Annotated in this window: 53 protein-coding genes (2 of these 53 only partly in view); 14 read left to right on the top strand and 39 right to left on the bottom strand. The window is 69.8% G+C overall.

What is annotated here, in order from left to right:
• The 8 genes from murD to OAW74_RS13615 all read right to left on the bottom strand — a co-directional run.
• Positions 1 to 1275 carry the 5' portion of a UDP-N-acetylmuramoyl-L-alanine--D-glutamate ligase gene (gene murD / locus OAW74_RS13650; protein WP_262874973.1) on the bottom strand. The gene continues 264 nt to the left of window position 1, outside the view, so only the first 1275 of its 1539 coding nucleotides appear in the window; the start codon lies at positions 1273 to 1275; its stop codon lies beyond the left edge, outside the window.
• Positions 1272 to 2378, bottom strand: a complete 1107-nt coding sequence (mraY, locus tag OAW74_RS13645; RefSeq protein ID WP_262874911.1) for a phospho-N-acetylmuramoyl-pentapeptide-transferase — start codon at positions 2376 to 2378, stop codon at positions 1272 to 1274. Before mraY ends, murD begins: the two co-directional genes overlap by 4 nt.
• Complete coding sequence (locus OAW74_RS13640; RefSeq protein ID WP_262874910.1) at positions 2375 to 3787, bottom strand: UDP-N-acetylmuramoyl-tripeptide--D-alanyl-D-alanine ligase; 1413 nt, start codon at positions 3785 to 3787, stop codon at positions 2375 to 2377. Before OAW74_RS13640 ends, mraY begins: the two co-directional genes overlap by 4 nt.
• A gap of 67 nt (positions 3788 to 3854) precedes the next feature.
• Positions 3855 to 5648, bottom strand: coding sequence for a peptidoglycan D,D-transpeptidase FtsI family protein (locus tag OAW74_RS13635; RefSeq protein ID WP_262874909.1), 1794 nt, complete (start codon positions 5646 to 5648; stop codon positions 3855 to 3857).
• A 4-nt stretch (positions 5649 to 5652) separates the two neighbouring features.
• Positions 5653 to 6228 (bottom strand): hypothetical protein, encoded by a 576-nt coding sequence (locus OAW74_RS13630; RefSeq protein WP_262874908.1) that lies wholly within the window; start codon positions 6226 to 6228, stop codon positions 5653 to 5655.
• On the bottom strand, positions 6225 to 7178 hold the full coding sequence (gene rsmH, locus OAW74_RS13625) for a 16S rRNA (cytosine(1402)-N(4))-methyltransferase RsmH (RefSeq protein WP_262874907.1): 954 nt from the start codon (positions 7176 to 7178) through the stop codon (positions 6225 to 6227). Before rsmH ends, OAW74_RS13630 begins: the two co-directional genes overlap by 4 nt.
• 96 nt (positions 7179 to 7274) lie before the next feature.
• Entirely contained in the window at positions 7275 to 7706 is a 432-nt protein-coding gene (gene mraZ, locus OAW74_RS13620; RefSeq protein ID WP_262874906.1) for a division/cell wall cluster transcriptional repressor MraZ, read from the bottom strand.
• Positions 7707 to 7884: 178 nt separating this feature from the next.
• Entirely contained in the window at positions 7885 to 8253 is a 369-nt protein-coding gene (locus tag OAW74_RS13615; RefSeq protein WP_262874905.1) for a DUF3040 domain-containing protein, read from the bottom strand.
• Between the two features lie 68 nt (positions 8254 to 8321).
• Here OAW74_RS13615 and OAW74_RS13610 point away from each other — a divergent pair, with 68 nt between their 5' ends.
• The gene (locus OAW74_RS13610; RefSeq protein WP_262874904.1) at positions 8322 to 9416 is read left to right on the top strand and encodes a polyprenyl synthetase family protein; all 1095 of its coding nucleotides are present in this window, start codon (positions 8322 to 8324) and stop codon (positions 9414 to 9416) included.
• A 3-nt stretch (positions 9417 to 9419) separates the two neighbouring features.
• Here the strand turns inward: OAW74_RS13610 and OAW74_RS13605 are convergent, their stop codons facing one another.
• On the bottom strand, positions 9420 to 9749 hold the full coding sequence (locus tag OAW74_RS13605) for an Rv2175c family DNA-binding protein (protein ID WP_262874903.1): 330 nt from the start codon (positions 9747 to 9749) through the stop codon (positions 9420 to 9422).
• A 137-nt stretch (positions 9750 to 9886) separates the two neighbouring features.
• Here OAW74_RS13605 and OAW74_RS13600 point away from each other — a divergent pair, with 137 nt between their 5' ends.
• Entirely contained in the window at positions 9887 to 11107 is a 1221-nt protein-coding gene (locus OAW74_RS13600) for a LysM peptidoglycan-binding domain-containing protein (RefSeq protein ID WP_262874902.1), read from the top strand.
• Positions 11108 to 11150: 43 nt separating this feature from the next.
• Entirely contained in the window at positions 11151 to 13097 is a 1947-nt protein-coding gene (pknB, locus tag OAW74_RS13595) for a Stk1 family PASTA domain-containing Ser/Thr kinase (RefSeq protein WP_262874901.1), read from the top strand.
• Positions 13098 to 13223: 126 nt separating this feature from the next.
• On the opposite strand, the gene OAW74_RS13590 is transcribed toward pknB, so the two are convergent.
• The 3 genes from OAW74_RS13590 to OAW74_RS13580 form a co-directional block, all read right to left on the bottom strand.
• Positions 13224 to 14558, bottom strand: a complete 1335-nt coding sequence (locus OAW74_RS13590; RefSeq protein ID WP_262874900.1) for a class II 3-deoxy-7-phosphoheptulonate synthase — start codon at positions 14556 to 14558, stop codon at positions 13224 to 13226.
• A gap of 72 nt (positions 14559 to 14630) precedes the next feature.
• Positions 14631 to 15317 (bottom strand): lysophospholipid acyltransferase family protein, encoded by a 687-nt coding sequence (locus OAW74_RS13585; RefSeq protein ID WP_262874899.1) that lies wholly within the window; start codon positions 15315 to 15317, stop codon positions 14631 to 14633.
• Positions 15318 to 15320: 3 nt separating this feature from the next.
• Positions 15321 to 16262: an ROK family glucokinase gene (locus OAW74_RS13580; protein WP_262874898.1), complete on the bottom strand. Its 942-nt coding sequence runs from the start codon at positions 16260 to 16262 to the stop codon at positions 15321 to 15323.
• Positions 16263 to 16428: 166 nt separating this feature from the next.
• Here OAW74_RS13580 and OAW74_RS13575 point away from each other — a divergent pair, with 166 nt between their 5' ends.
• A complete protein-coding gene (locus OAW74_RS13575) occupies positions 16429 to 18255 on the top strand; it encodes an AMP-dependent synthetase/ligase (RefSeq protein ID WP_262874897.1) in 1827 nt (608 codons plus the stop codon).
• A gap of 136 nt (positions 18256 to 18391) precedes the next feature.
• On the opposite strand, the gene OAW74_RS13570 is transcribed toward OAW74_RS13575, so the two are convergent.
• From OAW74_RS13570 to OAW74_RS13560, 3 genes are read right to left on the bottom strand one after another with little or no spacing between them, the layout of a single operon-like run.
• The gene (locus tag OAW74_RS13570) at positions 18392 to 18883 is read right to left on the bottom strand and encodes a peptide deformylase (protein WP_262874896.1); all 492 of its coding nucleotides are present in this window, start codon (positions 18881 to 18883) and stop codon (positions 18392 to 18394) included.
• A gap of 5 nt (positions 18884 to 18888) precedes the next feature.
• Complete coding sequence (locus tag OAW74_RS13565) at positions 18889 to 20499, bottom strand: MinD/ParA family ATP-binding protein (protein WP_262874895.1); 1611 nt, start codon at positions 20497 to 20499, stop codon at positions 18889 to 18891.
• 55 nt (positions 20500 to 20554) lie between these two features.
• Positions 20555 to 23962 carry a pyruvate carboxylase gene (locus OAW74_RS13560; RefSeq protein WP_262874894.1) on the bottom strand — a complete coding sequence of 1136 codons (3408 nt, stop codon included), beginning with the start codon at positions 23960 to 23962 and terminating at the stop codon, positions 20555 to 20557.
• Positions 23963 to 24034: 72 nt separating this feature from the next.
• Between OAW74_RS13560 and OAW74_RS13555 the strand changes: the two genes are divergently transcribed.
• The gene (locus tag OAW74_RS13555; protein ID WP_262874893.1) at positions 24035 to 24856 is read left to right on the top strand and encodes a ParA family protein; all 822 of its coding nucleotides are present in this window, start codon (positions 24035 to 24037) and stop codon (positions 24854 to 24856) included.
• A gap of 122 nt (positions 24857 to 24978) precedes the next feature.
• Here OAW74_RS13555 and OAW74_RS13550 read toward each other — a convergent pair whose 3' ends face one another.
• The 3 genes from OAW74_RS13550 to OAW74_RS13540 form a co-directional block, all read right to left on the bottom strand.
• Entirely contained in the window at positions 24979 to 25542 is a 564-nt protein-coding gene (locus OAW74_RS13550) for a MerR family transcriptional regulator (protein WP_378734030.1), read from the bottom strand.
• 78 nt (positions 25543 to 25620) lie between these two features.
• Positions 25621 to 26310 (bottom strand): transcriptional regulator FtsR, encoded by a 690-nt coding sequence (ftsR, locus tag OAW74_RS13545; RefSeq protein WP_262874892.1) that lies wholly within the window; start codon positions 26308 to 26310, stop codon positions 25621 to 25623.
• Positions 26310 to 26819, bottom strand: coding sequence for an FHA domain-containing protein (locus tag OAW74_RS13540; RefSeq protein ID WP_378734027.1), 510 nt, complete (start codon positions 26817 to 26819; stop codon positions 26310 to 26312). The genes ftsR and OAW74_RS13540 overlap by 1 nt, the downstream gene beginning before the upstream one ends.
• A 185-nt stretch (positions 26820 to 27004) precedes the next feature.
• Here OAW74_RS13540 and OAW74_RS13535 point away from each other — a divergent pair, with 185 nt between their 5' ends.
• Complete coding sequence (locus OAW74_RS13535) at positions 27005 to 27358, top strand: hypothetical protein (RefSeq protein ID WP_262874891.1); 354 nt, start codon at positions 27005 to 27007, stop codon at positions 27356 to 27358.
• Positions 27359 to 27421: 63 nt separating this feature from the next.
• On the opposite strand, the gene OAW74_RS13530 is transcribed toward OAW74_RS13535, so the two are convergent.
• Entirely contained in the window at positions 27422 to 27823 is a 402-nt protein-coding gene (locus OAW74_RS13530) for a hypothetical protein (RefSeq protein ID WP_262874890.1), read from the bottom strand.
• Between the two features lie 119 nt (positions 27824 to 27942).
• Between OAW74_RS13530 and OAW74_RS13525 the strand changes: the two genes are divergently transcribed.
• Together OAW74_RS13525 and lpdA are read left to right on the top strand one after the other, a co-directional pair.
• Positions 27943 to 28590 carry a copper resistance CopC family protein gene (locus OAW74_RS13525; RefSeq protein WP_262874889.1) on the top strand — a complete coding sequence of 216 codons (648 nt, stop codon included), beginning with the start codon at positions 27943 to 27945 and terminating at the stop codon, positions 28588 to 28590.
• Positions 28591 to 28600: 10 nt separating this feature from the next.
• The gene (lpdA, locus tag OAW74_RS13520; protein ID WP_262874888.1) at positions 28601 to 30001 is read left to right on the top strand and encodes a dihydrolipoyl dehydrogenase; all 1401 of its coding nucleotides are present in this window, start codon (positions 28601 to 28603) and stop codon (positions 29999 to 30001) included.
• Positions 30002 to 30053: 52 nt separating this feature from the next.
• Here the strand turns inward: lpdA and OAW74_RS13515 are convergent, their stop codons facing one another.
• Both OAW74_RS13515 and OAW74_RS13510 read right to left on the bottom strand, forming a co-directional pair.
• Positions 30054 to 30680 carry a CYTH domain-containing protein gene (locus tag OAW74_RS13515; RefSeq protein WP_262874887.1) on the bottom strand — a complete coding sequence of 209 codons (627 nt, stop codon included), beginning with the start codon at positions 30678 to 30680 and terminating at the stop codon, positions 30054 to 30056.
• Positions 30673 to 30900: a response regulator gene (locus OAW74_RS13510; protein ID WP_262874886.1), complete on the bottom strand. Its 228-nt coding sequence runs from the start codon at positions 30898 to 30900 to the stop codon at positions 30673 to 30675. The genes OAW74_RS13515 and OAW74_RS13510 overlap by 8 nt, the downstream gene beginning before the upstream one ends.
• Before the next feature lie 67 nt (positions 30901 to 30967).
• Here OAW74_RS13510 and OAW74_RS13505 point away from each other — a divergent pair, with 67 nt between their 5' ends.
• Positions 30968 to 31699, top strand: coding sequence for a glutamine amidotransferase (locus OAW74_RS13505; RefSeq protein ID WP_262874885.1), 732 nt, complete (start codon positions 30968 to 30970; stop codon positions 31697 to 31699).
• A 93-nt stretch (positions 31700 to 31792) separates the two neighbouring features.
• Here the strand turns inward: OAW74_RS13505 and OAW74_RS13500 are convergent, their stop codons facing one another.
• The gene (locus OAW74_RS13500; RefSeq protein ID WP_378734023.1) at positions 31793 to 34303 is read right to left on the bottom strand and encodes a glycogen/starch/alpha-glucan phosphorylase; all 2511 of its coding nucleotides are present in this window, start codon (positions 34301 to 34303) and stop codon (positions 31793 to 31795) included.
• A 147-nt stretch (positions 34304 to 34450) separates the two neighbouring features.
• Positions 34451 to 35440: a YihY/virulence factor BrkB family protein gene (locus OAW74_RS13495; RefSeq protein ID WP_262874884.1), complete on the bottom strand. Its 990-nt coding sequence runs from the start codon at positions 35438 to 35440 to the stop codon at positions 34451 to 34453.
• Between the two features lie 163 nt (positions 35441 to 35603).
• Between OAW74_RS13495 and OAW74_RS13490 the strand changes: the two genes are divergently transcribed.
• Positions 35604 to 37274 carry a GspE/PulE family protein gene (locus OAW74_RS13490; RefSeq protein WP_262874883.1) on the top strand — a complete coding sequence of 557 codons (1671 nt, stop codon included), beginning with the start codon at positions 35604 to 35606 and terminating at the stop codon, positions 37272 to 37274.
• A 152-nt stretch (positions 37275 to 37426) separates the two neighbouring features.
• Here the strand turns inward: OAW74_RS13490 and OAW74_RS13485 are convergent, their stop codons facing one another.
• The 10 genes from OAW74_RS13485 to OAW74_RS15510 all read right to left on the bottom strand — a co-directional run bounded on the left by OAW74_RS13485 (position 37427) and on the right by OAW74_RS15510 (position 46566).
• The gene (locus OAW74_RS13485) at positions 37427 to 38665 is read right to left on the bottom strand and encodes a type II secretion system F family protein (RefSeq protein ID WP_262874882.1); all 1239 of its coding nucleotides are present in this window, start codon (positions 38663 to 38665) and stop codon (positions 37427 to 37429) included.
• Positions 38665 to 39801 carry a type IV pilus twitching motility protein PilT gene (locus OAW74_RS13480; RefSeq protein WP_262874881.1) on the bottom strand — a complete coding sequence of 379 codons (1137 nt, stop codon included), beginning with the start codon at positions 39799 to 39801 and terminating at the stop codon, positions 38665 to 38667. Before OAW74_RS13480 ends, OAW74_RS13485 begins: the two co-directional genes overlap by 1 nt.
• A gap of 1 nt (position 39802) precedes the next feature.
• A complete protein-coding gene (locus tag OAW74_RS13475) occupies positions 39803 to 40501 on the bottom strand; it encodes a hypothetical protein (RefSeq protein ID WP_262874880.1) in 699 nt (232 codons plus the stop codon).
• The gene (locus OAW74_RS13470) at positions 40498 to 41151 is read right to left on the bottom strand and encodes a hypothetical protein (protein WP_262874879.1); all 654 of its coding nucleotides are present in this window, start codon (positions 41149 to 41151) and stop codon (positions 40498 to 40500) included. Before OAW74_RS13470 ends, OAW74_RS13475 begins: the two co-directional genes overlap by 4 nt.
• Entirely contained in the window at positions 41151 to 42191 is a 1041-nt protein-coding gene (gene pilM, locus OAW74_RS13465) for a pilus assembly protein PilM (RefSeq protein ID WP_262874878.1), read from the bottom strand. The genes OAW74_RS13470 and pilM overlap by 1 nt, the downstream gene beginning before the upstream one ends.
• Before the next feature lie 15 nt (positions 42192 to 42206).
• Complete coding sequence (locus OAW74_RS13460; protein ID WP_378734019.1) at positions 42207 to 43043, bottom strand: prepilin peptidase; 837 nt, start codon at positions 43041 to 43043, stop codon at positions 42207 to 42209.
• On the bottom strand, positions 43040 to 45016 hold the full coding sequence (locus OAW74_RS13455; RefSeq protein WP_262874877.1) for a hypothetical protein: 1977 nt from the start codon (positions 45014 to 45016) through the stop codon (positions 43040 to 43042). The genes OAW74_RS13460 and OAW74_RS13455 overlap by 4 nt, the downstream gene beginning before the upstream one ends.
• On the bottom strand, positions 45007 to 45666 hold the full coding sequence (locus tag OAW74_RS13450) for a hypothetical protein (RefSeq protein WP_262874876.1): 660 nt from the start codon (positions 45664 to 45666) through the stop codon (positions 45007 to 45009). The genes OAW74_RS13455 and OAW74_RS13450 overlap by 10 nt, the downstream gene beginning before the upstream one ends.
• Positions 45663 to 46076 carry a type IV pilus modification PilV family protein gene (locus OAW74_RS13445; RefSeq protein ID WP_262874875.1) on the bottom strand — a complete coding sequence of 138 codons (414 nt, stop codon included), beginning with the start codon at positions 46074 to 46076 and terminating at the stop codon, positions 45663 to 45665. The genes OAW74_RS13450 and OAW74_RS13445 overlap by 4 nt, the downstream gene beginning before the upstream one ends.
• An 85-nt stretch (positions 46077 to 46161) precedes the next feature.
• Positions 46162 to 46566, bottom strand: a complete 405-nt coding sequence (locus OAW74_RS15510) for a type IV pilin protein (RefSeq protein ID WP_316250227.1) — start codon at positions 46564 to 46566, stop codon at positions 46162 to 46164.
• A 453-nt stretch (positions 46567 to 47019) separates the two neighbouring features.
• On the opposite strand from OAW74_RS15510, the gene OAW74_RS13435 reads away from it, so the two are divergent.
• On the top strand, positions 47020 to 47415 hold the full coding sequence (locus OAW74_RS13435; protein WP_262874874.1) for a DUF7144 family membrane protein: 396 nt from the start codon (positions 47020 to 47022) through the stop codon (positions 47413 to 47415).
• Between the two features lie 50 nt (positions 47416 to 47465).
• On the opposite strand, the gene OAW74_RS13430 is transcribed toward OAW74_RS13435, so the two are convergent.
• Complete coding sequence (locus OAW74_RS13430) at positions 47466 to 47930, bottom strand: ribosomal maturation YjgA family protein (protein WP_262874873.1); 465 nt, start codon at positions 47928 to 47930, stop codon at positions 47466 to 47468.
• Positions 47931 to 48048: 118 nt separating this feature from the next.
• Here OAW74_RS13430 and OAW74_RS13425 point away from each other — a divergent pair, with 118 nt between their 5' ends.
• A complete protein-coding gene (locus OAW74_RS13425) occupies positions 48049 to 49566 on the top strand; it encodes an HNH endonuclease signature motif containing protein (protein ID WP_262874872.1) in 1518 nt (505 codons plus the stop codon).
• Between the two features lie 94 nt (positions 49567 to 49660).
• Here OAW74_RS13425 and OAW74_RS13420 read toward each other — a convergent pair whose 3' ends face one another.
• Together OAW74_RS13420 and OAW74_RS13415 are read right to left on the bottom strand one after the other, a co-directional pair.
• A complete protein-coding gene (locus OAW74_RS13420; RefSeq protein ID WP_262874871.1) occupies positions 49661 to 50668 on the bottom strand; it encodes an aldo/keto reductase in 1008 nt (335 codons plus the stop codon).
• A 463-nt stretch (positions 50669 to 51131) separates the two neighbouring features.
• Positions 51132 to 52028 (bottom strand): L,D-transpeptidase, encoded by an 897-nt coding sequence (locus OAW74_RS13415; protein WP_262874870.1) that lies wholly within the window; start codon positions 52026 to 52028, stop codon positions 51132 to 51134.
• 53 nt (positions 52029 to 52081) lie between these two features.
• Here OAW74_RS13415 and OAW74_RS13410 point away from each other — a divergent pair, with 53 nt between their 5' ends.
• Together OAW74_RS13410 and OAW74_RS13405 are read left to right on the top strand one after the other, a co-directional pair.
• Complete coding sequence (locus tag OAW74_RS13410; RefSeq protein WP_262874869.1) at positions 52082 to 52909, top strand: HAD family hydrolase; 828 nt, start codon at positions 52082 to 52084, stop codon at positions 52907 to 52909.
• Positions 52909 to 53214 carry a hypothetical protein gene (locus tag OAW74_RS13405; protein WP_262874868.1) on the top strand — a complete coding sequence of 102 codons (306 nt, stop codon included), beginning with the start codon at positions 52909 to 52911 and terminating at the stop codon, positions 53212 to 53214. The genes OAW74_RS13410 and OAW74_RS13405 overlap by 1 nt, the downstream gene beginning before the upstream one ends.
• Before the next feature lie 6 nt (positions 53215 to 53220).
• Here OAW74_RS13405 and OAW74_RS13400 read toward each other — a convergent pair whose 3' ends face one another.
• The 3 genes from OAW74_RS13400 to OAW74_RS13390 all read right to left on the bottom strand — a co-directional run.
• Entirely contained in the window at positions 53221 to 54420 is a 1200-nt protein-coding gene (locus OAW74_RS13400; RefSeq protein WP_262874867.1) for a cation:proton antiporter, read from the bottom strand.
• A 41-nt stretch (positions 54421 to 54461) separates the two neighbouring features.
• Positions 54462 to 56087: an MFS transporter gene (locus tag OAW74_RS13395; protein WP_262874866.1), complete on the bottom strand. Its 1626-nt coding sequence runs from the start codon at positions 56085 to 56087 to the stop codon at positions 54462 to 54464.
• 61 nt (positions 56088 to 56148) lie between these two features.
• Positions 56149 to 56797, bottom strand: the 3' portion of a protein-coding gene (locus OAW74_RS13390; RefSeq protein ID WP_262874865.1) for a hypothetical protein. Its footprint extends 281 nt past the window's final position; only the last 649 of its 930 coding nucleotides appear in the window; the start codon falls outside the window, past its right edge; its stop codon occupies positions 56149 to 56151.

The raw sequence follows: 56797 nt of genomic DNA, 5'->3' as shown, positions 1-56797 counted from the left end.
CGCGACGACCTCGGTGCGGTCGGCGCCGATGACGATCGCCGCCTTGGCGGAGCCCCCTCGCCCTGCGACGAGCTCGGAGATGTCGACGCCTTTCAGGAGCCCTCCGACGACCCATACCGCGCCGGGGTAGGCGGCCAGCGACGAGGCCGCGGCGTGCGGGTTGGTCGCCTTCGAGTCGTCGACCCACGTGACGCCGCCGGCGACGGCGACCACCTCGATGCGGTGCGGATCGAGCCGGAAGGTCTCGAGGGCGTCGCGGATCGCCCGCGGTGCGACATCGAGGGAGCGCGCGAGGGCCGCCGCCGCGAGGATGTTGGCCACGATGTGCGGGGCGCCGAGCCCCCGCGCGGCGAGCTCGTCGACCGTGGCGAGTTCGAGCGCGCTCGTGCGGCGGTCTTCGAGGAAGGCACGGTCGACGACGATGCCCTCGACGACGCCGAGGTCGCTGGGGCCGGGGACTCCCAGGTCGAAGCCGATCGCCCGCGCGCCCTCGACGACCTCGGCCTCTTCGACCATCTCTCGGGTGGCCGCGTCCGCCTTGTTGTAGACGCAGGCGACGCGCGTGCTGTCGTAGACGTGCGCCTTGGCGTCGCGATACGCCTCGGCCGAGCCGTGCCACTCGAGGTGGTCGTCGGCGAGATTGAGGCACACCGCGGCGTGCGGTGACAGCGGTTCGGGCCCGTTCTGCAGGCCCAGATACCAGAGCTGGTGGCTCGACAGCTCGACCACGAGCACGTCGAAGCCCGCGGGGTCGCGCACCGCGTCGAGCACGGGGGTGCCGATGTTGCCCACCGGGGCCGCCCGCAGCCCGCCGGCGACGAGCATCGTCGCCGTGAGCCTGGTGGTCGTGGTCTTGCCGTTGGTGCCAGTGATGAGCACCCAGTCGGCCGGAGTGCCGTCGTCGCGCAGCACCTTGTCGCGCACGCGCCACGCCAGCTCGATGTCGCCCCACAGCGCGATCCCCCGCTGCTGCGCCCAGACGATGAGCGGATGCTGCGGCGAGAACCCCGGTGAGGCCACGATCACCTCGGGGGCGAACTCGGCGAGCTCGGCCGGCACGACGGAGAGATCCCCCTCGTGCAGGCGCGCGCCGATCACCGGCAGCAGCCGCGCGTACTCCTCCGCGGCCTGCTCGGTGACCACGAGCACGTCGGCGCCGAGTTCGGTGAGCGTGTCGGCAGCCGAGAACCCGGTCATCGACAGTCCGAGCACCGCCACCCGCAGGCCCGACCAGTCGGCATGCCAGCTGGTCAGCGAGTCCAGGCGCGCGGTCATGTCTGCGAGAGCCATTCCACGTAGAAAAGTCCGACGCCGCTGACGGCGAGGATCGCGGCGATGATCCACATGCGCACCACGATCGTCGCCTCCGGCCAGCCCCGCATCTCGAGGTGGTGATGGAACGGACTGTTCAGGAACAGCCGCCTGCCGCGGGTGGCCTTGAAGTAGAGCCGCTGCAGGATGACCGATCCCGGGCCGATGATGAAGGCGCCGGCGATGAGGATCGAGACGATCTCGGTGCGGGAGAGGATCGACATCGCGGCGATGACGCCGCCGATCGCCAGCGATCCGACATCGCCCATGAACACCTGCGCGCGCGGCGCGTTCCACCACAGGAACCCGACCAGCGAGCCCACGAACGCGGCCGCGACGATCGTGAGGTCGAGCGGATCGCGGGTCTGGTAGCACGCGGACTGGTAGGCAGCGACGAGCTCAGCCGCGGAGCAGCGCTGCTGGTACTGCCAGAAGGTGACCAGGCTCAGCGCGCTGATCGTGAAGATGCCGATGCCGGTGGCCAGACCGTCGAGGCCGTCGGTGACGTTGGTGCTGTTGGACCACGCCACTCCGATGAAGGTGATCCACAGCAGGTAGGCGAGGATGCCGAAGGCGCCGAGCGCCATGAACGAGAGGGCGTCGATGTCGCGGAAGACCGAGATGTGCGCCGAGGCGGGAGTCTGATCCCACGTGTTCGGGAACTGGAGCGCGACGATCGCCCAGGGCACCGTCACCAGCACCTGGCCGAAGATCTTGCGCCAGCCGGTCAGCCCGAGGCTGCGCTGCCGCCTGACCTTCATGTAGTCGTCGATGAAGCCGACGATGCCGAAGCCGACCATCATCCACAGCACGAGGAGCCCCGACACCGTGGGAGGGAAGCCTCCGGCGTAGGTCCCGACGAAGTAGCCGATGACCGTGCCGACGATGAAGATGACGCCGCCCATCGTGGGGGTGCCCCGCTTGGCCTCGTGCGCCGGCACGTTGCCGTCGGCCTCGGTGCGGATGATCTGCCCCCATCCCCACTTTCGGAACAGGCGCAGGAACACCGGCGTCAGCAGCAGGGTGAACGCCAGCGAGATCGCCGCGGCCGTCAGGAGTGACCTCACGAGACCGATTCTCCCAGACGATCGCCGAGAAACCGGAGCCCGGCCGCGTTCGACGATTTCACCAGCACACGGTCTCCTGCTCTGAGCTCCCCCTGGAGGTAGTCGAAGGCCTCGTCGGCCGTCGCGAAGAACACCGCCTCTCCGTCCCACGACCCCTGCGCGATGGCCTCGAGGTACATGCGACGCGCGTCGACGCCGATCACGACGATGCGCTTGATGCCGAGCCGCACGGCGAGAAGGCCCACGCGGTCGTGCTCCTCCTCGGCGTACTCGCCGAGTTCGCTCATGGCGCCGAGCACCGCGACGGTGCGCTCGTCGGGGCCGGTGATCTGCGCGAGTGTGCGCAGGGCGGCGGCCATCGAATCGGGGCTCGCGTTGTACGCGTCGTTGATGATGCGGATGCTGTCGGACCCCAGTGGCTGCATGCGCCACCGCTCGGCCAGCTCGAGGCTCTCGACGCGCCCGATCGCGGCATCCGCCGCGACGCCCAGAGCCGTCGCTGCCGCGATCGCCGCGAGGGCGTTGGCGACGTGGTGAGCGCCCAGCACGCTCAGCCGCAGCGGATGGTCGACGCCGTCGACCGTGACCGTCGTGGCCGTGCCGGTGGCCGACACCTCGATCTCGCCCGCGCGCACCTCGGCGGTGTCTCCTCGTCCGAACCAGCGCACGCGCACGTCGCGCTCGGTGGCGATCGGCGCCATCTGCGAGACCCGCGGGTCGTCGGCGTTGAGCACGGCGAGGCCACCCGGCCGCACCGCTCTGACGAGCTCGGACTTGGCATGGAAGGTCGCCTCGATGCCGCCGAAGCCGCCCGCGTGGGCGAGACCCACCATGAGCACGATGCCGATGTCGGGTTCGACCAGTCCCGCGAGCCGCGCGATCTCGCCGGGGGCGCTCGCACCGAACTCGCACACGAGGTAGCGGGTCTGCTCGGTGACCCGCAGCATCGTGAGGGGCGCGCCCACCTCGTTGTTGAACGAGGCCCGGGGCGCGACCGTCTCGGCCTCGCCCTCGAGGATGCGGGCGAGCATGTTCTTGGTGGTCGTCTTGCCGTTGGACCCGGTGATGCCCACGATGCGCAGATCGCCGCGGGCGCGCACGCGCGCCACGACCTCGCGCGCGAGGGCGGCGAGGGCGGCGACGACGTCGGGCACGACGATCTGCGAGATCGGGGCGTCGACGATCCGCTCGACGATGGCCAATGCCGCGCCCGCCTCGGCGACGGCGGGCACGAACAGGTGCCCGTCGGTGTGCTCGCCGGGCTTGGCGACGAAGACGTCTCCGCGGCCGATGAGGCGCGAGTCGGTGTCGACGGCTCCGCTGACGGGGGTATCGAGCGAGTCCGCCGCCGAGAGCACGGGCTCCCCGGCGATGGCATGGGCGATCTGGGCGATGGTGAGTGTGATCATGTGAGTGCCTCCGGCCGCGTCGAGGTGCCTGACGTGCTGCTCGTTCCGCGGCCGCGGGGGCCGGTCGTCATTGGGCGAATTCGGGGAGCTTCACAGGGTCGGTGGTCGAGGGCATCACCCGGTAGGTCTTCAGCACCTGGGTCATGGCCTTCTGCCAGGCCGACGCGTTGGCCGCACTCGACTTTATCCTGGTCGGCTCATCGAGGGTGACCGCGACGATGTACTCAGGGTCTTCGATGGGGGCCATGCCGATCATCGTGGTGAAGTAGGCGCCCGCCTTGTAGCCGGTGCCGGCCTCGTTGATCTTCTCGCCGGTTCCTGTCTTGACGCCGATGTTGTAGCCGTCGATCTTGATCTTCGATGCGTTGCTGCTCTCGAGGGCCACGCTGGAGAGGATGTCGCGCACCTGCTCGGCGGTGTCGGCGCTGACCACCTGCACGGCGTCGGGGAGGTCGGGCTCGGTGACGGTGCCGTCGGCGGCCGTGCACGATTCGACCAGCCGCAGCGGCTGCCGGACGCCGTCGTTCGCGATCGCGCTGTAGGCGCCCACGAGCTCGGGGAGGGTCGTGGTCAGACCCTGGCCGTACGCCGTGTTGTAGGTGGTCTGGGCGCCCCACTCGTCGGCGGGGTAGACCAGGCCGGACTGCTCCCCGAGGAAGCCCACGGCGCTGCCGTCGCCGATGCCGAACTTCTTCAGGTAGTCGTAGCGGATCTGCTTGCTGACCCGCTCGCTGAACTTCGAGATGCCGACGTTGGACGAGTCGATGAGCACACCGGCGAGCGTGTAGTTGTAGGCGGGGTGCGAGTACGAGTCGCGCACCCTGGCGTCTCCCCCGGCGAACTTCTCGCTGCTGGAGGCCGTGACCGTCGACAGCGGCGTCTGCCCCGCCGCGTCGATGAGGGTCGCCGCGGTCAGCGCCTTGAAGGTCGACCCAGGCTCGAACCAGTTGGTGAAGATGCGGCTGGCCCTGTCGCCCACATCGGAGTCGCCCGGGTCGTTGGGGTCGACGGTGGGCCACTCGGCCGCCGCCTTGATCTTTCCGGTGGCGACCTCGACGACCATGATCGACCCGCTCTTGGCCTTCATGTTCTGCGACTGCTCGGCGATCAGCTGCTGCATGTACCACTGCAGGTCGCTGTCGATCGTCAGCTGCAGCGTGCCGCCGTCGACCGCCTCCTGCCGCACTTCGGTGCCGGGGATGATCACGCCGTCCTTGCCGACCTGATACGACGCCTTGCCGTTGGTGGCGGTGAGGCAGTCGTTCTGCATCGATTCCATGCCGGCCAGCGCCTCGCCGTCGGAGCTGACGAAGCCGACCAGGTTGCCGGCGACGGCGCCGTCGGGGTAGCTGCGGGCGGGGTGCGAAAAGCACGTCACGTAGGGCGCGTCGAGGTCGGCGAGCCCGCGATACACCGCGGTGCCGACGCCTTTGTCCAGGTAGGCGAACCGCGAGTCGGGGTCTGCGGCCAGTGCGTCGGCGACGATCTGCTGCACGTCGGCGGCCTTCTGCCCGGTGACTCCGGCGATCTTCACCGACACCGTCGACCACGGCTCCGCCGTGGACTTTCCATCGACGATGTCGGCGTCGATCTGGGTGATCAGCAGCGGGTCGAGCTGGCAGTCGTACTCCACGACGCTGCCGGCGAGCGTGCGCCCGTCGGCATCGACGATCGAGCCGCGCGTGCCGTAGAGCGTCTGGCCGCCCGCGAGGGCGTTGTCGAGCGAGTCCTGGATGTGCTCCTGCGCGTTGACCACCTGGATGTCGACGAGCCGCAGGATGAATCCCGCCAGCACGGCCAGCACGACGGCGAGGGCGACGACCGTGCGGCGCCGCTGGCTTCTCGTGCTTCTGGTCGACATGGCGTCAGTGGGTGCTCGGGGTGGGCAGTCCGTCGGTGAGCGGGACGGGGGCGTTCAGCACGGTGTCGTCGGTGATGACGGGCTGCCCGTCGATGGTGGCCTCCGGGTCGGTGACCAGCGGGGTGTCGATGATGAGGGCGTTGGCGACGGCTCCCCGGCCGATGGCGTCGATCGAGGTGGCTCCGAGCGCGACGTCGCCGCTGCCCAGCAGCTTGCCGTCGCTCAGCCGCAGGTACGACGGCGACTCGTTGATGACCATGCCCAGGGCCGAGGCGTTCGCGGCGAGGTACTGCGGCGAGCTCAGCCCCGCGATGTCGTCGGCGAGGATCTGCTTGTCCCAGTTGAGCTCGCGCTGCTGCTGAGTGAGCGAGGCCAGCTCGTAGCTGCCCTGGGTCGTCAGTATCGACAGCGACATCTGGGCGGCGCCGATGGCGACCGCGCCGGCGACCGCGACGATGCCGTAGAGCAGCCGAGGGCGGCGGGCTCTGGCCGGAGCGTCGACGACCTCGAGGCGCCGCGAGGGGCGCTCCTGCCACAGCGGGACGGCGGATGCGGCGAACTGCCGCTCTGCGACGCTCATACGTCGTCTCGCAGCCGCTCGGCCGCGCGCAGGCGCACGGGAATGGCACGGGGGTTGCGCGCCCGCTCCGCCTCGGAGGCGACCTCCGCGCCCTTGACGAGCAGGCGGAAGCGGGGGGCGTGCTCTGGCAGCTCGACCGGGAGGCCGGCCGGCGCCGTGGAAGCGGAGGCATCCGCCAGCACACGCTTGACGAGGCGGTCTTCGAGCGACTGGTACGACTCGATGACGATGCGCCCGCCCACCGGCAGCAGCCGCAGCGCGGCGGGAAGGGCGCGTTCGAGGGCGCCGAGCTCTCCGTTGACCTCGATGCGCAGTGCCTGGAAGACCCGCTTGGCGGGATGACCGGCCGACTTCAGCGCCGCGGGGGTGGCCGCCTGCAGAATGTCGACGAGTCGGCCCGACCGGTCGATCGGCGCCTCGGCGCGCGCGGCGACGATCGCCCGCGCATAGCGGCCGGCGAGCTTCTCTTCGCCGTAGCGCTCGAAGATGCGCCGCAGGTCGCCCTCGCCGTAGGTCGCGAGGATGTCGCCGGCCGTCGTCCCGGCCGACTGGTCCATGCGCATGTCCAGTGGCGCATCCTGCGCGTAGGCGAAGCCGCGGTCGGCCTCGTCGAGCTGCAGCGACGAGACGCCGAGGTCGAAGAGGATGCCGTCGACCCGGTCCCGCCCCGTCGAGGCCACGGCGTCGGCGATGCCGTCGTAGACGGTGTGCACGAAGGTGACGCGGCCCGCGAACGGCGCGAGACGGTCGGCCGCGATGCGCAGGGCGTCGCGGTCGCGGTCCAGCCCGATGACGTGCAGGCCGGGAAAGCGCTCGAGGAGCGCCTCGGTGTGGCCTCCCATGCCGAGAGTGCCGTCGACGAGCACGGCCCCCTCCCGGTCGAGCGCGGGGCCGAGCAGCTCGACGCAGCGCTCGAGCATGACCGGGGTGTGGATGTCGTGGAGGTTCATGATGCGGGGCGGGTTCCCTGGGTCCTGATCCCCATCCGCTCGACCTGGCGCCGGGGAAGTGCGTCAGGGCAGCGGCTGGGAGTCAGGACCAAGGGCTCAGAAAAGGCCCGGGATCACCTCCTGCTCGAGTTCTGCGTAGGTCTCTTCGTTGCCGGCGGCGTAGGCGTTCCACGCGTCGGCGTTCCAGATCTCGGCGTGGGCTCCCACGCCCGTCACGACGAGCTCCTTCTCCAGTCCCGCGTAGGCGCGCAGCGGAGGAGGCACCGTGATGCGGTTCTGGCTGTCGGGCTTCTCGGCGCTGGCCCCCGAGAGGAACATGCGCAGGAAGTCGCGGGCCTGCTTGTTGGTCAGCGGGGTCTCGCGGATGCGCTCGTGGATGCGCTCGAACTCGTCCTGCGCGAACACGTAGAGGCAGCGTTCCTGCCCCCGCGTGATGACCACGCCCGCCCCCAGGTCGTCACGGAACTTCGCGGGGAGGATGACGCGACCCTTGTCGTCGAGCTTGGGCGTGTGGGTGCCGAGGAGCATGGGGCACCCCCTTTCGTCCCGCCCCGCCAAGTTCGCACCACGTTACTCCACTTTCCTCCACTTTGTATCCCCCGGATCGCGAAATCCTCCCCCGAGCCCCACAACGGCGCGCAGGCACGAAAAAAGCACCGACCCTCGGGTCGGTGCTTCGTCGGCTGGATTCAGCGGATCGCGGCGATCAGTGGCCTTCCTGGCGGCGATCCCAGCGGTCGTTCATGCGATCCATGAACGAGGTGGAGGAACGTGGAGCGGCCTTCGGCTTCGCGTCGGTCGGAGCCGCTGCCGCGGGCCCTCTGGTCGGCGTGACGGCGAGGATGACGCCGCCGAGCATCGCGAGGAACCCGATGACGCCCACCACGATGAGCTGGGTCGACACCCCGATGACCAGGCCGCCGAGGCCCACCAGCACGAGGATCGTGCCGTACACGATGTTGCGGTAGCTGAGCGTCCGACCGTCCCGCGCGGCGCTGACGACGTCGGCGTCGTTGTGCATGAGATGGCGTTCCATCTCGTCGAGCAGACGCTGCTCCTGTTCTGACAGTGGCATGCATCCCCCTTCGGGCTGAGTCGGACGCTCTCGAGTCTACGCGTCCGCGTGATCACTAGGCTAGGCCCGTGTCCCCCTCGAACGACCCGATCGCGGCGGTTTCCCAGCGACTGGATACCTTCCTTTCGGGACAGCGCACCTCGACGGCCGATCTCGGCCCAGACGCCCGCCTGCTCACCGACGCCGCGGCCCGATCGCTGACGGGCGGAAAGGGCCTCCGGGGCCGATTCTGCGTCGCCGGATGGCGCGCCGTCGCCTCGGCCGATCGGCCGGCCGGCGACCCGCCCGCAGAGGTCGTGACGGCCGCCGCGGCCCTCGAGATCTTCCAGGCCGCGGCCCTCGTGCACGACGATCTCGTCGACAACTCCGACACCCGCCGCGGCCGCCCCTCCGCGCACCGCGCACTCGAGCAGACCCATCGGGATCTCGGCTGGAGCGGGGATGCGGCAGCCTTCGGCCGCTCGGCGGCGATCCTGCTCGGCGATCTGCTGGTGGCGTGGAGCGACGACCTTCTCGAAGAGGCGGCGGCCACCGCATCCGCCGACCGTGGCGCATCGGCCCGCGCGCGGTACGCGACGATGCGACGCGAAGTGACGATCGGCCAGTTTCTCGACGTCGCCGAGGAGTCGGCCTTCCGCACCGCTCCCGACGACGAGCACGCGGCGCGCGCGCTGCGGGTGGCGTCTCTGAAGTCGGCGAGGTACAGCATCCAGCAGCCGCTCGCGATCGGGGCGGCGCTGGCCGGCGCCGACGACGCGCAGCAGGCGGCGCTGGCAGCCTTCGGCCACCCGCTGGGCATCGCGTTCCAGCTGCGCGACGACGTGCTGGGCGTGTTCGGCGATCAGGCGCGCACCGGCAAGCCCTCGGGCGACGACCTCCGAGAGGGCAAGCGCACGGTGCTCGTCGCCTACGCCCGCGAGGCGCTCGCCCCGACCGCGCGCCGGATCGTCGACGAGCTGCTGGGCGATCGCGACCTCGACGCGGAGCAGATCGCGTCGCTGCAGCGCACCATCGTCGACACGGGGGCGCTGGAGCGCGTCGAGCAGCTCATCGCCGACTCCGCCCGCGAGGCCGAGCGCGCCCTCAGCGGCGCGCGCCTGGGCAACGCGGCCGTCGGCGACCTGCGCGATCTCGCGCGCGCCGCGACCGTGCGCGTGGCCTGAGCGTCAGGCGAGGGTCTGGGCGACCCGCCGCACCTCCGACTTGCGACCGGCGCGCAGCGCCTCGATGGGCTCGATGCCGATCGACTCGTCGACAGCCAGCAGCCAGTCGATGGCCTCGTCGTCGCTGAAGCCGGCGTCGTGCAGCACGATCACGGTGCCGCGCAGCGACCCCAGCGGCGCGCCGTCGACGATGAAGACGGCGGGAACTCTGAAGCCGCCGTGGCGCTTCGAGCCGATCAGCTGGTTCTCGTCGAGCAGGCGTCGCACGCGCCCGAGCGGTTCGCCCAGCACCTCGACGAGCTCGGGAAGGGACAGCCATGCAGTGTCGGTCACCCAGCCACTATCTCATTCGCACCCGGCGCGATCAGAATCACTTGCGCCCCTCCAGTAACAGAAATCACTTCTTATATCACCCGTTGACATGAATCGACATGCATGACACGGTGGCGGAGGCGAAGAGGGGGAAGCTCGTGCGTTCAGATCACCGTCGTCACCACACCACGTTCTCGATCGGCCTGCCGGCATCGGTCGTGGGGTCTCTCGCGCTGCTGTTCGGCGCGACGCCCGCCCACGCGGCGGTCGAGCCGGTCGCCGCCGACCTGCGGGCGACCGACCTCCCGCTCGGCGCCGAGCAGACGCGCCCTGCACAGGCCGTCGCACCGGTCGCCGCCAAGAAGAAGCACAAGACCTACACGGTGAAAGCCGGCGACACCGTCTGGGGCATCGCGCAGCGGTACGGCCTGAGCACCCGAGATCTCGTTCGGCTCAACGACCTCGGCGCCTCCGCCCTGATCCACCCCGGGCAGGTGCTGAAGCTGAGCGGCTCGGCGAGCGCGAGCACGACCAGCGCGAAGAGCAGGAGCACCACCGCGAAGACGTCGGGCCGCTACACGGTCAGAGCCGGCGACACGGTGTGGGCCATCGCGCAGAAGCACGGCACCTCGGTCGCCGCGCTCCTGAAGGCCAACAAGCTCGGCGCCGGGGCGATCATCTACCCCGGGCAGAAGCTGACGATCTCGGGCGGCGACGGATCAGGACAGCAGGCGGCGGCATCCGCGTCGAAGAAGAAGGCGAGCACCTCGAAGGCGACCTCGTCGTCGAAGACGCACGTCGTGAAGGCCGGCGACACGCTGTGGGCGATCGCGAAGAAGCACGGCACGAGCGTCGCGGCGATCCTCTCGGCCAACGGGCTCGGCTCCGGGGCGATCATCTACCCCGGCCAGAAGATCAGGATCCCCGGTGCTTCGACCGCCACGCGCGCCTCGTCGACGAGCGGCATCGTGACGCTCGACAAGGAGCAGACCGCGAACGCGAAGCTCATCATCAGGGTCGGCCGGTCGATGGGCGCCTCGGAGCGCGCCATCGCGATCGCCCTCGGCACCGCGATGCAGGAGTCGTCGCTGCGCAACCTCCGCCACGGCGACCGCGACTCGCAGGGCCTTTTCCAGCAGCGCCCGAGCACCGGATGGGGAACCGTGTCGCAGGTGCGCGACGCCATCAGGTCGACGAAGGCCTTCTTCGGCGGCGAGAACGACCCGAACGGGTCGCGCACGCGGGGGCTCTACGACATTCCGAACTGGCAGGATCTCAGCTTCACCGAGGCGGCGCAGGCCGTGCAGATCTCGGCGTACCCCGACGCGTACGCCAAATGGGAGAAGCACGCGAAGGCCTGGCTTGCCGCCCTGGGGTGAGGCGTTCACCGGAGTCTCACGGCGTCATCCGTAGACTCTTCGCGTGAGCACGAGCCAGCAGACGGACCCGCTGATCGGCCGTCTGGTCGACGGCCGGTACCGCGTGCGTGCTCGCATCGCCCGCGGCGGCATGGCCACCGTCTATGTCGCGACCGACCTGCGCCTCGAGCGACGAGTGGCTCTCAAGGTCATGCACGGGCACCTCAGCGACGACACCGTGTTCCAGAGCCGGTTCATCCAGGAGGCGCGCGCGGCGGCACGGCTGGCCGATCCGCACGTGGTGAACGTGTTCGATCAGGGCCAGGACGGCGACATGGCCTACCTCGTCATGGAGTATCTGCCCGGCATCACGCTGCGCGAGCTCCTGCGCGAGCAGAAGCGGCTCACGATCGGGCAGACGGTGACGATCATGGATGCCGTGCTCTCGGGTCTCGCGGCAGCGCACCGCGCCGGAATCGTGCACCGCGACGTCAAGCCCGAGAACGTGCTGCTGGCAGAAGACGGCCGCATCAAGATCGGCGACTTCGGCCTGGCCCGCGCGACGACGGCCAACACCGCCACCGGCGCGCAGCTGATGGGCACGATCGCCTACCTCGCTCCCGAGCTCGTCACCCGCGGCACGGCCGACGCCCGCAGCGACATCTACTCGCTCGGCATCATGCTCTACGAGATGCTCGCCGGCGAGCAGCCCTACCGGGGCGAGCAGCCGATGCAGATCGCCTTCCAGCACGCCACCGACTCGGTGCCGCGTCCGAGCGTGCGCAATCCGGGCGTGCCGGAGCAGCTCGACGAGCTGGTGCTGTGGTCGACCGAGCGCTCCCCCGACGACCGTCCCGTCGACGCCCGCGAGATGCTCGACCGCCTGCGCGAGATCGAGAAGCAGCTCGGCATCGCTCCGCAGGTGACCCGCACGACCGACACCGGCGTCATCCGCGACACCAGCGGAGCCTCCGGCGACCTCACCAAGGTGCTGCCGACCACGATCACGGGTCCGACGGCGGCCGTCGACGACGTCGACAACGCCAACCGCCTGCGCGCCGCGACGAAGCGCCGCTCGCGACGCGGCGCATTGCTCGTGCTGCTCGCGCTGCTGCTGGCCGGCGGCGCCGCGACGGCCGGCTGGTGGTTCGGATCGGGGCCCGGCTCGCTGGTGGCCGTGCCGTCGGTGGCCGGGCTCGACTTCGCCGCGGCCGAAGACGTGCTCGCCGAGCATTCGCTGACGGCCGTCGAGGGCTCGGCTTCGAGCCTCACCGTCGAGGCGGGGCTCGCCATCTCGACCGACCCGCAGGAGGGCACCCGGCTCGACAAAGATGCCGAGGTCACCGTGGTGATCTCCAGCGGCCCCGCCGAGACCGAAGTGCAGTCCATGAAGGGCATGACCGCCGACAACGCCACGACCGCACTGCTGGCCGACAACCACATCGAGGTGACGGCGACGACCGACGAGTACTCCTCGAAGGCCAAGGGCACGGTGCTGCGCGTCTCGGTGATGCCCGCCGACGGCTCGGACAACATCGGCTGCACCAACGGCTGCACCGCCCACGAGGGCGACACCGCGCGGCTCGTCGTGTCGTACGGCCCCGTCCCCGACGTCGCCGGCAAGAGCTTCGACCAGGCCAAGAGCGACCTCGAGGCGGCAGGACTGAAGGTCTCGAGCGACGTGCCCACCGAGTACAGCGACAGCGTGGCCGAGGGCATCGTCATCTCGATGCGCGACCGCGCCGAGAAGGGCAACTGGCGCCCCGGCGAGACCGTCACCCTCGTCGTGTCTGCGGGCCCTCCGCTGTTCGAGATCCCGAGCGTCGTCGGCCTCACCCGCGATCAGGCCAAGGCCAAGCTCGATGAGGCCGGCTGGACCTACAGCTACAACGGGTTCCTCTGGGACGTGTGGCCGGACGACCTGACCACCGTCGACTCGCAGGATCCCGCCGCCGGCGAGATGCGCACGAAAGACACCACGATCACCTTCGTGCTCAAGGGCGCCGGCTGACCCCCGGGCGCCGGCATCCGCCGCCCTTCCTCGCGAGACTGCAGCTGCCGGACGAGACCGCGGGTGCTGCCCGCAGTCTCGGCGGGCACGTGCAGTATCGCGGAAAGAGGGGGCGCGCTGCGACCGTTACCTCTTCTCGAGCTCCTCGGCCACGAGGAAGGCGAGCTCGAGCGACTGCATGTGGTTCAGTCGGGGGTCGCACAGTGACTCGTAGCGCGTCGCGAGGGTGGCCTCGTCGATGTGCTCCGACCCGCCCAGGCACTCGGTGACGTCGTCGCCGGTGAGTTCGACATGGATGCCGCCGGGGAAGGTCCCCGCCGCGCGGTGCGCCTCGAAGAAGCCCCGCACCTCGTCGACGACGTCGTCGAAGCGGCGCGTCTTGTAGCCGGTCGGGGTCGTGATGCCGTTGCCGTGCATGGGGTCGGTGACCCACAGCGGCGTCGCGCCGGAGTCGCGCACGGCCTCCAGCAGCGGCGGCAGCGCGTCGCGGATCTTGCCGGCGCCCATGCGCGTGATGAAGGTGAGCCGGCCGGGCTCGCGCTCGGGGTCGAGCTTGTCGATGAGCTCGAGGGCCGTCTCGGGCGACGTCGTGGGCCCGAGCTTGACGCCGATGGGGTTGCGGATCTTCGAGAAGTAGTCGACGTGAGCGCCGTCAAGCTCACGGGTGCGCTCGCCGATCCACAGGAAGTGCGCCGACGTGTTGTAGGGCGTGTTCGTGCGGGAGTCGATGCGCGTCAGCGGCCGCTCGTAGTCCATCAGCAGGCCCTCGTGGCCCGTGTAGAACTCGACGCGCTTGAGCTCGTCGAAGTCGGCGCCGGCCGCCTCCATGAACTTGATGGCGCGGTCGATCTCGCCGGCCAGGCGCTCGTAGCGCTGGTTGGCGGGGTTGGCGGCGAACCCCTTGTTCCAGCTGTGCACCTCGCGCAGGTCGGCGAAGCCGCCCGTCGTGAAGGCGCGGATGAGGTTCAGGGTCGAGGCCGCCATGTGGTAGCCCTTGAGCAGTCGCTGCGGGTCGGCGGTGCGCGAGCCCTCGGTGAAGTCGTAGCCGTTGACGATGTCGCCGCGGTAGGCAGGAAGCGTCACCTCACCGCGCGTCTCGGTGTCGGCCGAGCGGGGCTTGGCGAACTGCCCGGCCATGCGGCCCATCTTCACGACCGGCATCGATGCGCCGTAGGTGAGCACGACGGCCATCTGCAGCACCGTCTTGATGCGGTTGCGGATCTGCTCGGCGGTCGCCCCGGCGAACGTCTCGGCGCAGTCGCCGCCCTGCAGCAGGAACGCCCGCCCCGAGGCTGCGCGGGCGAGACGCTCGCGCAGGTTGTCGACCTCGCCGGCGAACACCAGCGGAGGAAGCGTCGACAGTTCGGCGGATGCTGCCGCCACGGCGTCGGCGTCCGGCCACTGGGGCTGCTGCTTGATGGGCAGGGAGCGCCAGTGGTCGAGGGGGTCGGGCTGCTGCATCCGTCAATCCTATAAGCGCCGCAGGGGGGCCGGATGCCGCATGACGATGCCCGATCGCGCGGGGCGGAGGCGTCAGCCGCGCGGCGGGATGCGGTCTTTCACGGTGGACGCGTAGACGTCGTCGTACCGCTGCTCGCCCAGGCGCTGCAGCGCCACCATGATCTCGTCGGTGACCGAGCGCAGGATGTAGCGGTCGCCCTCCATGCCCTCGAAGCGCGAGAAGTCGAGCGGCTCGCCGATGACGACGCCCACCCGCACGACGCGCGGCAGGGTCGTGCCGATCGGCATCATCGTGTCGGTGTCGACCATGACCACCGGCACGACGGGCACCTTCGCTTCCAGCGCCATGCGCGCGATGCCGGTGCGCCCGCGGTAGAGCCTGCCGTCGGGGCTGCGGGTGCCCTCGGGGTAGATGCCCAGCAGATCGCCGCGGCCGAGCACCTGCAGGCCCGTGTTCAGCGAGTCCTCCGACGCCTTGCCGCCGGAGCGGTCGATCGGGATCTGGCCGGTGCCCTTCATGAAGACGCGGGTCGCCCAGCCCTTCAGGCCCTTGCCGGTGAAGTAGTCGCTCTTGGCGAGGAAGCTCACGGGGCGGTCGATCATGAGGGGCAGGAATACCGAGTCGCTGACCGAGAGGTGGTTGCTCGCGAGGATCGCCGCGCCCTCTTTCGGGATGTTACGTCGCCCCACGACCCAGGGGCGCCAGATCGCCTTCACGATCGGCCCGATCACGACGTACTTCATGAACCAGTAGAACACCGGTCACTCGCCTCCGGCGGGCACCGCGAGGTCTGCGGCGCCGATGAGGCCCGCGTCGTTGCCGAGTTCGGCGATGGCGAACTGCGCGACCGGGCGATCGCCGTAACCGGGGAGCGAGGTCTCGTAGGCGAGCCGCACGGGGTCGAGCAGGTCGGCGCCGAGCTCGGCCACTCCCCCGCCGATGACGAACAGCTCGGGGTCGAGCACGGCCTGGAATCCGCCGCAGGCCTCGCCGAGCGCCGTGGCGACCCGTCGCAGAGCCTCGATCGCACCGGGGTCTCCTGCCAGCACGAGGCGCGAGACGGCGGGGCCCGAGATCTTGCCCTTCTCGGTGCGAACGGCCGCCAGCGCGTCGCCGAGTCCGGCATGGTCGGCGATCTCGTTCGCCTCGCGCTGCAGGGCGCGACCGGATGCATACTGCTCGAGGCATCCGTTCTGCCCGCAGCCGCACGGCAGTCCGTCGCGGAGGAACCGGATGTGCCCGAGCTCGCCGGCGATGCCGTGCCCGCCGCGGTAGAGGCGGCCGTCGTTGATGACGGCGCCCCCGACGCCTGTGCCCATCGTGAGCATGACCATGTCGTCGACGTGGCGCCCCGCGCCGAAGCGGAACTCCGCCCACCCGGCGGCGTTGGCGTCGTTGTCGATCGTCACGGGCTGGTCGATGCCGGCTTCGAGCTCGGCCTTGAGGGGCTCGTCGCGCCAGGCGATGTTGGGAGCATGGATGATGACGGCCCGCGCCTTGTCGACGAAGCCGGCCGCGGCGACCCCGACCGCCGCGATGTCGTGCGAGGCGGCGAGGTGGCGCACCATGTCGATGACGGCGACCGTGAGGGCGCGGGTGTCGGTGGGCGTCTCGACGCGCAGCTTCTCGAGGATGCGGCCCTCGGCATCCACGACCCCGCCCGCGATCTTGGTTCCGCCGATGTCGATTCCGACCTTGAGCACTGCACACCTCTCGAAGCCCATACCGTGCGCGCGCAACGGCGCCTTGCAGTCTATCTGCGGGGCCGGTCCGCCGCAGGGCGACGCGTGGGGGGCTCGCGGCCCCTCGGCTAGACTCGGCGCAAGGAGTACCCGATATCCCCCCTGTACCGGTACCGAAGGAGCTGCCGTGGATCAATTCGAAGTCCCCGCGATCGTCCCCGCCGACGCGAACGCCAACATCGCCGACCTGCTCGTCGAGCGTGTCAAGGCCACGCCCGATCGCGCACTGTTCGCGGTGCCCGACGGCGACAGCTGGCGCGACATCTCGGCCAAGGAGTTCGAGACGCAGGTGATCGCACTGGCCAAGGGATTCGTAGCAGCGGGCATCGAGCCCGGCGACAAGGTGGGATTCGTCGCCCGCACGACGTACGACTGGACCCTCGTCGACTTCGCGCTCTTCTACGCCGGCGCCGTCATGGTGCCGATCTATGAGACGAGCTCGGCGGCGCAGATCCAGTGGAACCTGGCCGACTCCGGCGCCATCGCGATCATCACCGAGCTGGCAGATCACACCGAGCGGTTCGAGCAGGCGCGCGCCGAGCTGCCCCTGATCCGTTCGGCCTGGGCGATGCACGCCGGTGCGCTCGACGCCCTCGTCGCCGAGGGGGCCTCCGTCGCCGACGAAGAGATCGTGCGTCGCCGCCAGATCGCGAACGGCTCCGACATCGCGACCCTCATCTACACCTCGGGCTCCACCGGGCGGCCCAAGGGCTGCGTGCTCACGCACAGCAACTTCGTCGAGCTGGCGCGCAACTCGGCCAAGTCGCTGCACGAGGTCGTCGAGATGCCCGGCGCCTCGACGCTGCTGTTCATCACGACCGCGCACGTGTTCGCGCGGTTCATCTCGATCCTCACGGTGCACTCCGGCGTCAAGACCGGCCACCAGCCCGACACCAAGCAGCTGCTGCCGGCGCTCGGCTCGTTCAAGCCGACGTTCCTGCTGGCCGTTCCCCGCGTCTTCGAGAAGGTCTACAACTCGGCCGAGCAGAAGGCCGAAGGCGGCGGCAAGGGCAAGATCTTCCGTGCGGCGGCGAAGACCGCCGTCGAGCACTCGACGCTCCTCCAGGACGGCAAGAAGGTGCCGCTGGGCACGAAGATCAAGTTCGCGCTGTTCGACAAGCTCGTCTATTCGAAGCTGCGCGAGGCCATGGGCGGCCGCGTGAAGTACGCCGTCTCGGGCTCGGCGCCGCTGGGTCCGCGCCTGGGGCACTTCTTCCACAGCCTCGGCGTCACGATCCTCGAGGGCTACGGCCTCACCGAGACGACGGCGCCCGCGACGGTCAACACCGCGACCAAGTCGAAGATCGGCACCGTCGGTCCCGTGCTGCCGGGCGTCGGCATCCGCCTCGCCGAAGACGGCGAGATCCAGGTGCGCGGCATCAACGTGTTCAAGGAGTACTGGCGCAACCCCGAGGCCACCGCGGCCGCCTTCGACGGCGATTGGTTCCGCACCGGCGACATCGGCTCGTTCGACAGTGAGGGATTCCTCACGATCACCGGGCGCAAGAAGGAGATCATCGTCACCGCGGGCGGCAAGAACGTCTCCCCCGCGGCGCTCGAAGACCCGATCCGCGCGAACCCTATCGTCGGCCAGGTGGTCGTCGTCGGCGACCAGAAGCCGTTCATCTCGGCCCTGATCACCCTCGACCCCGAGATGCTGCCGACGTGGCTCGGCAACAACGGGCTGCCCGCCGACATGTCGCTGGCGGATGCCGCCGCCCACGGTGCCGTGCGCGCCGAGGTGCAGCGGGCCGTCGACGAGGCCAACACGTTCGTCTCGCGGGCCGAGTCGATCCGCAAGTTCGCGATCCTCGCGACCGAGTGGACCGAGGCCAGCGGCCACCTCACGCCCAAGATGAGCATCAAGCGCAACGTCATCCTCGACGACTTCGCCGCCGAGATCGACGACATCTACACGGTGCCGGTCTCGACGACCACGACGTCGCTGGGCTGACGCCGCACGCTGAAGGCCCGGACCCCTGCGGGGCCCGGGCCTTCAGCATCCCTCCCCACCCGCAACTTGGCACCTGTGGTCGCCTGACCGCCCCTCAGAACGACAAGAGCCGCCAAGTTGCGGGGAGGGAAGAGGGTCAGAACCAGTCGGACTCGCGGATCTCGCGCATCGCGGCCTTGCGCTCGTCGGGTGTCAGCCGTGAGAGATAGAGCTTGCCGTCGAGATGGTCGGTCTCGTGCTGGAGCATCTGGGCCATGAGGCCCGTGCCCTCGAGCACGATCTCGGCACCGTCGAGGTCGATGCCGACGACCTTCGCGTAGGGCGATCGCACGGCGTCGTGCCAGAGGTTCGGCACCGACAGGCATCCCTCGCCCATGGGCTCGGGGTCGCCCGAGACCTCGACGAGCACGGGATTGAGCACATAGCCGATGTCGCCGTCGATGTTATAGCTGAAGGCGCGCAGCCCCACGCCGATCTGCGGAGCCGCGACACCGGCGCGGCCGGGGAGCGCGACAGAGTCGAGCAGGTCGGCCACGAGAGCCCGCACACCGTCGTCGATCTCGTCGATCGGGGCGCACTGCTGGCGCAGCACGGGGTCGCCGAACACCCGGATGGGTCTGACCGTCATGACGCTCAGGCCGCCGTCGGCGTCGCGGTGCGCAGCCCCTCGACCACGACCGCCGCGAGCTGCCGAGCAGCCTCGCGGGTGGCCGGCTGCAGGTCGGAGAACGCGATCGCCGACCCCGCCGCGATGTGCGGGTCGTAGGGCACGCGCACCACCGAGCGCACGCGCGTGCGGAAGTGCGCCTCGAGCTCGTCGGCGCGCACGAGCGGTGCGCCTGGGCGAGAGTTGTTGAGCACGACGACCGAGTTGCGGGCGGCGGCGGCATAGCCGTTGCTCTCGAGCCAGGTGAGCGTCTCGGATGCGAGTCGCGCCTCGTCGACGGTGAGCCCCGCGATGATCACGAGCTGGTCGGCGAGCTCGAGGGTCGCGCCCATCACCGAGTGGACGATGCCGGTGCCGGTGTCGGTGAGCACGATCGAGTAGTAGTGCGCCGCGACGGCCGCGACGTCGTGATAGTCGCGGTCGCTGAAGGCCTCGGCGACGCGCGGGTCGCTGTCGCTGGCGAGCACGTCCAGGCGCGTGTCGTCGCGGGCCACGATCGTCGACACGTCGTTGAAGCCGTCGACCTGACCGCGGGCGCGCACGAGGTCGCGCACGGTCTTGCCGCTGCGGTGCGCGATGCGCTCGGCGAGCGTCCCGCGGTCGGGGTTGGCATCGATCGCGATGACGCGGTCGTCGCGCGCGTCGGCCAGGGCCATGCCCAGCAGCGTCGTGACGCTGGTCTTTCCCACGCCGCCCTTGCGGCTCATCACCGGCACGAAGCGAGCGTGACCTGGGAGAGGCGCCGCGATGCGGCGATCGAGGTCTTTGCGGGCCTTCGCGCGCTTGCCGTCGCCGAGGTTGATGCGGTGCCCCGAGAGCGAATAGACGAGGTGCTGCCACGTGCCCTCCGGCTCGGGCCGCACGACGTGGTGCGGGTCGAGCAGCCGGTCGGCGGTGAGCAGGTCGGCGGATTCGCGGTCGGGTTCGAACTCTCCCACGCGCTTCGAGGTCATCGGGGTCTCCAGCAGGTGGGCTTCTCGGCGGGTGGCGGGGTGCGAGCCGGTCGTCGTGGCGACGACGGCGGATGCTGTCGCGTCGGGCTGTGCGGCCTCGGCAGCGGGCTCGACGAGGTCGGGCTCGGGCTCCGCGGGCTCGGCGGGCTCGGCGGCGACAGCGGTCTGCGGCGCGAGAGTCCACGTCGCGGTCGAGCCGACGGGCGCTGCGCGCACCTCGTCGTCGGGCTCATCGGCAACGGATTCCGCAGCCACGGGCTCTTCCTCGGCGGCGGCCGCCTCGGGCGCGTCGTCGCCGATGGCGGGGGCCGCGGCATCCGCCTCGTCGTGCACCAGCTCGGCGTCGTGGATCTCTTCCGTCGGCACTGCGCCGGCGGGCTCGTCGATGATCTCGCCCTCGATCGTGTCGACGGCGGGCTCGTCGATGGCGTAGGCGACCTCGTCTCCGATGACGTCGTCGTCGACCAGATCGTCGTCGTCACCGGCCGGGAGGGTGACGCTGACCTGCGCCGTGTGCGTTCCGAGGATGCCCAGGCCTGCAGACGAGAGGCTGCCGGTCTCGGTCAGCACTCCGTTCTGGTCGTCTTCGTCGGCCGGCGGAAGGTCGGTGCGGTCGGGCGTCAAGGCGTGTCACTCCAAGGGGAATTCGGGCGGGCGGCTCTGGCCACCGCCCTCCAGGCTACTGGGAGGGGCGGATCACGACCAACAGATCGCCCGCGTCGACCTGCGCCGTGGGCCCGATCGCCAGCCGTTCGACGACCCCGTCGACGGGCGCCGTGATGGCGGCCTCCATCTTCATCGCCTCGATCGAGGCGACAGGCCGCCCCGCCGTCACCTCGTCGCCGACGGCGACCTTGAGGGTCACGGCGCCGGAGAAGGGGGCTGCCACCTGACCGGGCTTGGAGGTGTCGGCCTTCTCGACCTGGCGGGTCTCGACCTTGATCGAGCGGTCGCGCACGAACACCGGCCGCAGCTGACCGTTGAGGGTCGTCATGACGGTGCGCATGCCCTTGGCGTCGGCCTCGCCGATCGCCTCGAGTCCGACGTACAGCTGCACGCCCGGATCGATCTCTGCGACGTGCTCTTCGCCAGGCTTGAGGCCGTAGAGGTAGTCGGGGGTGCCGAGGGCCGAGAGGTCGCCGTAGGTGTCGCGGTTGCGCTCGAACTCGCGCGCCGGAGCGGGGAACATCAGCCTGTTGAGCGTGCGGCGTCGGGTCGGGGTGTCGCCGGCGAGGCCCTCCGATTCCTCGGCGGTGATCGGCTGGATCTCGATCGAGACCTCCTTGCCGGCGAGCACCTTCGAGCGGAAGGGCTCCGGCCAGCCGCCGGGCAGATCGCCGAGCTCGCCGGCCATGAACCCCACGACCGAGTCGGGGATGTCGTAGTTCTGCGGGTTCTGCTCGAAGTCCGCGGGGTCGGCCTTGGCGGCGACGAGCGCGAGGGCAAGGTCGCCCACGACCTTCGACGACGGCGTCACCTTCGGGATGCGGCCGAGGATGCGGTCGGCGGCGGCATACATGTCTTCGATGCGCTCGAAGTCGTCGGCCATGCCCAGGGCGATCGCCTGCTGACGCAGGTTCGAGAGCTGCCCGCCGGGGATCTCGTGGTGGTACACGCGCCCGGTCGGGCTGGGCAGGCCCGACTCGAACGGGCGGTAGAGGTGGCGCACCGCCTCCCAGTACGGCTCGAGGTCGCTGACGGCCTGCAGGTCGAGGCCCGTGTCGCGCTCGGTGTGGGCGAGGGCGGCCACCAGGGCCGACAGGGAGGGCTGGCTGGTCGTGCCGGACATCGGTGCGGCTGCGGCGTCGACAGCATCCGCCCCCGCCGCGCTCGCGGCGAGCAGCGTCGCGAGCTGGCCGCCCGCGGTGTCGTGCGTGTGCACGTGCACCGGAAGGTCGAACCGCTCCCGCAGCGCCGCCACGAGCTTCGCGGCGGCCGCGGGGCGCAGCAGGCCCGCCATGTCTTTGATCGCGAGGATGTGGGCGCCGCTGGCGACGATCTCGTCGGCCAGGCGCAGGTAGTAGTCGAGGGTGTAGAGCGGCTCGGCGGGGTCGAGCAGGTCGCCCGTGTAGCAGAGGGCGACCTCGGCCACCGCCGTGCCGGTCTCGAGCACCGCGCGCACGGCGGGCGTCATCTGCGAGACGTCGTTGAGCGCGTCGAAGATGCGGAAGATGTCGATGCCGGTGGATGCCGCCTCTTTCACGAACGCATCGGTCACCTCGACCGGGCGCGGCGTGTAGCCGACGGTGTTGCGGCCGCGGAGCAGCATCTGGATCGGGATGTTGGGCATCGCATCGCGCAGCGCCTCGAGGCGCTCCCACGGGTCTTCGGCGAGGAACCGCAGCGCGACGTCGTAGGTCGCCCCGCCCCATGCCTCCACCGACAGCAGCTGCGGCGTCATGCGCGCGACGTGCGGCCCGACGCGCACGAGGTCGCGGGTGCGCACGCGGGTGGCCAGCAGCGACTGGTGCGCGTCGCGGTAGGTGGTCTCGGTGACCGCGAGCGCCGTCTGCGCGCGCAGCGCCTGGGCGAAACCGGCGGGGCCGAGCTCGCGCAGCCGGTCGCGGTTGCCCGCAGGGGGTGCCGCCTGCAGGTCGATCTCCGGCAGCTTGCTGCCGGGCGAGACCGACAGCGGCTTCTCGCCGTAGGGGCGGTTGACCGTCACGTCGGCGAGCCAGTTGAGCAGCTTCGTCGCCCTGTCGCGCGAGGGGTTGCTCGTGAGCAGCTCCGGCCGCTCGTCGATGAACGAGGTGCTGAGGTCGCCGGCGACGAAGGCGGGATCGTCGAGCACGGCGCGCAGGAACGGGATGTTGGTCGACACCCCGCGGATGCGGAACTCGGCGAGGGCCCGCTTCGCGCGCGCGACGGCTGCGGGGAAGTCGCGCCCGCGGCAGCTGAGCTTGGCCAGCATCGAGTCGAAGTGCGGGCTGATCTGGGATCCTGCGGCCGTCGTGCCGCCGTCGAGGCGGATGCCGGCGCCGCCAGGCGAGCGGTAGGTCGTGATGCGGCCGGTGTCGGGGCGGAAGCCCTGCGAGGGATCCTCCGTGGTGATGCGGCACTGCAGGGCGGCGCCGCGCAGGTGGATGTCGTCTTGGTGGAGTCCGAGCTCTGCCAGGGTCTGGCCCGCGGCGATGCGCATCTGCGACTGCACGAGGTCGACGTCGGTGACCTCTTCTGTCACGGTGTGCTCGACCTGGATGCGGGGGTTCATCTCGATGAAGACGACCTCGCCGGTGCGGGGGCCCGCCGTCTCGAGCAGGAACTCGACGGTGCCGGCGTTGACATAGCCGATGGAGCGCGCGAAGGCGACGGCGTAGCGGTGCAGGTCGGCGCGGATGCCGTCGTCGAGGTTCGGCGCCGGCGCGATCTCGATGACCTTCTGGTGGCGCCGCTGCACCGAGCAGTCGCGCTCGAACAGGTGCACCGTCTCGCCGGTGGCGTCGGCGAGGATCTGCACCTCGACGTGGCGGGGACGCTGCACGGCCTGCTCGAGGAAGACCCGAGGGTCGCCGAAGGCGCTCCCCGCCTCGCGCATGGCCTCGGCGATCGCGGGGGCGAGCTCCGCCTTGGCCTCGACCCGCCGCATCCCTCGTCCGCCGCCGCCGGCGACGGCCTTGACGAAGATCGGGAAGCCGATCTCGTCGGACTGCGCCACGAGCGCGTCGACGTCGTCGGAGGCGGGGGTGGAGCGCAGCACCGGCACGCCGGCGGCGATCGCGTGCTCTTTGGCGGTGACCTTGTTGCCGGCCATCTCGAGCACCGAGGCCGGCGGCCCGATGAAGGCGATGCCGTTGGCCGCCGCCTTCTCGGCCAGTTCGGGGTTCTCGGAGAGGAAGCCGTAGCCGGGGTAGATGGCGTCGGCGCCCGACGCCTTCGCGACCCGGATGATCTCGTCGACGTCGAGATACGCGCGCACGGGGTGCCCGGTCTCGCCGATCTCGTAGGACTCGTCGGCCTTCTGACGGTGCAGCGATCCGCGATCCTCGAAGGGGAACACCGCGACGGTGCGCGCCCCGAGCTCGAAGGCGGCTCGGAAGGCTCGGATCGCGATCTCTCCGCGGTTGGCGACAAGGATCTTCTGGAACATGCGCAACCTCTCTGGGCTCCATCAGTGGGGCTGAGTGTGCTCACAGCCTAGGGGACGGTAACGTAGACCCTTGTGCACGTACTCTCCGTCAGCTCGCTCAAAGGCGGGGTCGGCAAGACAACCGTGACGCTGGGACTCGCTTCCGCCGCTTTCGCGCGAGGGGTTCGCACGCTCGTGGTGGACCTCGACCCGCAGTCCGACGTCTCGACCGGCATGGACATCCAGGTCGCGGGGCGGCTCAACGTCGCCGATGTGCTCGCCAACCCCAAGGAGAAGACGGTCCGTCAGGCCATCACCTCCAGCGGGTGGGCCAAGGTGCACCCCGGCACGATCGACGTCATGATCGGAAGCCCCTCGGCGATCAACTTCGACGGCCCGCACCCCTCGGTGCGCGACGTGTGGAAGCTCGAAGAGGCCCTGGCGACCATCGAGGCCGACTACGACCTCGTGCTGGTCGACTGCGCGCCGTCGCTGAACGCGCTCACCCGCACGGCGTGGGCGGCGTCCGACCGCGTCATCGTGGTCACCGAGCCCGGCCTGTTCTCGGTGGCCGCCGCCGACCGTGCCCTCCGCGCCATCGAAGAGATCCGCCGCGGCCTCTCGCCGCGCCTGCAGCCGCTGGGCATCGTCGTCAACCGCGTGCGCCCGCAGTCGATCGAGCACCAGTTCCGCATCAAAGAGCTGCGCGACATGTTCGGTCCGCTCGTGCTCTCCCCCCAGCTGCCCGAGCGCACGTCGCTGCAGCAGGCGCAGGGCGCCGCGAAGCCCCTGCACATCTGGCCAGGCGACTCCGCCCAGGAGCTCGCGGCCGACTTCGACGCGCTGCTGGACCGCGTGATCCGCACCGGACGCATCCCGGTGCCCGACGAGTTCGGCTCGACGACCCAGCGCTGAGCGGCGCCGAGCCCCGCTCGCGGGCCGGTTCTCGGCATCCGCGTCATCGATCGACGGAGCGGATGCGGCGACCTGGCGCGCCAGAGTGAGCCGAGGCGCTCAGGCGCCGGGCCGAGAGGGCGTCAGGCCGAGCGGGCCGCGCGGCGAGCGGCGAGCTCGTCGACGGGGTCCGGCAGCTGCGGGTCGAAGTCGAGCAGGCTCGACTCCACCTCGGTGAGCACCTTGCCCACGGCGATGCCGAAGACGCCCTGACCGCGGCTGACGAGGTCGATGACCTCGTCGTTCGAGGTGCACAGGTACACCGAGGCGCCGTCGCTCATCAGGGTCGTGCCGGCGAGATCGCGGATGCCGGCGGCACGAAGCTGCTCGACGGCCACGCGGATCTGCTGCAGCGAGATGCCGGTGTCGAGCAGACGCTTGACGAGCTTGAGCACGAGGATGTCGCGGAAGCCGTAGAGGCGCTGCGAGCCCGAGCCGGAGGCGCCGCGTACGGTCGGCTCGACGAGCTCGGTGCGGGCCCAGTAGTCGAGCTGGCGATAGGTGATGCCGGCGGCGCGGGCGGCGACCGCGCCGCGGTAGCCCACCTCGTCGTCCATGGCCGGCAGACCGTCGGTGAAGAGGAGTTCGGTGACGAAGCTGTTGTCGTCGGCGCCGTCGCGAGTGTCCACGCGCGTCTCCTCTCTCATCGGATCATCCCCACGCTAGATGAGCATCGGGCCTCGGGCAACGACATCCGGCCGAGCGGGCTCGGCGTGTCGCGGCGGTCAGTCCAGCAGCTTCTCCAGCGCCGTGCGCACGAACACCGCACGCACCTCGTCGAGCCGCTTCGCGAGCTCGGGCGCGAGCTCGGCGCCCCGCGTGCGGGAGGCGCCGTCGGTGCGCCGCAGCAGCGGCGCGAGCGCCGAGGCGATGAGGGCGACGTCGCGCTCGGCGCTCTGGCGCATCGAGCGCAGGTGCCGCGGCTCGATGCCGTGCCGGTCGAGGGCGACCAGCGCCCGCAGCGTCGCCACCGACTGGTCGGCGTAGCTCTCTGCGGCGGGCACGAGCCCCGCGCTCACAGCGTCGTCGAGCAGCTTGGCGGTCGCACCGGAGGTGTGCAGCAGCTCGTCGCGGCGGTAGCGGCGCCCCGTCGCGACGATCGAGGGCGGTGCCGCTGTCGGCACCCCGGCATCGCCGCCGGCGTCGCGCTCGTTGAGGAAGTCGCGGATGACGCTGTGCGGCATGAAGTGATCGCGCTGCAGCGTGAGGGCGAGCCTCACCCGCTCGAGGTCCGCCGGCGAGTACTTGCGGTACGACGACTCGGTGCGCACCGGGGTGACGATCCCCTGCGACTCCAAGAAGCGCAGCTTCGACGCGCTCAGCCCTGGAAACTCGGGCGAGAGCCGCGCCAGCACTTGACCGATGCTCAGATACCCCGCGGAAGACGAGCGTTCGCGGGCGGGTTCGGCCGCCATCATCCTTCGGACGTCTGCGGAAGGTCGGCGGGCGAGACGAAGAAGTTGAGGCGGAACTTGCCGACGCGCAGCTCGGAGCCGTTGCGCAGCACGGCGCGGTCGGCGCGTTCGCCGTTGACGTAGGTGCCGTTGAGCGAGCGCTGGTCGACCAGTTCGAACACCGTGCCGGTGCGGGTGATCTCGGCGTGACGGCGCGAGACAGTGACGTCGTCGAAGAAGATGTCGGCCTCGGGGTGACGGCCCACCGTGGTCACGTCGGTGTCGAGCAGGTAGCGGGCCCCTGAGGTGGGACCCGACCGCACGATCAGCAGCGCGGCGCCCGAGGGCAGCGCCTCGATCGCCTCGACCTCGGCCTGGCTGAGCTCGGCGCCGAAGGGCACGAACGACAGGTCGGAATCGTGACCGAAGGTCTGCGTCGTGTCGGAGGAGCGCTCACCGCGCACGGCGTCGGAGTCGCCCCCAGCCGCCCGCAGCACATCGTCCCGTTCGGGTCGGTCATTCTCCTGCACGCTGCGCCTCCTCGGGGTCCAGCCTAGTTCATCGACCACCGGCAGAACGGATCAATTCGCGGCCGCGGCGGGGCACGCCGAAGCTGCGAGGCCGTATGTGTCGCCGTGTGTCGGTCGGGATGCCGACGTGCGGTGACGCGCCTAGCCTGACGGGGGTAATAGAACTTATCGAGCAGGAGCCCATCGTGTCGACCCCCATCCACCGCATCCCGCCCCTTCAGGTGCGTGAGGCTGCGGCGTGCATGTGCGTCCACGGCGAGCGCTGCTCTTCTTTCGCCCCCGGCCACGCCCTGCACCTCATCCAGGCGCGGCTGGCCGCGGCCACCCCGTCGGACTGGGTCGACGCGATCGTCGAGCGCGTCGACGAGGCCTCCGGCGAGGTCGTCGTGCGCCGGATCGCGGATGCTGCGCCGGTCGCGCTCTGGAACGCCGAGGGCGCCGCGGCACAACTCACCGCGGGCGCGCCGGTGGCGCTGCATTCGCGCTACGACGTGCTGTCGGCGGGAAGCCGCCGTTTCAACATCGCGCTGATCGGCTGAGGCGTTTCGTCTCGGGCGCTGCGCGCCCTCGCTCAACGACCGGGGGCCCGGGCGCCTGGTCGGTCAGGCCGACGCCATCATCATGTCCTTCATGGCCATGCAGGCGTCCATGCAGGCCTGGCACGACTGAGCGCACATCTTGCACACGGCGCTCATGTCGGCGTGCTCCATGCACATGTCCATGCAGGTCTGGCACATGGCGATGCAGGCGTCGAGCATGGCCATCATCGATGCCGGCGTCATGCCCTGCATCCGCATCATCGAGCGCATCATCGTGTTGCACATGTCGGCGCAGTTCATGCAGGCCGGCGCGCAGTCGTGCATCTGGGTCGAGCAGATCGTGCATGCCTGCTCGCAGGCCGAGCAGGCGTCCATACACGCCTGCATCACGGCCATGTCCATCGACTCCATCCCGGGCATCGACATCATGTCCTTCGACATGGCGCCCATCATCATCGCGTCCATCACTCGCCTCCGGGTCACGCGGCGGGAGGTGCCCCGCCTCTTGCCGTCATGCTAGGCCGAGGGCCTGCACCGCGGAACCCCGCGATACCCTCGAGAGCGTGTTGTCACAAGGAATTCACATGCCTCGCACACGTCTCGCGACCGTGCTCGCCGCCCTCCTGCTGGCGATCGCCGGCGTGCTGCTCTCGGCCGCGCCGGCCAGCGCGCACGACGAGCTGCTCTCGACCGACCCCGCCGATGGCGCAGCCCTCGAGGCGGCGCCCGCCGAGATCACGCTGACTTTCAGCGGCGATATCGCGTCCGACGAGGGGGCGACCGAGATCGCCGTGACCGATGCCGAGGGCACCGACCTGCTCGACGGCTCGCCCATCGTCGTCGACAACACCGTCACCCAGACGCTGGTGCCGGGCACGGGAGAGATCACGGTGCTGTGGAAGGTGGTCTCGAGCGACGGCCACCCGATCTCGGGGCAGTTCGGATTCACCGTGGCCGCCGCGAGTGCGCAGCCCTCGGCATCCGCTTCGCCGACGGAGTCGGTCTCGGCCGAGCCGTCCGCGAGCGCCGAGCCCTCGGCCTCCGCCACTGCGACGACGGCGCCGGCCTCGGACGACACCACCTTCGGGCAGGCGTGGCCGTGGGTCATCGGCGGCATCGTCGTGATCGGGCTCGCCGGTGCCGTGCTGTATCTGCTGGTGTCTCGCGCGCGCCGCGAGAAGGCCCTCGCCGAGGCCCGTGACGCGGGATCCGGCCCCACCTCCGAGCGATAGGCTGAGAACCATGCCTCACTACGACGTCGTCATCCTCGGCGCCGGCCCCGGCGGTTACGTCGCGGCTGTGCGCAGCGCCCAGCTCGGCAAGTCCGTCGCGATCATCGAAGAGAAGTACTGGGGCGGTGTGTGCCTCAACGTCGGCTGCATCCCCTCCAAGGCGCTCCTGAAGAACGCCGACCTCGCGCACCAGGTGCTGCACAAGGCCGACCTCTTCGGCATCTCGGGCGACGTGCACTTCGACTTCGGCGTCGCGTGGGACCGCAGCCGCACGGTGGCCGCGACCCACGTCAAGGGCATCCACTTCCTCATGAAGAAGAACAAGGTCACCGAATACGAGGGCAGGGGCTCGTTCACCGGCCCGAACGCCATCACGGTGACCAAGGCCGACGGCGCCACCGAAGAGGTCACCTTCGACAACGCGATCATCGCGACCGGCTCCAAGGTGCGGCTGCTCCCAGGTGTGCAGCTGACCCCGAACGTCGTGACCTACGAGGAGCAGATCCTCACGCGCGACCGCCCGGAGTCGATCGTCATCGTGGGCGCGGGCGCCATCGGCATGGAGTTCGCCTACGTGCTGGCCAACTACGGCACGAAGGTCACGATCATCGAGTTCCTCGACCGGGCGCTGCCCAACGAAGACGCCGACGTCTCGAAGGAGATGGAGCGCCAGTACAAGAAGCTCGGCGTCGAGATCCTCACCTCCACGAAGGTCGAGTCGATCGTCGACGACGGCGCGAAGGTCACCGTGTCGTACTCGAAGAACGCCGACGGCGCGACCGGCCAGGTCGAAGCCGACAAGGTGCTCATGTCGATCGGCTTCGCGCCCAACGTCGAGGGCTTCGGCCTCGAGAACACCGGCGTGAAGCTCACCGACCGCGGCGCCATCGAGATCGACGACTTCATGCACACCTCGGTGCCGCACATCTACGCGATCGGCGACGTGACCGCCAAGCTGCAGCTGGCCCACGTGGCAGAGGCGCAGGCGGTCGTGGCGGCCGAGACCATCGGAGGCGCCGAGACCATGGCCCTGGGCGACTACCGCATGATGCCCCGAGCGACGTTCTGCTCGCCGCAGGTGGCCTCGTTCGGTCTCACCGAGGCGCAGGCCCGAGAAGCCGGCTACGACGTCAAGGTCGCGAAGTTCCCGTTCTCGGCCAACGGCAAGGCCAACGGCCTCGGCGAGCCGGTCGGCTTCGTCAAGCTCATCGCCGACGGCGAGCACCTCGAGCTGCTGGGCGGCCACATGGTCGGCCCCGACGTGTCGGAGCTTCTGCCCGAGCTCACCCTCGCGCAGAAGTGGGACCTCACCGCCCTCGAGGCCGCCCGGAACGTCCACACCCACCCGACGCTGTCGGAGGCCGTGCAGGAGGCCTTCCACGGTCTCGCGGGCCACATGATCAACATGTGACGCGGTTACGCAGAAGGCCCGGGCACCGCCCGGGCCTTCTGCGTTGAACGGCTCAGAGGCCGAGGGTGCGGGCGAGCTTGGAATCGGATGCCGCGACCCGGCCGCCCGCGGCGGTCACCGCATCCGTCGCCGCCGTCAGCAGCGCAGCGCGCGCCGCATCGTCGACCGGCGCGGCGGGGCCGAGCTCGAACTCCCACTCGCGCCAGTGCGACACGGTGCCCGACCGCTCGTCGAGGGCCGTGACGCGGTCGTCGACGAACTCGGCGACCACTCCCCCGTCGGCGTCGCACAGCTCGGTCGCGACCCGCAGATTCTCGATGCGGGCGAGCGGATGCAGCGGCTCGATCGACACCGAGCTCAGCGCATCGAGCGCTGCGGTCGGCACGTCGTCGACGCCCGAGCCGAGCGGCCAGTGCAGCTCGACGCGCCCGCCGTCGGCGCGCCGAGGACCCTTGATGTGCCAGCCCTCGTCGGGGCCGCCGGTGCGGCGGCGCAGGGCGTAGCCGGCGCGGCCGAGCGCGAGGTCGGCGGTGTCGAGGTAGCGCGCGTCGAGGTCGCGCGGCTCGGGCGCCGCCACCGAGGCGACACCGGGAAGATCCGAGAAGTCGGGCAGCGGCGTCGCGTCGTCGACGTCGAACTTCAGCTCGATCTCGACCGAGTGCGAAGGCTCGTCAGTCACGATCGTGGTCGGCGTCTGGCACGACCTCGTCTTCGGCCTGGACGAACCAGAACTCGGCCTGGGTCGGGCCGTCGCCCTCGCCGGTGTTCTCGAGGTCGCCCTTGCGCTGGTAGACCACCTGCGTCTCGGAATAGGGAACGATCAGCGAGTCGAGGTTCGGGTCGTCGAGGGGCAGCACCTGTCCGTCGAGCGGCCCTCCGTGCAGTCGTGCGATAGCCATGTGCCGAGCATATCCCCGGGCGCGGACGCGTCGGCCGGCACCCGCCGCGCTCGTAGAATCGAGGGTGATGAAGCCCTTCCTGCTGCTGGCGACCCGCGCCGAAGACGTGCCTGCCGACGAGGAGTACGAGCTCTTCCTGAAGTTCACCGGGCTCTCGCGCAGCGACCTCATCCGCGTGCGCATGGAGGCGGGACCGCTCGGCGAAGTCGACCTCGACGAGCTGTCAGGCATCTTCGTCGGCGGCGGGCCGTTCAATGCGTCCGATCCCGAGTCCAAGAAGTCCGACGTGCAGCGGCGCGTCGAGGCGGAGTTCCAGGGCCTCCTCGACGAGGTGATCGCGCGCGACTTCCCGTTCTTCGGCGCCTGTTACGGCATCGGCACGGTCGGCGTGCATCAGGGCGCCCTCATCGACGGCACGCACCGCGAGCCCATCAGCGTCATCGAGGTGACCCGCACCGCCGAGGGGCGCCGCGATCCGCTGCTGGCCGGCGTGCCGGATGTGTTCCCGGCCTTCGTCGGGCACAAAGAGGCCATCACGGTGCTGCCGCCGTCGGCGACGCTGCTGGCGGCCGGGGAGCGCTGCCCCGTGCAGATGTTCCGCGTGGGCAGCAACGTCTACGCCACGCAGTTCCACCCCGAGTGCGACGTGGAGGGCATCTCGACCCGCATCCGCGTCTACGCAGGGCACGGATACTTCGCACCCCACGAACTCGACCTCACGCTCGAGGCCGTTCGTCGCCTGCCGGTCGAGCACACCGGCAGCATCCTGCGCGCCTTCGCCGAGCGCTACGCCCGGTAGCCGCCGCCCCCCAGCCCGCGAGTTGGCAGCTGCTGCCGCTCGAACGGCCGCGCGAGCGACCGCAGGTGCCAACTTGCGGGAGGGAACAGTCCCTCAGAATGCCGGCGGCGTGTGCCAGATGCGGTCGATGTAGTCGCGCATCGACCGGTCCGACGAGAAGAACCCGCAGCGGGCGACGTTGAGGATCGCCGAGCGCGTCCAGGCGTCTTCGTCGGCGTGGGCCGCATCCACCTTCGCCTGCGCCTCGATGTACGAGGCGTAGTCGGCGAGCACCATGAACCGGTCGTCGTAGAGCAGGTTCGACACGACCGGCTCGAACACCGACCGGTCGCCGCCCGAGAACGCGCCCGAGGCGATGAGGTCCATCGCGCGGCGGAGTGACTCGTCGTGCTGGTAGAACTCCGCCGGCTTGTAGCCGCGTGCCCACAGCGCCTCGACCTCGGGCTCGGCCATGCCGAACAGGAAGAAGTTGTCGTCGCCGACCAGCTGGCGGATCTCGACGTTCGCGCCGTCGTCGGTGCCGATCGTGAGCGCGCCGTTGAGGGCGAACTTCATGTTGCCGGTGCCGGAGGCCTCCTTGCCGGCGAGCGAGATCTGCTCCGACAGGTCGGCGGCGGGGATCAGGCGTTCGGCGAGGGTGACGTTGTAGTTCTGCGGGAACAGCACCTTGAGGCGGCCCTGCACGCGCTCATCGGCGTTGACCACCGACCCGACCGCGTTGATGAGGTGGATGATGCGCTTGGCCATGGCGTAGCCGGGCGCCGCCTTCGCACCGAAGATGAAGGTGCGCGGCTGAACGGATGCGGCATCCACCCGGCCCGAGACGATGCCCTCGTAGACGGTGACGATGTGCAGCAGCTTGAGCATCTGGCGCTTGTACTCGTGCAGGCGCTTGACCATGACGTCGAGCATGTGCCCGTCGCTGACCTCGAAGCCGTCCCTGGCGCGCAGCACGTCGGAGAGCACGCGCTTGTTGGCGGCCTTGACCTCGCGGAACGCGGCGCGGAAATCGGGGTCTTCCGCGTACGACTCCAGCCCCCGCAGCCGCTCGAGGTCGGTGAGCCAGCCGGTGCCGAGAGCGGAGGTGATGAGCTCGGACAGCTCGGGGTTCGCGAGCCGGATGAACCGCCGCGGCGTGATGCCGTTGGTCACGTTGGTGAACTTGCCGGGGAAGAACTCGTTGAAGTCGGGCAGCACCTTGTCGCGCAGCAGCTGCGAGTGCAGCTCGGCGACGCCGTTGACCTTGGCGCCGGCGACCGTGGCGAGGTAGGCCATGCGCACCGAGCGCTCGGGGAACTCCCCGATGATCGACATGTCGCGCAAGCGGATCTCGTCGTCGCCGAAGCGCTCGCGCACCTCGAGCAGGAACTCCTCGTTGATGCGGTAGATGATCTCGAGGTGGCGCGGCAGCAGGCGCCCGAGCAGCTCGACCGACCACACCTCGAGCGCCTCGGGCAGCAGCGTGTGGCACGTGTAGGCGAAGCACTTCTGGGTGATCGCCCACGCGGCATCCCACTCCAGCTTCTTCTCGTCGACGAGCACGCGCATGAGCTCGGGCACCGCGATCACCGGGTGGGTGTCGTTGAGCTGGAAGATCACCCGGTCGGCCAGGTTCTCGAGGCCGAAGTCGTCGGCGACCATGTGATCGAGGAAGTCGTGGATGGATGCCGCAACGAAGAAGTACTGCTGCTGCAGGCGCAGCTCCTTGCCCTGCGGCGTGGAGTCCTCGGGGTAGAGCACCTTGGAGATGTTCTCGGCGTAGGTCTGTGCGCGCACGGCCTCTTCGTAGTCGCCCGAGTTGAACACCCGCAGGTCGAACGAGTTGGTGGCCTGCGCGCTCCACAGCCGCAGCGTGTTCACCCGGCCGTTGAGGTAGCCGGGCACCATGTAGTTGTAGGGCACGGCGCGCACGTTCCACGACGGCACCCAGCGGCTGCGGGTGACGCCCTCGTCGTCGTAGGTCTCGGTGTGACCGCCGAACGAGATCGTCTGGGCGAACTCGGGGTGCGGGAACTCCCACGGCGAGCCGAGCTCGAGCCACGCGTCGGGCTGCTCGACCTGCTGGCCGTCGACGAAGGTCTGGCGGAAGATGCCGTATTCATAGCGGATGCCGTAGCCGATGTTCGGCACGCTCATGGTCGCGAGGGAGTCGATGAAGCAGGCCGCGAGGCGCCCGAGGCCGCCGTTGCCGAGGCCGGGCTCGACCTCCTGGGCTCGCAGTTCTTCGATGTCGATGCCGCACTGGGCCATCGCCTCGGTGGCGATGTCGGTCAGGCCGCTGGCGAGCAGGTTGTTGTCGAGCTGCCGGCCGAGCAGATACTCGGCCGAGAGATAGCAGACGCTCTTGGACTGCGTCACGCGCTGACGGCGCAGGTCTTCGAGCCAGCGCGCCATGAGGTAGTCGCGCACCGTCATGGCGAACGCGAAGTACTGGTCGTTGGGGCTGGAGGCCGACAGCGGCACACCGCGCTCGTAGTTGAGGTTGCGCAGGAACTGCCGCACGAAGCCGTCGACGTTGCTCGCCGGGCCTGTCACGGGGGCGAGGGCGAGGGGGTGCGTCGCCTCGAGCGCGCCATTGGGACCGGTCACAGTTTCTTCAGACACCTCTACAACGTACGACAGCGGACACCGCCGGCGCATGCCGATCGTCGAGTCGTAACAAGAGCCTTACCGATCCGACATTCACGTTTGTGGTCCGACCACACGTTCTCGCACGTCTCGCTCAGACTGCGGCAGACTCGATGGCCTCTGTCACGCCTTCGCGGCCTCGGCCGCCGCACCCTCGCGCGCGGCGTCGAGTTCGCGTGCGGCGAGGGCGACGGCATCCTCCGCCTGCTGCACGCGGCGCTGCGCGAAGGTCGGCGCGCCGAACCGCGCACGCACGCGGTCGTGACGCTCCGCCTCGAGCGTCACGATGAGGGCACTCGCGATGAGGATCACCTGCGCCGACAGATTGACCCACAGCAGCAGGGCGACCAGCGACGCGAACGAGGCCAGCAGCGGGTTGGAGGTCGCTCCCCCGACGAACAGCCCCGACAGCTGCTGCAGCACGGTCAGGCCGACGGCCCCTGCGAGCGCGCCGATCCACAGCGATCTCGCGGCGGGCTTCAGCCCCGACAGCACCCGGAACGCCACCGCGATCACGGCGGCGTCGAGCGCGAAGACGATCAGCACCGAGATCGAGATCGTGGCGAACCCGACCGCCGGGTCGTCTGCCGAGAGCCCGAGCCAGCCGGTCACGAGCCCGAGGCCCGCCGTCGCGCCCATCGTGACCGCCGCCGATGCCGCCAGCGCGAGGCCGATGCCGAGCGCGAGCGCGAGGTTGCGCAGCAGCACCCACACGAACATCACATCGTCGTGCACCTGGCCGGCGATGATGCGCATCGCCGTGCGGAGCGACCCGATCGCGCCGATCGCGGCGCCGATGAGTCCGACCGTGGCCAGCACACTCGCGACCGACAGGCCCGCGGGGGCCGGGATCGACGAGGGGTCGATGAGGCCGCCGTCGCCGACGAGGCCGGGGATGGCAGCATCCACGGCGTCGATGAGCGCGTTCCACGCCGTGGGGTTGCCAGCGAGCCAGAGAGCCGCGATCGAGAAGCCCAGCAGCACGCCGGCGAAGACGCTGAACAGGGTGCGGTAGGTGATGCTGTCGGCGAGCATGGCCCCTCGGCGCTCGCTGTAGAGCAGGAACGCGCGCACGGGCGCCAGGCTCAGCGCCCAGGCGATGATCCGCTTCATGACGGCAGGCTATCGGGGCGGATGCCGCGGGCCGGGCGGGTTGACAGGCACGGGTGCGGCATGCCGAGGCGTGAAGTCACATCAGTCACATCCGTCACAGAAATCTCGCTATTCACACGGATGCCTGCGGGGGCATAGGATATGGCCGGGGAGAGGGGTTCCGGTGAAAGGACTCGCCGAAACTCTCGTGCGCGCTGGGGCGGTGCACGAAGAGACAATGAGGAGTGCGGTCGCAGAATACGGGGAAGGTCCGGAGCTGCAGCAGCACCTGATCTCGTCGCGTCTGGCGACCGAGGTGCAGGTGGCCCAAGGCATCGCTGCGAGCACGGGCTTTCCGTATATCGACCTGACCACGGTCACGCTCAACGCCGAGGTGATCGGCACCGTGCCCGCGGCCCTGTGCCGCCGCTACCACCTGATCCCGGTCGAGCGCGGCCGCCGCGCACTGACGATCGGCATGCTCGACCCGACCGACCTCATCGCGCTCGACGACATCGCGACCGTCACCGATCTGAACATCCGGCCCGCGGTCGTGGCCGCCGACGCCCTCAACACGGCGTTCACCCGGTTCCTGCGCTCCGACGAAGAGCTCAGCGACCTCTCGGAGCAGATCGGCGAGATCGCCGCCGCCGAGGGCTCCCCCGGCTCGACCGAGTCGCTCGACGACACAGTCGACGACGCGCCGATCGTGCGGTTCGTCAACCTGCTGATCACGCAGGCCATCAGCGACCGTGCCAGCGACATCCACATCGAGCCAGGCGAGAAGCAGCTCACGGTGCGCTACCGCATCGACGGCGTGCTGCACGAGATGCAGAAGGCCGACCGAGCGATTCAAGACGGCGTCATCTCGCGGCTGAAGATCATGGCATCCATCGACATCGCCGAGAAGCGCAAGCCGCAGGACGGCCGCCTGTCGGTGACCCACGAGGGGCGCAAGGTCGACCTGCGTCTGGCGACGCTGCCGACGGTGTGGGGCGAGAAGATCGTCATGCGAATCCTCGACAACACGGCGCAGTCGCTGTCGCTGAAAGACCTGCGCTTCTCGATGATCAACGAGAAGCGGTTCACCGAATCGATCACGCGCCCGCACGGCATGGTGCTCGTGACGGGGCCGACCGGCTCGGGCAAGTCGACGACGCTCTACACGGCGCTGAACACGGTCGCCAACCCCCGCATCAACGTCATCACGGTCGAAGACCCGGTGGAATACCGCATGGCCGGCATCAACCAGGTGCAGGTGAACTCCCGCGCGGGCATGACCTTTCAGGCGGCGCTGCGCTCGATCCTGCGATCCGACCCCGACGTCGTGCTCGTCGGCGAGATCCGCGACCAGGAGACGGCGACGATCTCGATCGAGGCGGCCCTCACCGGGCACCTCGTGCTCTCGACGCTGCACACCAACGATGCGCCGTCGGCGCTGACGCGTCTGACCGAGATGGGCTGCGAGCCGTTCCTGGTGGGCACGGCCCTCGCCGCCGTCGTCGCGCAGCGCCTGGCACGACGGCTGTGCCTGAACTGCCGCGAGGCCTACCACGAGTCGCGCGACGTGCTCGAGTCGGTGCGCTTCCCCTACAACCCCGCCGACCCTCCTGTGCTCTTCCGCGCCGCGGGGTGCACCGAGTGCTCGGGCACGGGCTACCGAGGCCGCGTCGCGCTGCACGAGATCATGTCGCTCTCGGACGAGCTCGAGAAGATGGTCGTCGCCCACGCGACGGGCACCGAGCTGCGCATGGTGGCCCTCAAAGAGGGCATGGTGTCGCTCCGGGAAGACGGCTTCAGCAAGGTGCAGCAGGGCGTCACGACGATCGAAGAGGTGCTGCGCGTCTCGATCTGAGCTGCGCAGCGGATGCTGCGGCGCACCCGCCCCCGCTGATCGAGTAGGCGGCGCAGCCGCCGTATCGAGATCACAGCCGACCGACCCGAGTGGTATCGGGTGCCGGCCGAGCCCCCAAGCCCCTCTCCGCCGGCACCCGAGCCTGTGGCCGATCAGCCGCTCTTGGCGACCTCGCCGTAGATCGAGAAGATCGGGAGGTACAGCGAGACGACCATGCCGCCGATGATCACGCCGATGCCGACGATGAGGATCGGCTCGATCGTGGCGGTGAGCTGCTCGGTGGCGGTCTTGACCTCGCCCTCGTAGAAGTCGGCGATCGAGGCGAGCATGTCGGCGAGCGTTCCCGACTCCTCGCCGACCGACACCATCTGCGCGACCATCGGGGGGAACACCTCGGCCTTGGCCAGCGGCGCCGAGAACGAACGCCCCTGGCGCACCGAGTCCATCACCTCGGTGACGGCCTGCTCGATCTTCCAGTTGTTCGAGGCCTCGCCGACGATCGCGAGCGCCTGGATGAGCGGCACACCGGACTTGAGCATCATCGACAGGTTGCGGGTGAAGCGCGAGACGGCGATCTTGGTCGCGAGCGGACCGAAGACGGGCAGCTTGAGCTTGAGCGGGTCGACGAAGCGCCTCACCTTCTCGTCGTTCTTGTGCCGCGACCACCAGATCCAGAACACGACGCCGACGACCACCAGCAGCGGCAGGATCCAGACCATGTTGTTCGAGAGCATCACGAGGATCTGGGTGGGCAGCGGCAGCTCGGAGCCGAATCCCTCGAACATGCCCTTGAAGATCGGCACGACGAAGGTGATCATCGCGAAGGCGCCGAGGATCGCGATGACGAACACGACGATCGGGTAGGTCGTGGCCGCCTTGATCTTGTTGTGCAGCTCGGCTTCGCCCTGATAGGTCTCGGCGATCGTGTTGAGCGCGTCCCCGAGGAAGCCGCCCGCCTCACCGACCTTGACGATGCTGATCATGAGCGGGGGGAAGACGTCCGGATGCTGCGCGAAGGCCTGCGAGAGCGACATGCCCGACTCGACGCCGGCGTGCACGGCGACCAGCGCCTTCTGCAGCTTCTTGTCCTCCGCCTGCTCGATGAGGATCGACAGCGTGCGCATGAGCGGGAGGCCGGCGTTGATGAGGCCCGCCATCTGCTTCGAGAAGACGGCGAGGCTGTCGACTTTGACGCGCTTCTCGAACCCGGGGATCGAGATCTCCTGATTCAGGCCGGTCTTCGACAGCTCGACGACCTCGAGCGGCGTCAGGCCCTGCGCCCGCAGCTTCGAGGTGACCGCGCTCGTGCTGGCGGCCTCGATGACCCCCTTGACGACGTTGCCGACCTTCGCGTCGACGGCTCGGTAGCTGTATTCCTGAACGAGCGACATCAGTGCCCCCATCCGGCGGGCTCGGGTGCCCGCACGCTCCACGCCTCGGCGTCGTAGTCCTTCGGCCGCACCCGCACGCCGTCGAGCGTCGACGGGTCCATCGCGAACGAGCGCGCGACCTGCAGCGCCAGCGAGCCGTCTTCGACGAGGCGCTTGAGGTCCTGATCGAGCGTGTGCATGCCGAGCGATCCACCCGCCTGCAGCATCGAGTAGATCTGGCTCACCTGACCCTCGCGGATGAGGTTGGCGATGGCGGGAGTGTTGATCAGCACTTCGGTGGCGATGACGCGCCCCTTGCCCTGCGCCTTGGGCAGCAGGGTCTGGCTCATGATGCCCTGCAGCGTGTCGCCCAGCTGCGTGCGCACCTGGTCCTGCTGCGAGGGCGGGAAGGCGTCGATGATGCGGTTGATCGACTTGGCGGCGCTCTGGGTGTGCAGTGTCGACAGCACGAGGTGGCCGGTCTCGGCGGCCGACAGGGCCGTGGAGATCGACTCGGGGTCTCGGAGCTCGCCGACGAGGATCACGTCGGGGTCCTGACGGAGGATGCGCCGCAGTGCCTCGGAGAACGACGCCGTGTCCGACCCGATCTCGCGCTGGTGGATCAGCGACATCTTGCTGGTGTGCTGGAACTCGATGGGGTCTTCGACCGTGATGATGTGCGAGGGCATCGTGCGGTTGACGATGTCGATCATGGCCGCCAGGGTCGTCGACTTTCCCGAGCCGGTGGGGCCGGTGACCAGCACGAGGCCGCGGGGGCGCTTGACGAGGTCGGCCGCGACCAGCGGCACGCCGAGCTCTTCGAGCGGAATCGCCTTCTCGTTGATGAAACGCAGGGCCGCCGCGACATCGCCCAGCTGACGGAAGACGTTGACGCGGAACCGCGCGACGCCGGGCGCGTTGTATGAGAGGTCGACCTCGCCGCGCTCGGCGAACTCCTCGTACTGCTCGCGCGAGAGCAGGCCGCCGACGGCCGATTCGATCCAGGCGGGAGTGGTGGCGAGCTCGAAGCCGGGGATCGGCACGAGGTCGCCGTCGACGCGCATGCGCGCCGGCTGCTTGGCGGTCAGGTGCACATCGGAGGCACGGGCGGTGAGCGCCGTGCCGAGCATGGCGTGCAGATCGTCTGTGGCGGTCATGTCACTCCTCCGTCCGGATGAAGGCGAGCGCCGACACCGTGAGCGTCATGGCACCGGAGCTCCCCGTGAGCGTGGCCTTCTCGACGCCGATGAGCCGGGGTCCGGCCCCGAGCGCGTCGATGAAGTCGGCTGCGGCCTCGGCGTCCTTCACCTCGACCGTGATCGCGATCGGCACCTGCTGCTGCGGGCCGTCGGCCGGTGCGGTGGACGCCGGGGCGTCTTCGGTCGTCGTGGTCGTCTCGGTGTCGGTCGACTCGGTGGACTCATCAGTGCCGTCGGCGGCCGCATCCGTCGTGTCGGATGCCGGGGCTTCGGCCGAGGCGAGGCCCGCGTCGTCGACGGTGAGGCGCTCGACCCACGTGACGGGGTCGCTCGCGACGGTGCTCATGACGGTGGCGTCGGTGTCTTCGGCGGCGGCCGCGATGATCTCGTGCACGTCGTCGAGCTGCGGGATCGCGGTGATCTCGGTGCGCAGCTCGGCGACGTTCGCATCGGTCTGGTCGATGCTCGCCGCCGCGACGGTGAGCGCGTCGACCTGCATCTGGTAGGTGTCGTTGGTCTGCTCGACGGTGCGGGCGCTCGCGAGGGTCGCCTGCGCCGTGCCGTACATCGGCAGGGCGATGAGGGCGACACCGGCGATGACGATCGCGATGGCGAGCACGGCGCCGAGCAGGTTGATGAACTGCTTGGGAAGGTTCACTCCGAGTCCTCCTCTGCGGCGAAGTCGCCGGTATACAGCGACTGGTCGAAGGTCACCGTCAGCGTGTAGGTGTAGTCGCCGTCTTCGGTGCTGGCCGAGGCGACCTGCGGGCCGTCGGCGGCGATGACCGAGTCGAGCGCGCGGGTGTCGCGGATGAGGTCGACGATCTCGTCGGGCGAGGACGCGATGAGCGTGAACGAGCCGATGAGCCCCTTCTCGACGGCAGGATCCTCCCCTGCCGGCACGGCGCCGACCGTCAGGTCGAAGCCGCCGATCGTGACGCCCTTGGGCAGCACATCGATGATCTCGACGACCGCGGCGGGCCAGTCGAGGTCAGTGGCCATCGCGTCGACGCGGAAGTCCGAGAGCTCCGATTCGAGCGCCAGCGCCTCCTTCACGTCGGTGAGTCCGGCGAGCTGCGTCAGCAGCGTGTTCGTGCGCGTGTTCTCGCTGTCGAGGGTGCTGTCGGCGCTCCACTGATACACGTACATCGCGGCGGTCACCGCCACCACGACGAGGAGTGCCCCGACGATCGCCCACCCCCAGCGGCGCAGCAGCGCCGTCTTCTCGCGGCGCTCGGTCTCGGCGCGCGGCATCAGATTGACGCGGGGCGCTCCCCCGAAGGTGATGGTCGAGGTGTTGACCGACATCAGCGGCTCTCTTTCATGGCGATGCCCGCCGTCGTGAGCAGGTCGAGGGCGAGGTCGCCCTCGGGCTGGCGGCCCTTGACGGCCGCGACCTGGCCGACACCGGCGAACTCGACGGGCATCGGCAGGCTCGCCGCGAGGGCATCGGCGACGCCGGGGGCGGCGGCACCCGCGCCGGTGAGCAGCACGCGGGTGACCGGCTGTTCGCCCACGCGCTCGGAGTAGAAGGCGATCGTCGAGCGCAGGCGCGCGACCAGGTCGGTGATGGCGGAGTCCGTCATGCCGATGGGGCCGCGACTTCTGGCCCCCGCGCGCGAGCGGCGCCCCGCCGGCTCCGCCGGCACGGTCTCGAAGACCTCCTCGAGCACGGGCGCGTCGTCGGCCGCCTCGCTCAGCGAGTGCGCCTGCACGGCGGCGGTGGTGATGTCGATCGGGATGATGCGCACGAAGTGCGGGATGCCGTCGCGCACGACGACGACGTTGCTCGTGTGGTCTCCGAGGCCCAGCACCGCGACCGTCTCGCCGGGGGCGATGAGCCGGCGCGCCGCGCGGGCGAGCGCGAAGGCGCTGAGGTCGACTTCGTCGACGATGATCTTGGCCTTGCCCGCCGTCGTGATGAGCTCTTCGACCGTCTCGGCCACCGCGGCGACCAGAAGGCCCGTGAGCTGGTCCTTCTCCTGCGAGACGGGATAGAAGTCGAGCACGGCCTGCTCGGCCGGCACCGGCAGCAGGTCCTGCACCTGGTAGGGCAGGGCCTGCCGCAGCAGGTCGGGCTTCATCGCCTGCGTCGTGTATTCGCGGACGAGGATGCGGCGGCTGCCGATGCCCAGGACGACGTTCCTGCTCTTGAAGCCCGCGTGACTCCACAACTGCTTGAGCGCGAGGGTCACCGCATCCCGGTCGATCACCTCCGAGTCCTTCGCGGCTTCGACGGGAAGCGGAACGGAGCCGTAGGCGACGAGCACGGGGTTGCGCCCCGTGGTCACCTCTGCGGCGCGCACGCCCTCTTCGGTGATCTCCAGCCCGATGATGGTCTTGGCCATGATCGTTCCTCTCTCTTATGCGGTGAAAAATGCCAGGTACCAGCGCGCCAGCGGCTCGCCGGTGAGGATGCCGATCCAGGCGCCGAGGATCATCCAGGGGCCGAACGGGATCGCGGTGCGGCGGCCGGCGCGGCGGGCGGCGATGAGCGCGAGTCCGAACACGCCGCCCAGGAGGAACGCGGCGAAGGCGCCGACGACGAGGGCGCCCCAGCCGAGCCAGCCGAGCGCGAGACCGAGCACGCCCGCGAGCTTGACGTCTCCCCCGCCCATGCCGTCCGGTCGAACGAGCCGCAGCAGCGCATAGAAGGCGTAGAGCGCGGCGCCGCCGATCGCGGCGCGCAGCAGGGCTCCCCACTCGGCGCCGAGAAGGCACGCGAGGGCGAACAGCACGAGCAGCACGATGTAGGCGGGCAGCACGATCGCGTTGGGCAGGCGCTTCGTGTCGAGGTCGATGAGCGCCAGCGCGATCGAGATCGCCGCGAGGTAGAGATACGCGACGATGACTGCCGCCAGCGCACCGGCTCCTGCTCCCGGGCCCGCCCATGCCGTCGCCGCGCCGGTCGACGGCTCGAGGAAGAACCAGGCGACCCCCGCGAAGGCGAAGCCGGTGGCGAGCTCGACGAGCGGGTAGCGCACCGAGATCGGAGACTTGCACGACGCGCAGCGGCGGCGCAGCACCAGCCACGAGAACACCGGCACGTTCTGCCACGGGCGCACCGGCGCATCGCATGTCGGGCATTGGCTGGGCCGGTTGAGCGAGATGCCGGCGGGCACGCGGTAGACGACGACGTTGAGGAACGAGCCGATGATCAGCCCGAAGACGCCCGCGAAGACGACGATCAGGGCGATCACGGCGCCCCCATGTCACGCCGGCTGATGAGCGCTCCGAGCGAGGCCGAGACGGCTTCGCTCACGCCGAAGCCGGGCACGCCGATCGGCTGGTAGACGAGCTGGTAGCCCGGCGACCCACCGGCGTCGAAGATCATCGACCCGCTGTAGAGCTGGCCGGTCCAGTTGCCCGTCGAGCCGACGTTGGCGATCGACAGCGTGCACGGCGTGTAGATGAGACCCGAGATCAACGGGCTCGTGCCCGCCGTCGTGGCGTAGAGGTTGATCTTCGAGCCGCTCTTCTTGCACGTGGCGGCATCGTTGTCGACGGTGTCGGGCATGAGGATGTCGAGCTTGTGGGGCTCGCCGTCTTTCGAGAGGAACTTGACCTCTTGGAACTTGTGCTCCACGTCGTTGTCGGGCAGCACGAGCAGCAGGTCGGTGTCGAGCTGCAGCGTCGTCTGGTAGCCGTAGACCTTGCCGCACTTGCGCAGGTCGACGACGGTCGGCGTCGTGTACGAGGCGATCTTCGCGACGTTGGCCGGGTGCCAGGTGTCGAACGTGCAGTCGGCCGCCGTCGCCCACGTGTCGATGGTGTAGCCGGCAGAGATCCAGTTCGACTCGACGTAGTCGTAGTCGTCCCACTTGTAGGTGCCGGTCTTCAGCTCGTCGGGAATGGTCATGACCGGCTTCGCCGGCACCGACGGCGCCGTGAGACCCGTGACGTTGTAGGTGTTGCCCCCTGTCGCCGTGGGCGGCCCCCAGTCGGTCGATACGGTACCGGCGAGTCGGATCTTGCCGCCGACCGTCGTGTCGGGAGCGATATAGCTCTTGCCGCCCGCCAACGTCGAGACGACATCGCCGGTGAACTTCGAAGCCTGCAGGTACGAACCCGAGGCGCCGATGGCGCCGGCGGTCGTGAACGACGCGGCCTTGACGTTGTAACCGCCGGCCGTCGCCGTGCCGGCGTTGAGGATCGCCCCGCCGATGACAGCCGAGTTGAGGTCGAGCCCGTTGCCGGCGGTGACAGCCCCGCCGATCGTGGAGCCCTGCACCGTGACCTTGCCGGTCGCAGTGAGGTTGCCGGTCACGGTGGCGCCGGAGGTCACAGACGCCGTGCCGCCGACGGCGAGGTTGCCGCCGATCGTCGAGGGGCTGTTGGTCATCGAGAAGTTGCCCTCGGTGGTGACCGAGCCGGTGACCTTGGCGCCGGCGGTGATCGTGATGTCGCCCTTGGCGACGAGGTTGCCGCCGATCTTGTTGTCGGCGTTGGCGAGGTTGACGGTGCCCAGGGCATACACCGAGCCGCCCACCGTCGCACCCGCGCTGAACTTGACGTAGCCGGCCACGTACACGTCCTTGGTGAACTTGCACGCGTTGGTGATGTCGAGGTTGCCGTTGTAGAGGATGACGTCGGTCTCGAACGTCGTGATGTTGTTGCAGGTCTTGAAGTCGCCGCTGAGCATGAGCGCCGAGCCGTCGGTGGCGCCCGCGCCGACCTTGAGCATGAGCGAGGTGGCGCTGAAGGTGCCGCCGCCGATGACGACGGCGTTGTCGGGCACACCGGTCGTGACGCCTCCGGAGTAGTAGTAGGTCGCCTCGACCGAGGTCGTGCGGCCGTCTTCCCCCGTGCCGATCGAGAGGAACGTCACCTTTCCACCCGAGCCGCACGCCGTCACGTCGGGGCGCTCCGGGCTCGGGATGGCGGGCTTCACGTGGTACTGCGGCGTGCTGCTGGTGAGGTCGATCGTGCAGACGTCGGCCGGGTGCGCCTTCGCGTAGGCGACGGCGGCCGAGATGCCGGCGTCGGCGGCGGCTTGCGCCTGCAGCGACGAGCCGATGCCGAGGGTCGTCTTCGTCGTGTTGACGACGGCGGCCGAGAGCGTGACCGTGAGGAGGCCCAGGATCGTCGCGACGACGAGCACGGCGATCATCGTCGAGCCGTTCTCGCCCTCGGAGGTGGCGCGCAGGCGCCGCGCGACGCGGTTCACCAGCATTTGGTCGTCCCTTCATCGTGGGCACGGGCGACGGCAGACCCCGTCAGCGCGACGGTCTCGCCGTCGTTGAAGGCGGCGTTGGCCGAAGCGAGAGCGGCGAGGTTCCACGAGAGCGCATCACCGGTGAGCGTGAAGTAGGAGAGGTAGGTGGGCGTCGGCGCGGGCGACGGCGTCGGCTGCACTTCGATGCGCTGCACGTCGTTCGAGAGCACACCCCACGCCGTCGTCGGGGTGGGCGCGGTGAACGACGCCGCCACGGCGACATCGTCGTAGGTGAGCACGCGCAGTTCGTACTTGCCGTCGGCGCCCGTCGTCACGGCGCTGTCGCTCCAGGTCTCGAGGTCGACGACGGCGTAGGCCCGGCAGTCCCAGGCCGATCGCCCGTCGGCCACGCGGGCGCGCACGACCGTCGTCGAGCCCGACTGCGTGAGCTGCACGGAGGAGGCGTTGCGGATGTCGCTCGACAGGGACGTGCTGATGGCCTGCACCGTTCCGGTGGCGGCATCGCGGTCGCCCGTGATGACGGTCGAGCGCATGCCGGAGATGAGGATGCCGCCGAGCACTCCGAGCAGGAGTGCGGCGATGACGGCATAGACGACGAGCTCGATCATCGACATGCCGTCGTCGTTGCGGGGCGTGCGCTCGGTCATGATGCCGCCGTCACGATCACCTGGGTCGCCATCGTCACGACGGGATCGGTGGTGGATTCTGCCGGATCGAACACCTTCGCCGTGATCGTCACGACTCCGGGGTAGCTGGTGGGGCACGCAGAGACCACGAGGTTGGCCGTCAGCCCGGTCTCTGCCGGATCCTTCTTCTGCGTGAACTGCTTGGCGCGCACGCCCGAGCAGGCGTTGGTGCCATCGTCGGGGTAGCTCGAGCGGATGACCGCGAGCTGTGAGGAGGCGAACGCGTTCGCGGCGGCCTCGTCACGGTTGACCGTGCTGAGGGCCGCCGCCTGGATGGCGAGGGGAAGGATCGCGAGCGAGATCACGGCGAACAGGAACATCGCGATGACCACCTCGATGAGGCTGAAGCCGTCGTCGGCGTGCTTCGTCATGACTCACCTCCCCTGGCTGTCATGGAAAAGAGGGGTGCCGAGGCCGGCCCACGGGGGTGGACCGGCCTCGGCGGAAGTGCTGCCCTTACGACGCGGCAGAGGTGCAGTCGGCGCCGGGGCCGGCCTTCGACGTCCAGTCGTCGGCGCCACCCGTGACCGAGACGCAGAAGTCATCGATCGACGTGTAGGTGTTCGTCGTGATCGTGTACGTGTCACCCGCGAGAGAGGCAAAGTCGTCTGCGTCAAACGCGTAGTCGGGGTCCTGCGCGATCTCAGAAGCCAGCTGGCTCGCGGCGTTGCCTGCGACGGCATCCTGCGAAGTCTTCTCTGCCTGCGCCTGCAGGCCGAGGAACACGGGCACCGCGATCGCGGCGAGGATGCCGAGGATCACGACGACGACGATGAGCTCGATGAGCGAGAAGCCGGCTTCGCCGTTCTCCTCGCGGCGGGCCTTCTCGGCCGCCAGGTAGTTCTTGATGAAAGTACGCATGTGCGTGGGTCTCCCTGACTCTTGTGATTGAGGTCAGCTTTGCGACGCTGCACGAGAATCGGGGGGAGCGAAGACTCGTCTTCGCACACCGCAAGTACCGCCCAGCCCCCCAAAGCCAGGTTGGTCGGCACTCGCTCCCCAGCGCGTACTTCCCGCTCCGCCGCTAATCATGAGAGATCTCTCATGTTCGTGTCAAGACAGAACTTATTTCACATCAGTCACACGAGTCACAGGTTTTGCGCAAGGCCAGCGCAAGATGCCTGATCCCCCGGCGCGCCGCACTCTCCGAGCGCCCGCGCAGACCGCATCCGCTCGACGCCGATCGCCGGACACACCCCGCCGCGGCGGCCGACTCACAGGGTTCACCTTGCGCGGGTGATGAGGCGGCCTCCGCCGCCGACTCACAATCGAGCCGCGGCGCACCCGCGCCCTCGGCCACGAAGGAGTTCCCCCATGTCACCGTCGACATCCGCCTGGAGCGGCTGGCGAGTCTTCGCCGGAATCGTCATCATCATCACCGGCGCGATCGACGCGCTCAAGGGACTGTCTGCCGTGCTGCTGCCCAGCGAAGACGTCGTGATCTACGGCACCGGCAACGTGCTGTGGCTCGACGTCAACGGCTGGGGCTGGTGGCACCTCATCATCGGCACCCTGCTGGTGCTCGTGGGCATCGCCCTGCTGGCCGGCCAGACCTGGGCGCGCGTGACCGCCGTGGTGCTCGTGTCGCTCAACGCGGTCAGCCAGCTCTTTCTGCTCGACGTGCAGCCGTGGTGGTCGCTGGCCGTGCTGGCCCTCGACGTCGTCGTCATCTACGCACTCACCGTGCACGGGCGCGAGAGCGACGACTGAGCCCCCGTCGGGGGCGGGGCGCCGCACCATCGGGGGGTGCGGCGCCCTCTTCAGGCCGGCCTGCGGCGCGCCGAGAGACGATCGAACAGAGAGACGACGAGGATCACGGCGACGTACACGACGAGGTCTCGCGCATCGAAGACCGTGCCGAGCACGAGCATCGCCGGCGCGAAGGCGGCGCCGGCCGCCAGCGGGATGCCGGTGAGCTGGAACAGCTCGATGCCCACGCACCAGGCCGCGGCGATGGCGCCGACGACGAACGGATGCTGCCGCACCCACGCGATGACGACCGCGAGATAGACGGCCACGGCATAGAGCGCGTCGCCCGCGATGTCGGTCGCGGCGCTGTCGGGCAGGGCCAGATGCACGACGAGACCGGCGGCGATCGTCGCGGCGAGGAGGGCGGCTGCGGCGAGTCGGCGCCGGGTGCTTCGATGCGCGGGTGGTGCGGGGGCAGGTGCGCGCCCAAGGCTGCCCACCGGCTCGGGCTCGGGCTCGGGCGCTGCGGAGGTCACCCGCTCCACGCTACCCACGGCTCCTCCCCAGGCGGGGTCTTGAGCGAGTTCTGCACCGATTTTTCTGTGGGCTGATCTGGGGCTTCCCATGTCGGAGGCCACCCGCATAATCGAAGCTATGAACGAACTCCTCGACCGCATCGACGCTCTGAGCGCAGAGCTCGACGGCGTGCTGGCCGAGGCGTTCAGCGGTGCCGTGGGCGCCGCGACCGACGACGACGTGCTCGCGATCATGGGCGCCGCCGCAGGCATCGCGCGGCGGGCCGAGGCGCTGCTGTGCGAGGGGTCGGGAGTCGTGTCGCAGCGCTCCACCGACGAGATCGTGGCCGATCGCATGTCAGCGCGGTTCGGGTCGGTGACCGCGGGCGAACTCGTGCAGCGGGTCACCCGATCGACACGGGTGACGGCCAATGCCTATGTGCGCATCGGAAGGCTCACCGCCCCGCGGCGAGCGCTCACCGGCGAGGCGCTGCCCGCGCGCTACCCGGGCCTGCGCGAAGCTCTGGCGACGGGGGCCGTGGGCGTCGAGGGCGCACTGGCCGTCGCGGTGCCGCTGGAAAAGGCTCGCCCTGCGGCCGGCGACGCAGCCGTGCTCGTCGCCGAAGCCGAACTGTGCACCGCGGCGCGCGGCGACGCCCCTGACGCCCCGCCCGTCGTCGACGCCGATGCACTGCGAGAGATGGCGCAGGTGTGGGCCGTGTTCCTCGACCAAGACGGCACCGAGCCGCCCGAAGAGCGTGCGATGCGCAAGCGCGACTTCTGGATCGGCCGCTGCCGAGACGGCGTCGTGCCCTTCGGCGGCCACGCGCTGCCCGAGTTCATGGCCGAACTGCGCCGGTGCATCGATGCGCTGATGAGCCCGCGCACCGCGCGGCAGCCCGACGGGCCGTGGTTCGCCGGGGGCGAGAGCGGTGCAGGCACCGAGCTCGAGTCCACCGGCTCCGGCGAGGGCGGCGAGGGCGAGGGCGACAGCTCCGGGGACGAGGCCGCTCCCCCGCTCGACCCGCGCACCGTCGGCCAGAGGCGCCACGACGCGCTGTGGACGCTGATCCACCGCATCGCCACGTCGGGCACGCTGCCCACGATCGCCGGCGCGGCACCGACGCTGGTCGTGCACGCACGAGAGAAAGACCTTCTCGCCGGCACCGGTTTCACCCACCTGCCGGGCATCGGCGAGCCGCAGCCCATCGACCTCGCCGAGCGCATCGCCTGTACGGGGCGCATGCAGCGGGTCGTCTTCGCCGAGAACGGGCGCATCACCTCGATCCGCACCACCGAGCGACTGTTCAACCGTCGGCAGCGTCGGGCGATCGAGGCCAGAGACGGCACCTGCATCATTCCCGGGTGCCAGGTTCCGGCCGACTGGTGCGAGATCCACCACGTCGACGAGCACAGCGAGGGCGGCGAGACGAGCACCGACAACGGGGTGCCGGTCTGCATGTTCCACCACCACTGGGTGCACGTGTGCGGGTGGGAGATCCAGATGCGCCTCGGGGTGCCCTATGTCAGGGGCCCGGCCTGGTGGGATCCGCGGCGACGCTGGTTCCGCGCATCGAAGTCACCGCTCACGATGCTCGACCGGCTCGAGATCCGCCAGCCACTCGCCCACAGCCGACACCTCACGCTGACGACATGACCCTCGCCTCGGCACGCCGAACCGCCACGGCGAAGCGCGACGCCGGAGCGCGACACCCCTGCGCGGTCACCACTGAGGGGTCACCACTGCGCGGTCACCACTGCGGATGGATCTGCTCCCGCAGCTTCTCGTCGTACACCCGCCGCACGACGGCGTCGAAGGCGTCGAGGTCGAGTTCGCCGGCGCGGGCTGCGCCCGGCAGCAGCGCGGCAGCATCCGCATTCGACTGCGCCTGCGCCACATTGCGGGCCCCCGGGATCACCGCCGTCACGCCGGGGCGCGACGCGCCCCACGCGAGGGCCGCCGCGGGCAGGCTGACGCCGGCGGGCAGCGCCGCGGCGAGTTCGGCCGCGGCGGCAAGACCGGTCTCGTAGTCGACGCCCGAGAAGGTCTCGCCCTTGTCGAACGCCTCACCCTGGCGGTTGTACGAGCGGTGGTCGTCGGCGCTGAAGGTCGTCGAGGCGGTGTACTTGCCGCTGAGCAGGCCCGAGGCGAGCGGCACCCGCGCGAAGATCGCGACCCCCGCGGCGGCAGCGGCCGGCAGCACCTCGTCGAGGGGCTTCAGCCGGAACGGGTTGAGGATGATCTGCACGTTCGCCACGTGCGGCCGCGAGATCGCCGCGAGCGCCTGCGCGCAGGTCTCGACCGACACGCCGTAGGCGGCGATGGTGCCGTCGTCGACGAGCGCGTCGAGCGCGCCGTAGGTGGCGTCGTCGTCGATCACGGCACTCGGCGGGCAGTGCAGCTGCACCAGGTCGAGCGTGTCGACGCGCAGATTGCGCCGTGAACGATCGGTCCAGGCGCGGAAGTTCTCGGCCGTGTAGTTCTGCGGCTCCTGCGCCAGGCGCCGCCCCATCTTGGTGGCGACGGTGATGCCGTGACCGGGCCTGCCCGCGAGGAATGCCCCGATGAGCGCCTCGCTGCGTCCGTCGCCGTAGACATCGGCCGTGTCGAACAGGGTCACTCCGCGATCTGCGGATGCCGCGAGCACCGCCAGCGCGTCGCTTTCGCTGACGTCTCCCCAGTCGGCACCGAGCTGCCACGTGCCCAGCCCGACCGCCGACACCGCGCGGCCGATGCGGCCCAGCTCGTGATTCTCCATGGGAGCGCCCCTTCAGTTAGAGTGATCCCTCCACCCTCCCATGCGCCGCACCGTCTCGAGCACTTTTCGCGACACGCCGAGTGCATGCGAGAAAATGCAACCACCGGACGCTTATGACCGGTACGTTGTGGAGCAGACCCCCCGAGGCCGCAAGGCCGCGGGAAGGTGACGCGAGAGTCCCCCCGGTTTCACGCGACACCACAGCAGACCGTCGAACGACGAGGGATGGGCGTGAGCCCGACCACCGTCGGACCGACAAGAGAAGCACCGGATCCCCACCTGTGGGGCAACCGAACCAGCACCACAGGTCCGGTGTGGCACTGCTCGCAGTGCCTAGGTGCGCCGCCATCCAACCCCCCGGAAGGCGGCGCACCCCCTATTTCAGCCCGCAATGTGGCACCTCCTGTCGCCCGATCGTTCGGGGAGCGACAACAGCTGCCAACTCGCGGGGCCGGGCGACCGCTCAGTCCGTGATGACGACCGGCGTTCCGAGCGGAAGCTCGGCGAGTGCGGTGATCTCGTCGACGCCGAGCCTGATGCATCCGTTCGAGATGCTGCCGGAGTGGGCGTCGTGGTAGTGGAAGGCCGTCACCGCGACCTGCTGCCCGCCGAAGCCGTCGAGCGTGGGCGATTGCACGCCGAGATACACGAGCGGGTGCCCTCGGGTGTACGCGAACGACTCGGCGACGGCGATCTTCATGATGAACGTGCGTCCGATCGGCGTCGGGGTCGCCGCCGTGCCCCAGCCGAAGTCGGTCGCGATGCGGGTGCTCTCATCGCCGTGCACGATGTCGATCGTGCGATCCGAGATGCTGACTTCGACCAGGTCGTCGCTCTCGCCGATCTCGACGTCGCTCTGCCGCATCCATCCGGTCAGCTGCGCGGGGTCGCCCTGCGACGGCAGCGCCTGCCGCCCGGCCAGCAGCACCTTCAGCCACTCCCCCCTCCGCTCGACGACCGGCACGGTCGTGCCGCCGTGCACGTACTCCTTCGGCAGATAGGCGACCGGCTCGCCATCGGGTTCGGCGAACACCGGCGCCTGCTCGTCGACGGGCGTCGCGGTCTCGCCGGTGAACCCGCCCGACGGGTCGTCGTCGACGGCCAGGGCCGGAATGACGGCGAACACGTTCACTTCGGGCAGCCCGCTGAGGTCGTAGACGGTCGGCGTCGGGGTGGGTGTGGGAGTCGGCGTCGGCGTGGGAGTGGAGGGCGGAGTGACGGATGCTGTCGCCTCCACGGGCGGCGGGGCCTGCGGTCGCAGCATCCACGCGCCCACCGCGACGGCCGCGACCAGCACCGTGCCCGCCACAACGGCGCCGACGACAAGCCGGCGGCGGCGAGGCGGAGTGGCGTCTGGCATGGGCCATTTGTAGCACTCTCGCCTGCACACAGCGCCGGGCTTAGGCTCGAACCATGGCTCCCGAACGTCGCCGCATCGTGTTCCTCGACATCGACGGAACCCTCACCGATGCGCTCGGGCGCGTACCCGACTCGGCGGTCGGGGCCATCCGCGCGGCGCGCGCGAACGGGCACCTCGTGATGCTGGCCACGGGGCGCAGCCCCATCGAGATCGATCCGGCTCTCGCCGACATCGGCTTCGACGGCATGATCGCCGGCGCCGGCGCGTACATCGAGCTCGGCGGCGAGTGGATTCTCGAGCGCGAACTCACCGAGCAGCAGGTGCGCCACCTGATCGGCGTCTTCGACCGGCTCGGCCTCGACTACAGCCTGCAGGGGCGGCGCGGGGTGTATCCGACAGCGGGGCACCGCGCGCGCATGCGGCGCGTGCTGAAAGAGCTCGGCTTCACCAACCTCGAAGACGCCAGCGTGCGCCTGCACATCACCGACCCGGGCGAGATGCGCTACGACCACGCCGCGAAGGCCGTGTTCGACGGCGACGACGTCACCGCCTACGCTGCGGTCGAATCGCTGCTGGGCGAGGAGTTCACGGTCGTCGGCGGCACGCTGCCGGGCCTGGGCGATCGCGCCGGCGAAGTGTCGCCGCGGGGCGTGCACAAGGCCGCCGCGATCGAGGTGGTGCTCGAGCGGCTCGGCCTCTCGATCGACGACGCGATCGCCGTGGGCGACAGCGGCAACGATGTCGAGATGCTGCTGGCCGTGGGCACCGGCATCGCGATGGGAGGCTCGACCGAGGCGGCCCTCGCCGCCGCCGACGAGGTCACCGACGCCGTCGAAGACGACGGCCTGGCACACGCCTTCGCCCGGCACGGGCTCGTCTGATGGAGGAGTGGGTCGACAAGGCCGCCGCCGATCTCGAGCGACTGCTGCGGGATCCCCTCGCCGATGCCGTGCGGGGGTGCGTGCGCGTGCTCTCGGTGTCGGAGCCGTCAGGCCGCGGCCGCTACCAGGAGGCCCGCGTCGAACTGGCGCCCGAGGCCCCCGGCGTCGCCCCAGATCCGGTCACGGTGACGGTGGTGCTGCCGGTCAAGCTGTGGCCGCACGAAGGGATGCTGCTGCCCGCGCAGATCCCCCCTGCGCAGCCCGAGGCGCTCGAGGTCGATTGGGAGGCGCTGCGCCGGCGCTGACCGACCTCAGGCCCGATCACCGTCGACGAACAGCGGAGCGCGCGTGTCGTCGCCGCGCAGGGTCATCGCGATGAGCGGGAACAGCAGCACCGACAGCATGCCGGCGCCCACGAGCACGGCCGACTCCGCCGAGGTGAGAATTCCCTCGTCGACGCCGATCGAGGTCACCGCGACGATGATCGGCAGGCCCGTCGCTCCCATCAGCGCGATCGCCCAGCGGTCGCGAGCACTCGCTCCCTCTGGCGCGGCCAGCAGCGACGGCACCCCGCGCACGACCAGGAGCGCCACCAGCGCCACGGGCACGAGCGCGAGCAGCAGGGGCGAGGCCAGCAGTGCGGTGAGGTCGAAGGTCACACCGGTGTAGATGAAGAAGATCGGCACCAGGAAGCCGAAGGCGACACCCTCGATCTTGCTCTCGACGGCGTGCCGGTCGTGCTCGGTGGCGTCGCGCATCATGAGCCGCCACACGATGCCGGCGGTGAAGGCGCCCAGCAGCATGTCGATGCCCAGCACGAGGCTCAGGAACACCAGTGCCGCCACGATCGCGAACACGACGCGGATCGCGAACTGCCCCGAGGTGTGCAGCGTCGAGTTGACGAACTCGTGCAGGGCACCCTGCGGCATGCGCAGCGCGAGCCTGATCGCCACCAGCGCGATCAGCAGGAACACCATCAGCACGATGGTCGCCGCGCCCGGCGAGCGACCGCCCAGCAGCACCGAGATCGCGATGAGAGGACCGAACTCCCCGACGGCGCCCAGGGCGCTGACCGCGCGCCCGAACGGCGTCGGCAGCTCGCCGGCGTCGCGCAGGATCGGCAGCAGCGTGCCGAGCGCCGTCGACGAGAGGGAGATGCCGATGATGATCGCGCCGAGCCCGGGCGTCAGCATCCACCCCAGCGCGATGCCCGCCGCGATGCTGATTCCCCAGCCGATCCATGCGCGCAGGCCCGCCCGTCCACGCAGGGCGGATGCTTCGATCTCGGTGCCCGCGACGAAGAAGAGCAGCGCGAGCCCGAACTCGGCGAGCAGGTCGATGAACTCGTTCGGCGCGATCCAGCCGAGCACGGCGGGGCCGGCGAGGATGCCGAGCAGCAGCTCGAACACAACCACCGGAACCCGCACCCAGCGCCCGACGGCGCGGCCGAGCAGGGGCGCGACGACGGCCAGCAGCGGGATGAAGAACAGGCTGGCTTCAGACGGCGTCACCCGCTCAGACTAAGGGCGCGGCGCGCCCCCGCGGAGCGCGCTCAGGTCGATGCCGCAGACTCGGGCTCCTCCTCGCGCCTCGCGCCGATCTCGGCCGGCAGGTCTCGGGAGAGCAGCAGCGAGAGCAGCAGCAGCGCGAAGACGATGAACAGCGCCTGCTTGAGTGCATCGATCTGCGCCGCCGCATAGTCTTCGCCGACCGATGCCGCCGTGCCGCTCGATCCGCCGGCGGCCACCACGAGCTCCACCGCCTCCTGCTGCGAGATGATCGGCACCCCCTGGTCGACGCTCGCCGTGATCGACTGGCGCTCCTCCGGCGTGATCGTCGTGTTGTCGGCGAGCGCGGAGGTGAATCCGGAGGCCAGCAGCAGGATGAACACCGACCCCACGACCGCCGTGCCGAACGATGAGCCGAGGTTCTGGAAGGTGCCCTGCAACCCGCCGACCTCCGACGTGTCTTCCTCGGAGACCGCCGACATGTTGACGTTGCCCAGCTGGGAGGCGAGCAGCCCGAATCCCGCGCCGACGACGAACATGCCGGCCGCGAAGGGCCAGCCGAGCAGCTCGGGCTGGATCGCGATGAGCACGAACATCAGCCCGACCGCCATCGTGATCTGGCCGACCTGAGCGATGCGCTTGGCAGAGCGACGCACCGTCGCCCAGGAGCCCAGCACCGAGAAGACGATGAGCCCCGCCGACAGCGGCAGGATCTTCAGTCCGGTCTGCAGGGCGTCGTAACCCTGCATCGTCTGCAGATACACCGGGATGACGAAGAAGAGCGCGGCGATCGCGAAGTACTGCACGAGGAAGCCCGAAAGCCCGCTGCGGAGTGCCGCGATGCCCAGCAGCGCGACCTTGAGCAGCGGCATCCGTCCCGCTTCGGCGAGCGTGCGCTGCCGCTGGACGAACCACCACAGCAGCACGACGCCGAGAAGGATCAGGTAGGTCACCGGCGAGACGCCCAGCGGGGCGAACTCGACGCCGCCGACCTCGGGCGGGTTCAGCGGCACGAACCAGCCCCATACCTTCGACTGCAGCACGCCCAGCACCACGAGGGCCATGCCCGCGGCCGACAGGATGACGCTGGTGATATCGATGCGCACCGAGCCGTCGGCCGGCACGTCCTTGATGCGGCCCGACAGCACGAGCACGACGATCATCACGATCGTCTCGGCGATGAAGACGTAGCGCCACGACGCATAGGTGGTCACGAGCCCGCCGATGAGCGGGCCTGCGGCGGCGGCGAGGCCCGTGACGGCCCCCAGGATCGAGAAGGCGACAACGCGTCCCTTGCCCTCGTAGTTGACGGCGGCGAGCGCCGCGATCGCCGGGATCACCAGAACCGCACCCAGACCCTCGACGAGCGACCACCCGAACAGCAGCATGCCGAGGTTGGGGCTCAGCGCCGTCAGCAGCGACCCGATGCCGTAGATCACCGAGCCGATCTTGAACGCCCGCGCGCGCCCCCACAGATCGCCGAGTTTGCCGCCCGTGAGCATGAAGGCGGCCATCGTGAGCGTGTAGAAGGTGATCGCGGCCTGCATGCCGGTGATCGTGGTGTCGAGGTCCGAGGCCACCTGCGAGATCGAGACGTTCATCACGGTGCTGTCGAGCACCATCACGAACTGCGCCACCGCGAGGATGACGATCACCATCGGGTTCTTCATGGCCCGGAGCCTAGCCACGCCCCGCCGCGGCCTCATGACCCGCGGCGGGTGATCTCTGGGGCTACTCGGTCGTCGCCCCAGCGAGCGCGGTCGTGTAGGCGTCGGTGAGGAACGTCGTGAACGCGTCGACGTCGTCGAGCGCGCCGGTGTAGGCGGTGCCCGCCGCCACGACGACGGGGCCCGCGGCCACGTCGACCTCGTCGGAGGTGTAGGGAACGGATGCTGCCGCCCGCTCGCTCGCCTGGGTCGCCCAGGTCGTGAATCCGCCGTCGTCCAGGCATTCCGTCACGCCTGCGTCGTCGACCCCCGCGGCACTGACGATCGAGGCGAGTTCGCCGGAGTCGAAATCGAGTCCGTAGGCGACGTCGTCGGCCGTCGTCTGCACGATCCCGCTCCACACGTCGAGCGCCGAGTCGGGCACGGCGTCGGCGACGCAGCCGAACGCGGCGGCGGTGGCGACGGCATCCGCGTCGCCCGTGTCGAGCGCGATCGGGTGCAGCTCGATGCTGATCGCGCCCCCGGTGGCGTACGAGCTCAGAACGTCGCCGGCGGTCGACCAGAAGGTCGCGGCATCGGCCGTCGTAAGGTCGAGGTAGACCTGCACGTCGACGACGCCTGTGGTGGACGCCGTCGAGATGTTGGCGGTCGGCTGCTCGTCGGGGCCGAGCGCGGCGGTCGTGGTCGCTGTCAGCGTCGTGCCGTCGGTCGAG

The sequence above is a fragment of the Microbacterium fluvii genome, from assembly GCF_025515205.1.
In the GTDB taxonomy this organism is placed as follows: domain Bacteria; phylum Actinomycetota; class Actinomycetes; order Actinomycetales; family Microbacteriaceae; genus Microbacterium; species Microbacterium fluvii.
This window is presented reverse-complemented; position numbering and strand designations above follow the sequence as displayed.

Bases quoted from the DNA above. Each gene is read 5' to 3' on its own strand.
- OAW74_RS13410 (WP_262874869.1), top strand. From the start codon at position 52,082: ATGGCTCCCGAACGTCGCCGCATCGTGTTCCTCGACATCGACGGAACC.
- OAW74_RS13455 (WP_262874877.1), bottom strand. From the start codon at position 45,016: ATGCTGGTGAACCGCGTCGCGCGGCGCCTGCGCGCCACCTCCGAGGGC.
- OAW74_RS13495 (WP_262874884.1), bottom strand. From the start codon at position 35,440: ATGAAGCGGATCATCGCCTGGGCGCTGAGCCTGGCGCCCGTGCGCGCG.
- rsmH (WP_262874907.1), bottom strand. From the start codon at position 7,178: ATGAACCTCCACGACATCCACACCCCGGTCATGCTCGAGCGCTGCGTC.
- OAW74_RS15510 (WP_316250227.1), bottom strand. From the start codon at position 46,566: ATGCGTACTTTCATCAAGAACTACCTGGCGGCCGAGAAGGCCCGCCGC.
- lpdA (WP_262874888.1), top strand. From the start codon at position 28,601: ATGCCTCACTACGACGTCGTCATCCTCGGCGCCGGCCCCGGCGGTTAC.
- OAW74_RS13590 (WP_262874900.1), bottom strand. From the start codon at position 14,558: ATGCAGCAGCCCGACCCCCTCGACCACTGGCGCTCCCTGCCCATCAAG.
- OAW74_RS13470 (WP_262874879.1), bottom strand. From the start codon at position 41,151: ATGTCGGTCAACACCTCGACCATCACCTTCGGGGGAGCGCCCCGCGTC.
- OAW74_RS13630 (WP_262874908.1), bottom strand. From the start codon at position 6,228: ATGAGCGTCGCAGAGCGGCAGTTCGCCGCATCCGCCGTCCCGCTGTGG.
- OAW74_RS13415 (WP_262874870.1), bottom strand. From the start codon at position 52,028: ATGCCAGACGCCACTCCGCCTCGCCGCCGCCGGCTTGTCGTCGGCGCC.
- OAW74_RS13395 (WP_262874866.1), bottom strand. From the start codon at position 56,087: ATGAAGAACCCGATGGTGATCGTCATCCTCGCGGTGGCGCAGTTCGTG.
- OAW74_RS13485 (WP_262874882.1), bottom strand. From the start codon at position 38,665: ATGTCGCTCGTTCAGGAATACAGCTACCGAGCCGTCGACGCGAAGGTC.
- OAW74_RS13525 (WP_262874889.1), top strand. From the start codon at position 27,943: ATGCCTCGCACACGTCTCGCGACCGTGCTCGCCGCCCTCCTGCTGGCG.
- OAW74_RS13510 (WP_262874886.1), bottom strand. From the start codon at position 30,900: ATGGCTATCGCACGACTGCACGGAGGGCCGCTCGACGGACAGGTGCTG.
- OAW74_RS13425 (WP_262874872.1), top strand. From the start codon at position 48,049: ATGAACGAACTCCTCGACCGCATCGACGCTCTGAGCGCAGAGCTCGAC.
- OAW74_RS13550 (WP_378734030.1), bottom strand. From the start codon at position 25,542: ATGAGAGAGGAGACGCGCGTGGACACTCGCGACGGCGCCGACGACAAC.
- OAW74_RS13615 (WP_262874905.1), bottom strand. From the start codon at position 8,253: ATGCCACTGTCAGAACAGGAGCAGCGTCTGCTCGACGAGATGGAACGC.
- OAW74_RS13435 (WP_262874874.1), top strand. From the start codon at position 47,020: ATGTCACCGTCGACATCCGCCTGGAGCGGCTGGCGAGTCTTCGCCGGA.
- OAW74_RS13640 (WP_262874910.1), bottom strand. From the start codon at position 3,787: ATGATCACACTCACCATCGCCCAGATCGCCCATGCCATCGCCGGGGAG.
- mraZ (WP_262874906.1), bottom strand. From the start codon at position 7,706: ATGCTCCTCGGCACCCACACGCCCAAGCTCGACGACAAGGGTCGCGTC.
- OAW74_RS13505 (WP_262874885.1), top strand. From the start codon at position 30,968: ATGAAGCCCTTCCTGCTGCTGGCGACCCGCGCCGAAGACGTGCCTGCC.
- OAW74_RS13570 (WP_262874896.1), bottom strand. From the start codon at position 18,883: ATGACGGTCAGACCCATCCGGGTGTTCGGCGACCCCGTGCTGCGCCAG.
- OAW74_RS13635 (WP_262874909.1), bottom strand. From the start codon at position 5,648: ATGTCGACCAGAAGCACGAGAAGCCAGCGGCGCCGCACGGTCGTCGCC.
- OAW74_RS13450 (WP_262874876.1), bottom strand. From the start codon at position 45,666: ATGACCGAGCGCACGCCCCGCAACGACGACGGCATGTCGATGATCGAG.
- OAW74_RS13530 (WP_262874890.1), bottom strand. From the start codon at position 27,823: ATGGACGCGATGATGATGGGCGCCATGTCGAAGGACATGATGTCGATG.
- OAW74_RS13560 (WP_262874894.1), bottom strand. From the start codon at position 23,962: ATGTTCCAGAAGATCCTTGTCGCCAACCGCGGAGAGATCGCGATCCGA.
- OAW74_RS13480 (WP_262874881.1), bottom strand. From the start codon at position 39,801: ATGACCGCCACAGACGATCTGCACGCCATGCTCGGCACGGCGCTCACC.
- ftsR (WP_262874892.1), bottom strand. From the start codon at position 26,310: ATGGCGGCCGAACCCGCCCGCGAACGCTCGTCTTCCGCGGGGTATCTG.
- OAW74_RS13405 (WP_262874868.1), top strand. From the start codon at position 52,909: ATGGAGGAGTGGGTCGACAAGGCCGCCGCCGATCTCGAGCGACTGCTG.
- OAW74_RS13445 (WP_262874875.1), bottom strand. From the start codon at position 46,076: ATGACGAAGCACGCCGACGACGGCTTCAGCCTCATCGAGGTGGTCATC.
- pilM (WP_262874878.1), bottom strand. From the start codon at position 42,191: ATGGCCAAGACCATCATCGGGCTGGAGATCACCGAAGAGGGCGTGCGC.
- OAW74_RS13420 (WP_262874871.1), bottom strand. From the start codon at position 50,668: ATGGAGAATCACGAGCTGGGCCGCATCGGCCGCGCGGTGTCGGCGGTC.